Origin of the sequence: Pseudarthrobacter equi (assembly GCF_900105535.1) — a bacterium.
GTDB classification, from domain to species: Bacteria; Actinomycetota; Actinomycetes; order Actinomycetales; family Micrococcaceae; genus Arthrobacter; species Arthrobacter equi.
Map to the genome: position 1 here is coordinate 1,130,476 of NZ_LT629779.1, position 57,321 is coordinate 1,187,796.

General features: G+C 67.2%; 47 protein-coding genes, 3 tRNA genes and 1 riboswitch (2 of these 51 cut by a window edge). Of the genes, 26 read left to right on the forward strand and 24 right to left on the reverse strand.

The window, feature by feature from the left end:
* The 4 genes from BLT71_RS05155 to BLT71_RS05170 form a co-directional block, all read left to right on the forward strand.
* Positions 1–1,631, forward strand: partial view of an HNH endonuclease signature motif containing protein gene (locus BLT71_RS05155; protein ID WP_231994449.1) — the 3' portion only. The gene continues 121 nt to the left of window position 1, outside the view; the window shows 1,631 of its 1,752 coding nt (coding positions 122–1,752); the start codon falls outside the window, past its left edge; the stop codon is at positions 1,629–1,631.
* Between the two features lie 202 nt (positions 1,632–1,833).
* Positions 1,834–2,856: a zinc-dependent alcohol dehydrogenase gene (locus BLT71_RS05160; RefSeq protein WP_091718181.1), complete on the forward strand. Its 1,023-nt coding sequence runs from the start codon at positions 1,834–1,836 to the stop codon at positions 2,854–2,856.
* 62 nt (positions 2,857–2,918) lie between these two features.
* Positions 2,919–3,314: a 6-pyruvoyl trahydropterin synthase family protein gene (locus BLT71_RS05165; RefSeq protein ID WP_091718183.1), complete on the forward strand. Its 396-nt coding sequence runs from the start codon at positions 2,919–2,921 to the stop codon at positions 3,312–3,314.
* 228 nt (positions 3,315–3,542) lie between these two features.
* Entirely contained in the window at positions 3,543–4,400 is an 858-nt protein-coding gene (locus BLT71_RS05170; RefSeq protein ID WP_322788315.1) for a glycosyltransferase, read from the forward strand.
* A 37-nt stretch (positions 4,401–4,437) separates the two neighbouring features.
* On the opposite strand, the gene BLT71_RS05175 is transcribed toward BLT71_RS05170, so the two are convergent.
* Positions 4,438–4,944: a nucleoside deaminase gene (locus BLT71_RS05175; protein ID WP_091718187.1), complete on the reverse strand. Its 507-nt coding sequence runs from the start codon at positions 4,942–4,944 to the stop codon at positions 4,438–4,440.
* A gap of 58 nt (positions 4,945–5,002) precedes the next feature.
* On the opposite strand from BLT71_RS05175, the gene BLT71_RS05180 reads away from it, so the two are divergent.
* From BLT71_RS05180 to BLT71_RS05190, 3 genes are all read left to right on the forward strand, one after another.
* Positions 5,003–5,893 (forward strand): phosphatase PAP2 family protein, encoded by an 891-nt coding sequence (locus tag BLT71_RS05180; RefSeq protein WP_407681235.1) that lies wholly within the window; start codon positions 5,003–5,005, stop codon positions 5,891–5,893.
* 98 nt (positions 5,894–5,991) lie between these two features.
* Positions 5,992–6,627 (forward strand): uracil phosphoribosyltransferase, encoded by a 636-nt coding sequence (gene upp, locus BLT71_RS05185; RefSeq protein ID WP_091718189.1) that lies wholly within the window; start codon positions 5,992–5,994, stop codon positions 6,625–6,627.
* Positions 6,628–6,685: 58 nt separating this feature from the next.
* A complete protein-coding gene (locus BLT71_RS05190) occupies positions 6,686–7,054 on the forward strand; it encodes a VOC family protein (RefSeq protein WP_091723823.1) in 369 nt (122 codons plus the stop codon).
* A gap of 202 nt (positions 7,055–7,256) precedes the next feature.
* Here BLT71_RS05190 and BLT71_RS20320 read toward each other — a convergent pair whose 3' ends face one another.
* From BLT71_RS20320 to BLT71_RS05210, 3 genes are all read right to left on the reverse strand, one after another.
* A complete protein-coding gene (locus tag BLT71_RS20320; protein WP_157693424.1) occupies positions 7,257–7,982 on the reverse strand; it encodes an aggregation-promoting factor C-terminal-like domain-containing protein in 726 nt (241 codons plus the stop codon).
* 3 nt (positions 7,983–7,985) lie between these two features.
* A riboswitch (cyclic di-AMP (ydaO/yuaA leader) is annotated at positions 7,986–8,142 on the reverse strand.
* Positions 8,143–8,275: 133 nt separating this feature from the next.
* Entirely contained in the window at positions 8,276–9,769 is a 1,494-nt protein-coding gene (locus tag BLT71_RS05205; protein ID WP_091718194.1) for a sensor histidine kinase, read from the reverse strand.
* Positions 9,770–9,775: 6 nt separating this feature from the next.
* Positions 9,776–10,516, reverse strand: coding sequence for a response regulator transcription factor (locus BLT71_RS05210; RefSeq protein WP_015936024.1), 741 nt, complete (start codon positions 10,514–10,516; stop codon positions 9,776–9,778).
* A gap of 231 nt (positions 10,517–10,747) precedes the next feature.
* Here BLT71_RS05210 and BLT71_RS05215 point away from each other — a divergent pair, with 231 nt between their 5' ends.
* From BLT71_RS05215 to BLT71_RS05225, 3 genes are all read left to right on the forward strand, one after another.
* The gene (locus BLT71_RS05215; RefSeq protein WP_091718196.1) at positions 10,748–11,233 is read left to right on the forward strand and encodes a hypothetical protein; all 486 of its coding nucleotides are present in this window, start codon (positions 10,748–10,750) and stop codon (positions 11,231–11,233) included.
* A gap of 568 nt (positions 11,234–11,801) precedes the next feature.
* Entirely contained in the window at positions 11,802–12,668 is an 867-nt protein-coding gene (locus tag BLT71_RS05220) for a winged helix-turn-helix domain-containing protein (RefSeq protein WP_056076619.1), read from the forward strand.
* A gap of 249 nt (positions 12,669–12,917) precedes the next feature.
* Positions 12,918–13,445 (forward strand): SixA phosphatase family protein, encoded by a 528-nt coding sequence (locus BLT71_RS05225; RefSeq protein ID WP_015936026.1) that lies wholly within the window; start codon positions 12,918–12,920, stop codon positions 13,443–13,445.
* Here BLT71_RS05225 and BLT71_RS05230 read toward each other — a convergent pair.
* Complete coding sequence (locus BLT71_RS05230; RefSeq protein ID WP_091723825.1) at positions 13,423–14,337, reverse strand: LysR family transcriptional regulator; 915 nt, start codon at positions 14,335–14,337, stop codon at positions 13,423–13,425. The two genes, BLT71_RS05225 and BLT71_RS05230, sit on opposite strands and share 23 nt — an antisense overlap.
* A gap of 72 nt (positions 14,338–14,409) precedes the next feature.
* Between BLT71_RS05230 and BLT71_RS05235 the strand changes: the two genes are divergently transcribed.
* Positions 14,410–15,384, forward strand: a complete 975-nt coding sequence (locus tag BLT71_RS05235; protein ID WP_091718198.1) for an EamA family transporter — start codon at positions 14,410–14,412, stop codon at positions 15,382–15,384.
* Here BLT71_RS05235 and BLT71_RS05240 read toward each other — a convergent pair.
* From BLT71_RS05240 to BLT71_RS05265, 6 genes are all read right to left on the reverse strand, one after another.
* Positions 15,285–15,932 carry a hypothetical protein gene (locus BLT71_RS05240; RefSeq protein ID WP_231994450.1) on the reverse strand — a complete coding sequence of 216 codons (648 nt, stop codon included), beginning with the start codon at positions 15,930–15,932 and terminating at the stop codon, positions 15,285–15,287. The genes BLT71_RS05235 and BLT71_RS05240 overlap by 100 nt on opposite strands.
* Before the next feature lie 17 nt (positions 15,933–15,949).
* Positions 15,950–16,681 carry a TetR/AcrR family transcriptional regulator gene (locus BLT71_RS05245; RefSeq protein WP_091723827.1) on the reverse strand — a complete coding sequence of 244 codons (732 nt, stop codon included), beginning with the start codon at positions 16,679–16,681 and terminating at the stop codon, positions 15,950–15,952.
* 149 nt (positions 16,682–16,830) lie between these two features.
* Complete coding sequence (locus tag BLT71_RS05250; protein ID WP_091718202.1) at positions 16,831–18,867, reverse strand: YhgE/Pip domain-containing protein; 2,037 nt, start codon at positions 18,865–18,867, stop codon at positions 16,831–16,833.
* The gene (locus tag BLT71_RS05255; RefSeq protein ID WP_091718204.1) at positions 18,864–19,700 is read right to left on the reverse strand and encodes an ABC transporter ATP-binding protein; all 837 of its coding nucleotides are present in this window, start codon (positions 19,698–19,700) and stop codon (positions 18,864–18,866) included. Before BLT71_RS05255 ends, BLT71_RS05250 begins: the two co-directional genes overlap by 4 nt.
* A gap of 69 nt (positions 19,701–19,769) precedes the next feature.
* Positions 19,770–21,224: a dihydrolipoyl dehydrogenase family protein gene (locus BLT71_RS05260; RefSeq protein ID WP_091718206.1), complete on the reverse strand. Its 1,455-nt coding sequence runs from the start codon at positions 21,222–21,224 to the stop codon at positions 19,770–19,772.
* 274 nt (positions 21,225–21,498) lie between these two features.
* A tRNA-Arg gene (locus tag BLT71_RS05265) sits at positions 21,499–21,572 on the reverse strand.
* A gap of 276 nt (positions 21,573–21,848) precedes the next feature.
* On the opposite strand from BLT71_RS05265, the gene BLT71_RS05270 reads away from it, so the two are divergent.
* Positions 21,849–23,675 (forward strand): phosphoenolpyruvate carboxykinase (GTP), encoded by a 1,827-nt coding sequence (locus BLT71_RS05270; RefSeq protein ID WP_091718208.1) that lies wholly within the window; start codon positions 21,849–21,851, stop codon positions 23,673–23,675.
* 147 nt (positions 23,676–23,822) lie between these two features.
* Here BLT71_RS05270 and BLT71_RS05275 read toward each other — a convergent pair whose 3' ends face one another.
* The 4 genes from BLT71_RS05275 to BLT71_RS05290 all read right to left on the reverse strand — a co-directional run bounded on the left by BLT71_RS05275 (position 23,823) and on the right by BLT71_RS05290 (position 27,550).
* Positions 23,823–24,983, reverse strand: a complete 1,161-nt coding sequence (locus BLT71_RS05275; RefSeq protein WP_091718210.1) for a globin domain-containing protein — start codon at positions 24,981–24,983, stop codon at positions 23,823–23,825.
* 155 nt (positions 24,984–25,138) lie between these two features.
* Complete coding sequence (locus BLT71_RS05280) at positions 25,139–25,624, reverse strand: RrF2 family transcriptional regulator (protein ID WP_091718212.1); 486 nt, start codon at positions 25,622–25,624, stop codon at positions 25,139–25,141.
* A 15-nt stretch (positions 25,625–25,639) separates the two neighbouring features.
* The gene (locus BLT71_RS05285; RefSeq protein WP_091718214.1) at positions 25,640–26,128 is read right to left on the reverse strand and encodes a hypothetical protein; all 489 of its coding nucleotides are present in this window, start codon (positions 26,126–26,128) and stop codon (positions 25,640–25,642) included.
* 3 nt (positions 26,129–26,131) lie between these two features.
* Positions 26,132–27,550 carry a phosphomannomutase/phosphoglucomutase gene (locus tag BLT71_RS05290; protein ID WP_091718216.1) on the reverse strand — a complete coding sequence of 473 codons (1,419 nt, stop codon included), beginning with the start codon at positions 27,548–27,550 and terminating at the stop codon, positions 26,132–26,134.
* Positions 27,551–27,691: 141 nt separating this feature from the next.
* On the opposite strand from BLT71_RS05290, the gene BLT71_RS05295 reads away from it, so the two are divergent.
* Entirely contained in the window at positions 27,692–29,929 is a 2,238-nt protein-coding gene (locus BLT71_RS05295) for a RecQ family ATP-dependent DNA helicase (RefSeq protein WP_231994451.1), read from the forward strand.
* On the opposite strand, the gene BLT71_RS05300 is transcribed toward BLT71_RS05295, so the two are convergent.
* The 4 genes from BLT71_RS05300 to BLT71_RS05315 all read right to left on the reverse strand — a co-directional run bounded on the left by BLT71_RS05300 (position 29,853) and on the right by BLT71_RS05315 (position 34,694).
* On the reverse strand, positions 29,853–31,334 hold the full coding sequence (locus BLT71_RS05300) for an MFS transporter (RefSeq protein WP_091718218.1): 1,482 nt from the start codon (positions 31,332–31,334) through the stop codon (positions 29,853–29,855). The genes BLT71_RS05295 and BLT71_RS05300 overlap by 77 nt on opposite strands.
* A 261-nt stretch (positions 31,335–31,595) precedes the next feature.
* Positions 31,596–31,683: transfer RNA gene (locus BLT71_RS05305), tRNA-Ser, on the reverse strand.
* A 99-nt stretch (positions 31,684–31,782) separates the two neighbouring features.
* Positions 31,783–32,313 (reverse strand): GNAT family N-acetyltransferase, encoded by a 531-nt coding sequence (locus BLT71_RS05310; protein ID WP_091718220.1) that lies wholly within the window; start codon positions 32,311–32,313, stop codon positions 31,783–31,785.
* Positions 32,314–32,399: 86 nt separating this feature from the next.
* Entirely contained in the window at positions 32,400–34,694 is a 2,295-nt protein-coding gene (locus BLT71_RS05315; protein ID WP_091718221.1) for a prolyl oligopeptidase family serine peptidase, read from the reverse strand.
* Between the two features lie 87 nt (positions 34,695–34,781).
* Here BLT71_RS05315 and BLT71_RS05320 point away from each other — a divergent pair, with 87 nt between their 5' ends.
* Positions 34,782–36,734: an FAD/NAD(P)-binding protein gene (locus BLT71_RS05320; RefSeq protein WP_091718223.1), complete on the forward strand. Its 1,953-nt coding sequence runs from the start codon at positions 34,782–34,784 to the stop codon at positions 36,732–36,734.
* A 212-nt stretch (positions 36,735–36,946) separates the two neighbouring features.
* On the opposite strand, the gene BLT71_RS05325 is transcribed toward BLT71_RS05320, so the two are convergent.
* The 3 genes from BLT71_RS05325 to BLT71_RS05335 all read right to left on the reverse strand — a co-directional run bounded on the left by BLT71_RS05325 (position 36,947) and on the right by BLT71_RS05335 (position 42,962).
* On the reverse strand, positions 36,947–41,491 hold the full coding sequence (locus tag BLT71_RS05325; RefSeq protein ID WP_091718225.1) for an ExeM/NucH family extracellular endonuclease: 4,545 nt from the start codon (positions 41,489–41,491) through the stop codon (positions 36,947–36,949).
* Between the two features lie 364 nt (positions 41,492–41,855).
* Positions 41,856–42,644 (reverse strand): VOC family protein, encoded by a 789-nt coding sequence (locus BLT71_RS05330; RefSeq protein WP_091718227.1) that lies wholly within the window; start codon positions 42,642–42,644, stop codon positions 41,856–41,858.
* A gap of 230 nt (positions 42,645–42,874) precedes the next feature.
* Positions 42,875–42,962, reverse strand: a tRNA-Ser gene (locus tag BLT71_RS05335).
* Between the two features lie 108 nt (positions 42,963–43,070).
* Here BLT71_RS05335 and BLT71_RS05340 point away from each other — a divergent pair.
* The 9 genes from BLT71_RS05340 (at position 43,071) to BLT71_RS05380 (ending at position 53,274) form a co-directional block, all read left to right on the forward strand.
* Positions 43,071–44,054: an NAD(P)H-quinone oxidoreductase gene (locus BLT71_RS05340; RefSeq protein WP_091718229.1), complete on the forward strand. Its 984-nt coding sequence runs from the start codon at positions 43,071–43,073 to the stop codon at positions 44,052–44,054.
* Positions 44,055–44,176: 122 nt separating this feature from the next.
* On the forward strand, positions 44,177–44,785 hold the full coding sequence (locus tag BLT71_RS05345; RefSeq protein WP_091718231.1) for a PadR family transcriptional regulator: 609 nt from the start codon (positions 44,177–44,179) through the stop codon (positions 44,783–44,785).
* Complete coding sequence (locus BLT71_RS05350; RefSeq protein WP_091718233.1) at positions 44,782–45,519, forward strand: ABC transporter ATP-binding protein; 738 nt, start codon at positions 44,782–44,784, stop codon at positions 45,517–45,519. The genes BLT71_RS05345 and BLT71_RS05350 overlap by 4 nt, the downstream gene beginning before the upstream one ends.
* On the forward strand, positions 45,519–48,395 hold the full coding sequence (locus BLT71_RS05355; protein ID WP_091718234.1) for a hypothetical protein: 2,877 nt from the start codon (positions 45,519–45,521) through the stop codon (positions 48,393–48,395). Before BLT71_RS05350 ends, BLT71_RS05355 begins: the two co-directional genes overlap by 1 nt.
* 244 nt (positions 48,396–48,639) lie before the next feature.
* Positions 48,640–50,937: a carbon starvation CstA family protein gene (locus tag BLT71_RS05360; protein ID WP_091718236.1), complete on the forward strand. Its 2,298-nt coding sequence runs from the start codon at positions 48,640–48,642 to the stop codon at positions 50,935–50,937.
* Positions 50,937–51,140, forward strand: a complete 204-nt coding sequence (locus BLT71_RS05365) for a YbdD/YjiX family protein (RefSeq protein WP_091718238.1) — start codon at positions 50,937–50,939, stop codon at positions 51,138–51,140. Before BLT71_RS05360 ends, BLT71_RS05365 begins: the two co-directional genes overlap by 1 nt.
* Positions 51,141–51,218: 78 nt before the next feature.
* Complete coding sequence (locus BLT71_RS05370; RefSeq protein WP_091718240.1) at positions 51,219–51,866, forward strand: bacterial proteasome activator family protein; 648 nt, start codon at positions 51,219–51,221, stop codon at positions 51,864–51,866.
* 7 nt (positions 51,867–51,873) lie between these two features.
* The gene (locus BLT71_RS05375; protein WP_091718242.1) at positions 51,874–52,323 is read left to right on the forward strand and encodes a hypothetical protein; all 450 of its coding nucleotides are present in this window, start codon (positions 51,874–51,876) and stop codon (positions 52,321–52,323) included.
* Positions 52,324–52,428: 105 nt separating this feature from the next.
* Positions 52,429–53,274: an aldo/keto reductase gene (locus BLT71_RS05380; protein WP_091718243.1), complete on the forward strand. Its 846-nt coding sequence runs from the start codon at positions 52,429–52,431 to the stop codon at positions 53,272–53,274.
* Positions 53,275–53,429: 155 nt separating this feature from the next.
* Here the strand turns inward: BLT71_RS05380 and BLT71_RS05385 are convergent, their stop codons facing one another.
* Positions 53,430–53,612: a hypothetical protein gene (locus tag BLT71_RS05385; RefSeq protein ID WP_091718245.1), complete on the reverse strand. Its 183-nt coding sequence runs from the start codon at positions 53,610–53,612 to the stop codon at positions 53,430–53,432.
* Between the two features lie 135 nt (positions 53,613–53,747).
* Between BLT71_RS05385 and BLT71_RS05390 the strand changes: the two genes are divergently transcribed.
* Complete coding sequence (locus BLT71_RS05390; RefSeq protein ID WP_091718246.1) at positions 53,748–54,113, forward strand: hypothetical protein; 366 nt, start codon at positions 53,748–53,750, stop codon at positions 54,111–54,113.
* Positions 54,114–54,192: 79 nt separating this feature from the next.
* On the opposite strand, the gene BLT71_RS05395 is transcribed toward BLT71_RS05390, so the two are convergent.
* The gene (locus tag BLT71_RS05395; RefSeq protein ID WP_231994452.1) at positions 54,193–55,203 is read right to left on the reverse strand and encodes a hypothetical protein; all 1,011 of its coding nucleotides are present in this window, start codon (positions 55,201–55,203) and stop codon (positions 54,193–54,195) included.
* A gap of 124 nt (positions 55,204–55,327) precedes the next feature.
* Between BLT71_RS05395 and BLT71_RS05400 the strand changes: the two genes are divergently transcribed.
* The gene (locus BLT71_RS05400; RefSeq protein WP_091718250.1) at positions 55,328–56,569 is read left to right on the forward strand and encodes an NAD(P)/FAD-dependent oxidoreductase; all 1,242 of its coding nucleotides are present in this window, start codon (positions 55,328–55,330) and stop codon (positions 56,567–56,569) included.
* A gap of 547 nt (positions 56,570–57,116) precedes the next feature.
* A protein-coding gene (locus BLT71_RS05405; RefSeq protein ID WP_091718252.1) for a hypothetical protein crosses the window boundary here: on the forward strand, positions 57,117–57,321 show its beginning. 332 nt of this gene lie beyond the right edge of the window; 205 of the gene's 537 nt are visible here — the first part of the coding sequence; its start codon is at positions 57,117–57,119; the stop codon falls past the right edge of the window.

The following is a 57,321-nucleotide window of genomic DNA, read 5'->3' on the forward strand; positions in this document are numbered from 1 at the left end:
GTGAAGCAATCGATGTGTTGGAGCGGAAGTCGGAGCTTCGGCTGCAGCGGCTGGCGTTCTGGAAGCAGTTGGAAGCCCAGGTAGCTGCGGGTAAAGCACGGGACGCTGCGGAGTTCGCGGAGTTCCAGGAGGCGATGACACCGCCGGAGGCCACAGGTTCGGAGCGGGCGTTCGTTGAGATGTCCACGACGGCGGAGGTCGCCGGGGTCCTGACCCTCAGCCCTGGCGCCGCGGCGGCGTTCATCAGCCAGTCCCGGAAAGTCTGTGCGATGCCGGCGGTCGCGGCCGCACTGGCGGCGGGTGCGGTGTCGTGGCGGCACGCGGTGATCGTGGCCGACGAAACGGACTGCCTCGCCCCCGAGAATGCTGAGGCGTTGGTGGCGCATTTCTTCGACCCGGACGCCCCGAACCCGGCCCGCGGGTCCGCACCCGGTGACCTGGTGCCGCACCTGTTCCGCCGGAAAGTCAGGACCTGGCGAGAACGCAGCTACCCCGCCTCCGTTGCAATCCGGCATGCGAAGTGTGTGGCGGAGCGGCGGATGGAATACCGCCCCGAGGCCGACGGGATGGCAACGATCACCCTGATCCTCCCCGGGGACACCGCCTGCGCCATCTGGAACAAAACCACAGCCATCGCCCGCGGCCTCCAAGGCCCCGGCGAAACCCGCACCCTTACCCAGTTGCGGCCGGACGTCGCCGCCGCGCTCCTGCTCGGCGCCCAGGCCGGCGGCGATGCGACTAGCCGCACCGACGATGGCCAAGAGCCCGGCGACGTAACCGCTACCCACGGGGTTCCCTGGGCCGGTGAGACCGGAACCAGCACTGCTACCGGCGCCGGGACCGACCCATACTTCGTTGACCTCAGCAAGATTCCCGCCCCGAAAGCCGACGTGCTGGTCACCATCCCGATATTTACAATGTTGGGCAGCACTGACGAACCGGCAGACCTCGACGGATACGGGCCCATCCCGGCAGCCATGGCCCGCAAACTCGTTGCTGACGGGGCGACCTCGTTTTACCGGGTCCTCGTCGACCCCCGTACCGGTGCGCCGCTCGAGATTGGCAGGACCAGCTACCGGTTGTCGGAGGCGATGAAACGCTGGATCAGGATGCGCGACGGACACTGCACGTTCCCCGGCTGCACCAACCCCACCACGGACAACGACACCGACCACCTCACCCCCTGGCAGCACAACGGGACAACAGGCGTGAGCAACCTGGCACAGCTCTGCCCCAAACATCACCGTCTCAAACACCACAGCGGCTGGACCCCCACACCAGCCACCACAACCGAACCACCCGGCTGGACCTCACCCACAGGCCGCCACTACCCAGCACAACACCCCGACCCCCAACCACCCCACTGGCCACCCCGACTCCCCGACGCGCTGCACATGACAGGCTCACTGGAACAACGGATCCTTGCCGGCATTGCGGTCTGCCCCGACTACCTCCTGGACGACCCTCCCGACGACGAGTTACTGGACGCCGAATTCGCTTGCGAGGACCGTGTCGTCCCCGACGATCTCTCTCCGGATGATCCGCTCTGGGAGGCCTTCTACGCGTCTCCTTTCGAGCTGCCCGCTGATCCGCAACGGGAACACTGGCTACACGAGCTCTCCTTCACCTGACCTGACATGACCGGCAGGGCTGAAGGTGCGAGGAAACTACTGCTGCCCACGCGCCCGTGCCTACGAGGAACCAAGCAAATGAAACTAGCCACGTCGAATTCACCAGGTAGCTTCCACCCCGCTGACGTGGACCTGCTGAAACGGCGACACCCGCCGTCGGACCTTCCTCCCGAACGCCCGTCCCGATAGATTCGACAGCAAGATGACTAATTCAGAATTGCCGCACCGTGCCACCGCCTACTGGACCACCGCGAAAGAACAGGGCGAACTCCGGTCCGAGGACCTGCCCGCCCCAGGGCCGGGGGAGGCCTTGGTCCGCGCACTGTACTCCGGTATCAGCAGGGGCACCGAGATGGTGGTCCACCGGGGCGCGGTGCCGCCAAGGGTTGCCGACGGAATGCGGGCCCCGCACCAGGAAGGCGATTTTCCGGGGCCAGTGAAGTTCGGCTACCTGTCGGTGGGCGTCGTGGAGGAAGGCCCGGACGAGTGGAAGGGGCAGCGCGTTTTCTGCCTCAGCCCGCACCAGGACCGGTACGTCGTCCCGGTGGACGCCCTCACAAGAATCCCGGACGGCGTTCCGTCACAGCGTGCCGTGCTCACCGGAACAGTGGAAACGGCCATCAATGCCCTGTGGGAGGCCGAACCGAAGCTGGGGGACCGCGTCGCCGTCGTCGGGGCCGGCCTGGTGGGCGGGATGGTGGCCACCCTGCTGCGGACCTTCCCTCTTCAGCGTCTTCAACTCGTTGACGTGGATCCGGGACGGAAGAAGCTGGCAGACACCATCGGCGTCGAGTTCACGAGCCCCGAGGACGCCCTGGACGACTGCGACATCGTGATCCACTGCTCCGCCTCCCAGGAAGGCCTCGAACGCAGCCTCCAGCTGGTGGGCGACGACGGGGACGTCATCGAGATGTCCTGGTACGCGGACCGAAAGGTGACCGTACCCCTGGGGGAGGACTTCCACGCCCGGAGGCTCTCCATCAGGGCAAGCCAGGTGGGCATGGTGGCCCGGTCCCGCCGGCACCGCCGGACCAACGCCGACCGCCTCGACCTGGCCGTCTCACTGCTCACCGACCCCGTCTTCGACGCTTTCCTCACCGGACAGTCAGCCTTTGAGGACCTCCCCGAGGTGGTCCAGGGCCTGTCCGATGGAAGCCTTGAAGCCCTCTGCCACGTCATCGAATACCCGCAGGACGCCGCCCGCCAGCCCGAAAGATCGGTCTGACAAACCCAACAGCCGGCACACGCCGAGCCCACCGATTCACCAAGCAGAGCCAGAGGAAATCCATGTTCAGCCTGACCGTCCGCCGCCACTTCATGATCGCCCACAGCCTGCCGCGCGAGGCTTTCGGCCCCGCCCAGGGGCTGCACGGCGCAACGTTCGTCGCGGAGGTGGCGTTCCGCCGTCGTGCCCTGAATGACAACGCGATCGTCCTGGATATCGGCGCCGCCGGAACCGTGATCGAGGAAGTGCTCGACGGGTTGAATTACAAAAACCTGGACGAACACCCCGACTTCGAGGGCAAGCTCAGCACCACCGAGGCCCTCGCCCAGTACATAGCCCAGGCCGTGGCGGAGAAAATCAGCGATGACGACGACGGCCGCCACCTGGACGGGATCGACGTCACCCTCCGCGAGAATCCGGACGCCTGGGCCACGTTCTCGCTGGACCTCAACGCCTGACCCATGCGCGTGGTGCGGTTGCTGGTCCCCGCCAACATTCGCCACAGCTCCGGCGGCAATGTATACAACGCCCGCCTGGCTGAGGGCCTGGGAAACCTGGGGTGGGAGGTGCAAGTCCTTCCGATCAAAGGGAACTGGCCCCACGCTTCTGCCAAGGAACGACGCCGGTTCGGCAGCGTTCTAGGCGCCTGGGAGCCAGAGCAAAGGCAACAGTCAGCCGAGGTGCTGGTGGACGGGCTGGTCGCCGTCGGCGCCCCGGACGAGCTCGAATTTGCGGCCAAGGCGGGCCGGCAAATAAGCGTCCTGGTGCATATGCCCGTCCCGGAAACTTCCGGCCCGGAAGCGTTGCAGAAAGAAGCAAGGGCACTGCGTGCGGCGGCGGGTGTCATTTGCACCAGCAGCAGCGCGGCCGGAATCCTCAAGGCGCGCGGCCTTCCCAACGCCCGGGTCGCGCTGCCGGGAGCCGATCCGGCCCCACCCGCCACGGGCTCGCGCCCTCCACACCTCCTTGCCGTGGCCGCATTGCTGCCCAACAAGGACCAACGCCTCACCGTGGCAGGCCTCGCTGGCATCAAGGATCTGGAGTGGACGGCGTCGCTGGTCGGATCTGAGCAGGTAGATCCGGCCTATGCCCGGCAGGTGGAGGAAGCCATCGCCCGCAGCGGCCTGGCAGGAAGAGTGCAGCTAAGGGGGGAGTTGACGGGGGATGCGCTTGAGGCGGAATGGAACCGTGCAGACCTGAGCCTTCTTGTCTCGCGCGAAGAAGCGTTTGGCATGGTGGTCACCGAGTCGCTGGCCCGCGGCGTCCCCGTAGTGGTCCGGCTGGGGACCGGTGCGGTCGAAGCGCTGGACCTTGCCTCACTGAAGGATGCCGACGGCGGCATGCGCCTTCCTGGGGCGGCGCTGACGCTGCCACGCGGGGGCGAAGCGGACGCAGCCGTACTCGGCCGGACCCTTCGGCAGTGGCTTGAGAACCACGCTGTGCAGCGGGACTGGCGCAGCCGGGCCCTGGAAGCGCGTGGCCTCCTGCCCGGCTGGGAGAAGACGGCCGGGAACGTCGTGCGTGCGCTGACCGGCGCCGGGTAGAGCCCAGCCAGGGCAAGACTAAAAAGGTCTCCGCCGACTACAACCGTGTCCGGTGATCCGCAAAGAAGTCCCGCAGCAGCACCGAGCTCTCGTCTTCCCGGATGCCGGGGTAGACCTCCACCCAGTGGTTGAGCCGCCGTTCACGGAGGATGTCGAACACGGACCCCGCAGCGCCAGCCTTTTCGTCCCAGGCGCCGAACACCACCCGGGGAATCCGGGCAAGAACAATGGCCCCGGCGCACATGGCGCATGGTTCCAACGTGACCACCAGCGTGCAGTCGGACAGCCGCCACCCGTCGTCCGGACCGCCGCCGAGCCGTGCCAGTTCCCGCAGCCGCTCTGCAGCCTGGCGGATGGCCACCACCTCGGCATGGGCGGTGGGGTCTCCGAGCTCCTCCCGCTGGTTCCGCCCCGAACCCAGCACCTCGCCGTCGGGCCCCAGCACCACGGCGCCAATAGGAACATCGCCGGTAGCGAGTGCCGCGCGGGCCTCCGCCAGGGCGAGGCCCATCCACTCGTCGTAACTGTTCGATGCGGAGACCATGGCTCAATGATAGTTTCGAGGGATAGTAAGCCTGCGTACTGAATGCCGGGGAGGCGCCGTGAGTACCGTTCGGGACCGCGTGGACCGTTGGATCAAACCGTATGCCGCCTTGTGGCTGACCATGGCCGTGGGCGGAACCCTGATAGTCGCCATGGCGCTGCTGGGCGCCGAAGTGTATTCGGACGTGGTGGATGACGAAGGTCTGGCGAGCCTTGATATCCCCGCCCTGGACTACGCACAGTCACTGCGGAATCCCGGACTTGATGCGTTCGTCACTGGTTTCACCAACATTGGCGGCGGCATCGGCATGCCCATCCTCGCCACGCTCCTCACCGCGTGGCTGACCTTCCTCAGCAGGTCGTGGCGCCCGCTCCTCCTCGTTGGCGGCGCAGCTGCGGTTTCCACCGCGGCCACCACCCTGGGTAAGCGGCTGGTGGGCCGGACCCGGCCGGACCACTCCGAAGCTGTTCCGCCCTACGAAGACTCGCCGTCGTTTCCCAGCGGGCACACCCTCAACACCACGGTGGTGATCGGCGTGCTGGTGTACATCATCTGCCTGCAGTTCCAGGTCCTCAGCGTCCGCATCACGGCCATCACCGCGGGTACCGTCTTCATTGTTTCCATGGGCCTGAGCCGGGTTTTCCTGGGCCACCACTGGTTGACCGACGTCATTGCCGGCTGGACGCTGGGCCTGGCCTGGGTCGGGTTCGTCATCCTGGCCCACCGGATGTTCCATCTGATCCGGCGGAAGCAACATGCCGGGCCGGCGCCCACGTTTGAGCGTCCCGTGGTGCGCGATGTCGTAGCGGACGCCATGCACCACGACGGCGGCACGCACGGCCGCGGAACGGACCACGACGGCGGCACGCACGGCCGCGGAACGGACCACGACGGCGGCACGCACGGCCGCGGAACGGACCACGACGGCGGCACGCACCCCCGAGGGTAGGTTCACGACGCCGGGACGCACCCCGGCGGGCGGGTCACGCGCCAAGAGCCCAAGCCAGGAACTCCGGCAGGGACAGCGCCGGATGATAGTTTTGAGCAATGCGCACTCTCGTTGTGGACCACCCGCTGGTCGCCCATAAGCTCACTGTCCTCCGGGATAAGAACACCCCTTCGCCCGTGTTCCGGCAGCTGACCGAAGAGCTGGTGACACTGCTGGCGTACGAGGCCACGCGAGAGGTCCGCACCGAACCCGTCACTATCGAGACGCCGGTCAGCACCACTTTGGGCACGGCCTTCACCAAGCCCACGCCGTTGGTGGTCCCCATCCTGCGCGCCGGCCTCGGCATGCTGGAGGGTATGACCAAGCTGGTCCCCACCGCAGAAGTGGGTTTCCTGGGCATGGCCCGCGACGAGGAAACCCTGGATATCATCACCTATGCCGAGCGGCTGCCCGAGGACCTTACCGGCCGGCAGGTCTTCGTCCTGGACCCCATGCTTGCCACGGGCGGAACGCTGCGCGAGGCCATCAAGTTCCTGTTCAAGCGCGGGGCCTCGGACGTCACGTGCATCTGCCTCCTTGCGGCCCCGGAGGGCCTGGCCAAGCTGGAGGAGGAACTGGGCGAAGCGAACGTGCACATCGTCCTCGCCTCGATTGACGAGAAGCTGAACGAAAAGTCCTACATCGTTCCGGGCCTTGGGGATGCGGGAGACCGCCTGTACGGCATCGCCGGCTAACCGCATTGACCGGGCGGAAGGCCTTCCGCAATATGGGGTCCGGCCGTAGCCTGTGGCAATGGACTGGAAACTTGAACTCGTGTTTGTCCCGGTGTCCGATGTGGACCGCGCCAAGGATTTCTACGTTAACAAGGTTGGTTTCAACGCCGACTTCGACGAACGTCCGTCGGAGTCCATCCGCTTCGTGCAGCTGACCCCGCCTGGCTCAGCATGTTCCATCTGCATCGGTGAAGGCCTCACGGACGCTCCTCCGGGTACAGGCTCCAACCTCCAGCTGGTGGTCAGTGACATCCAGGCCGCCCACGACCACCTGAAGAACAACGGCGTGGACGTCAGCGATGTGGATGTCCAGGACTGGGGTCATTTCGTGTACTTCGCAGACCTCGACGGCAACCGCTGGGCCGTCCAGTACATCCCGGGACGGTAACGGCACGTCCCGGCCCCCGGACCACGACGCCTTCGCGGTATTTCGCCGCCACGGCGAAGCAGGTGCCGATCCGCTCGGCGGCCGGAGGGTCAACTCCAAAAACTGCTACCTCGCACGCATGGCTGCGGAGACGACGACGGCCGCCGCTGAACCGGGAAGGTTCGGCGGCGGCCGGTCGGAAGGCCTCAGCCAGTGAGGGTTTTTAGTACCAGTTGTGACCGAGGTGGAAGTTCAGGGCGCCACACGGGGACTGGTAGCGCTCCTTGATGTAGTTCAGGCCCCAGTTGATCTGGGTACGGTAGTTGGTCATGTAATCGGGGCCGGAGCTCGCCATCTTCTCGGCGGGCAGGGACTGGACGATGCCGTAGGCGCCGCTGCTGGCGTTGGTGGCGGTGGTGGTCCAGTCGGATTCCTTGGTCCACAGGGTGACCAGGCACTGCATCTGGTCCTGGGCCCACCCGTAGCTGGCCAGCTGGCCGGACGCGTAAGCCTGTGCGCCGGCCGGATCGTTGACGGCGACGACGGGGGCGGGCTCGGGAGCGGGAGCCGGAGCAGCCTCCGGTGCGGGGGCCGGGGCCGGTGCGGGCGCTGCGGCCGGGGCAGGTTCGGCCGCGGGTGCGGGGGCCGGTGCCGCTTCCTGGGGCTGAACCTTGAGCTCGGCGGGCGCCGACGCGGCCGGGTTCGAGCGGATTTCGCTCTTCTCGATGCTCATCTGGGAATCGGCGGCAGCGGGGGACTCTGAGCCGGTGGCCGCCACGCGGGACATGGCATCCGTGGCCTGGCCCGCGGCGCCTACGCCCACCAGCATCGCTGCGGACACTGCGAGGACCGCGGCGCGCTTGCCGAAGGAAGACTTCTTACGGGTTTCAGGCTGCGCGCTGTGGCTCGGAGCCGATTTTGGGCGCGGTTTTACCGTGAATTTAGACATGTTTAGTTCGCCTCTCACACCTGCGGAGTTAGCTGTCGGGTTCGGATGAGGGCATCCGGCCGCACGGCAAATACACGTGCTGGCTTAACCCCAAGGGCAGTACTGCGTTGCCCGGGACGTGGGTCCCCCGCCTCTGCCTCAGTTCAAGCGAAATCCGGGAAGTGGCAGAGCTTGGCGTCATCCGGATATGCGGCCCGAACGGGAACCGCACCATATCGACGGTACAGGAGAGCGGCGCTTAAGTCACATTTAGGTAACAGACATCACGACGACGGCGCGTCGCCTTGGCGAATTCAGGCTACAGTCGGGAGCCGGAGCGCGAACTCCGTCATCCCCGGCCGTGATGTGACCGTTACCCGGCCTCCGTGGGCTTCCACGATGGACTGGACGATGGACAGGCCCAGCCCGCTGGTGCCCTCTGCAACGGCCGCGCCGGCCTGGTCGCCGCTGCCCTTGCGGGCTGCGTCTGCGCGGGCGAAGCGTGAAAAGACGTGGTCCACGAAGTCCGCCGGTATGCCCCCGCCGTCGTCCGTGACCGTCACGACGGCGGCGCCGTCCGGAGCCGTGCCGACGCCGGCCACCACGGTGGTTCCGGCAGGGGTGTGTTTCCGGGCGTTGGACAGCAGGTTCATGAGCACCTGCCGCAGCTGCGCGCCGTCCCCGTTCACCAGCACCGGCTCCGCGGGAAGATCGAGCCGCCAGGTGTGGCTGGGGGCCATGACCTTTTCGTCGTTGACGCTTTCCACCACCAGCTGCGTCAGGTCCACCTCGGCCAGCTTGAGCGGCTGGCCCTCATCCAGCCGCGCCAGGAGCAGCAGGTCCTCCACCAGTGCCGTCATCCGCTCGGACTGGCTCTGTACCCGGGCCAGTGATTTCTGACCGTCGGGAGTGAAGTCCTCCGTCATCCGCATCAGCTCGGTGTAGCCGCGGATGGCGGTCAATGGGGTGCGGAGCTCATGCGAGGCGTCCGCCACGAACTGGCGCACCTTGGTTTCGCTCTTCTGCCGGGCTTCCAGGGCGCTGGCCACGTTGTCCAGCATGAGGTTCAGCGCATGCCCCACACTGCCCACTTCGGTGCCCGGGTTGGAGTTCGACGGCGGCACGCGGACGGCGAGCGCCACCTCGCCGGCGTCCAGGGGCAGTTCCGACACCCTGGTGGCAACCTCGGAGAGCTGTTCCAGCGGTTTCATGGTGCGGCGGATCAGCACCGTCCCCACCAGGCCGATCAGCAGCAGTCCGCCCAGCGAGACGAACACGAAGGTCCACACGAGGGACCTGAGGGTACTTTCCTTGGCGGCCAGGGGGAGTCCCGTGACCAGGATGTCACCGGAGCTTGTCTGGACCGCGATCAGCCGATAATCACCGCTGGACATCGAACGGTCCACGGGCCTTGAGTTGGCATCGAGCGCAAGGAGCGTCTCCTTGTCCTCTGTGGACAGGGGCTGGCGGGTGGTGTCCGAGGCGAGGAAGCCGCCGGAACTAACCTGGCTGTTGCGGATGCTCGCGTTGACGGTGCCGATTCTTTGGCCCCGGGCGTCCAGGGGATCCCGTCCGTTAAAGCCGCCAAAGGGCGGGCGGCCCGGGTTGTCGGCGAGGTTGGCGGCCTGGCTGAGCTGGTCATCAAGCTGCCGGGTCAGGAAGGCGTCCATCGATGCGTAGCTCACGATGCCAACGGCACCGCAGATGGCGATGAGCAGGGCCATGGCCAGGGCGATCAGGCGGGTACGCAGGTGCCAGGTTGCGGGCCTGAGCCAACTCCGGGTGTAGGAAGCGTCTGAAGGGGCCATGGCGAGCTAGTCCGCCGGCTTGATGACGTAACCGGCCCCGCGGACGGTGTGGATCATGGGCGGATGGACGGCGTCGATCTTCTTGCGCAGGTAGGAGATGTAGAGCTCGACGATGTTGGCCTGGCCGCCGAAGTCGTAGTCCCACACCCTGTCAAGGATCTGTGCCTTGCTGATGACCCGCTTGGGGTTTTCCATGAGGTAGCGGAGCAGTTCGAACTGGGTGGCCGTCAGCTGCACGTCATCCCCGGCGCGGGTGACTTCCCGGGTGTCGACGTTGAGCACCAGGTCGCCAACCACCAGTTCGGCAGTGTCCATGGCGGCGACGCCTGAACGCTGGACCAGCCGGTGCAGGCGGAGGATGACTTCCTCCATGCTGAACGGTTTGGTGACATAGTCGTCGCCGCCGGCGGCCAGGCCGACGATGCGGTCCTGGACTGCGTCCTTCGCGGTAAGGAAGAGGGCTGGCACCTCCGGCGCGAAGGCGCGGATCCTGCCCAGCAGCTCCACGCCGTCGAACCCCGGAAGCATGACGTCCAGCACCAGGACGTCAGGGCGGAAGTCCTTGGCCAGCTTCACCGCCTCGGGCCCGTCCGCTGCCACTGCCACGGACCACCCCGCCATCCGCAGGCCCATGCTCATCAGTTCTGAAAGGCTGGGTTCGTCATCCACCACCAGGGCGCGGATGGGGGAGCCGTCCGGGTGGGAGAGCTTGGGGAGGTTGTTGGTCATGGAGTGCGAGGTGGCCATGGGACAAGTCTCCGATCCTTGGATATAGGCGGGCTTTGGGCTTCCTGTGCCCCAGCTGTGAATCCCAGCCTAGCCAGCTGGGCGTCGCAGCGGGTGTGGCAGGGTCGGCGCCACGGGCAGCATGTCTCAGTCAGGAATGCCCCGCCGCACAGCCCGGACTCAGGAACGCGGCTGACGCTGATGGAACATCAGCAGAGGCGACCGCCATGTTCCCTTCCCGAGGAGCAATCTATGGACCGGCAGAACAACCGCGCCGTCCCGGACGAACCGGCCCAGGGCGGACAGCCGCATCAGGCCGGCACCGCGGCCGAGGGGCAGGGAGGCCCGCAAAGCCAGTGGGAAGTCTTTGCCGGCAATCCCGACAGCCCGCAGGCACCTTCGGCCGAATATGTGATCCTGCAGGGTTCCTCCTACGTGACCATGGCGTCCCAGACGGGCACCGTCACGGACGTTTCGTCGGACTCACTGACCGTCAAGAGCGAGGACGGGTTCCCGCGCACCTACGCCGTCGGAGCGGATGTGCAGGTATCAGAGGGCATGCGGCAACGGGGCAGCGGCAGTACGGGCGGCACCCTGGACATCTCGGAAGTCACTTCTGGATCAACCGTCCGCGTTACCGCGCTCAAGTCCTCGGACACCTACACGGCCCAGACCATACTGCTTGCTACGGCGTCCGGTACGGCAGCAGCTCCGGGTGCGGGGACAACCACTAACTGACCGGCCGGCGCCATGTGAGACGCCGCCGCGGTGGCCTCGTTCAGGTAGTCGGGAGCCGAAAAGACCGCTAGCAGCCGGCAAGGAATTGGACAGTGAGGACCCTCCGGTGGGTGGATTCTATGTCAAGCGATTGAAATTCGGCCTGATTCGATAAAGATCGCATCCATCGAAGATAGTTCAGTAGGACGACGGTTCGGAGGTCCATCTTCGGATAACGGACGTTATTATTTGACGTTCCCAGAATCGTGATCTGTCGCACATTTCGCCGATTCGTCTCACGATGCGGACGATTCTGCCCATTGTTACTTGCAAGTTGCCATTGTTACGCTGCACACTTCCAATGTGAACAAGAACTCAACAGCACCTGCAGCCGCAGAATATTGGCCCAGCACATCAGCTGCTGCCGACATGCGCTGTTGTCGAATGCACGCCTGACCTTCTACACCCTTCGAAGTTCTTAGGCATTCGCCCCCAGCCCAGCGTCGGGCGCCCCTCCCCATTCGCAGTGCGGGGAAACCCAGCATTCGAGTGCCGCTATGGCGGCCATTCACATTGAGGTAAGCATTCCATGTCAGTTGCATCCGGATACGTCCACATCTCCGTCCGTAACGCCGCCAAGGCAGGGCAGCCGTCGGGCCTCCGCCCCGGTTTCGGCCCCCGCCCCTCGCTTGCTCCGACGTCAGGAAACAGCTTCCCGGCTCAGGGCTACGCACCCCAGGGCTACAACCCCAACTCTTACGGCCAGCTCCGCGCCGTGCAGCCCACGGAGACCGCGGCGCCCATCACCGCCCCCACCCCCGTGGTGGCCGGGCCCAACGCCGTCCGGCCGGTTCCGAATGAGAACGTGGCCCGCGGGTTTGTTCTCTACATGGGTATTGATGAGGAAACCGCTGCAGCTGCCGGCACCTCCATTGCCAAGCTTGCCCAGGAAATCCGCGCCTACGCCCAGTCCCTTGTGACCGGCGCCGAAAGCTACGCCGCCGTGGCGGTTGCCCCCGCCGGCACCCCCGGTTCCGCGCTCGACGTCGTCCGTTCCACCTTCGGCGACCCCACCGTCAACGCCCGGCAGCGCACCGAGGCACCCCGGCCCCAGCAGCCGCAGGAGCCCCGCCCCTCCGGCGTCCTGATCGACCTCGCCCGCCGCGAAGTCCACCTCGACGGCGAATCCCTCAACCTGACCTTCAAGGAGTTCGAACTCCTGAACTACCTGGTGGAAAACGGCACCCGCACCGTGGGCCGCGACGAACTGCTCGAAGGCCTGTGGCGCAACGCCGAAGAGGTCCCCAACGAGCGCACCATCGACGTCCACATCCGCCGCCTGCGCTCCAAGCTCGGCCGCCTGGCCAACACCGTCCGCACGGTCCGCGGACAGGGCTACCGGTTCTACGAGCACCCCGAGGTCGTCGTCTGGGCCGCTCCGGAATACTCGATCTAGGTTCTGCCTCCGCCCTAAGGCGGCACTACGCAGAAAGCCGCTTGGCGTATCCGGGTCCTCAAGGCACTTGCCTACGCGGCTGGCGGGGCGCGCGTCACTGGGGGCACGGTTTAGCGGCTCTTTGTTCCTGCTGGCGCCCGGTATTCCGCTGATTCCCTTCCTGCCTGGTCCTAAAAGCGTGCTTGGCGTGACGCTTCTTCGGCTGCCCCTCCTGCCTTTGCTTGCTGTTGCTGGCGATAGGCTTGGCCCATGAGTGAGCACCATCTTCGCCGGCTTGTGATCATGCGGCACTCCAAGGCCGACTGGCCCGGCGGGGTGGCCGACCATGAGCGGCCCCTCGAGGAGCGAGGCCACCGGGAAGCGCCGCTGGCCGGGAAGTGGCTGCTCAAGCACAACATCGTCCCTGACTTCATCCTGTGCTCGAGTGCCCTGCGTACCCGCCAGACCTGCACCTGGGTGTGCTCGGAGCTGGGGGACAAGGCCCCTACGCCCAAGCTCGAGGACGGGCTGTATGCCGCCTCGGCCCTGCGTATGCTCGCCGTTGTCAACCACGTTCCGGACACCGTGACCACCCTGATGCTGATCTCGCACCTGCCGGGCGTCCAGGATTTGGCGATGCACCTGGCCTCCCGCGACTCTGACCACGACGCCTACATGGACGCCGCCACCCGCTATCCCACCAGCGCGCTGACGGTCCTGGAAACCGAAAAGTCGTGGGCCGAGCTGGACGGTCAGGACGCCCGCATCACCAGGTTCAAGGTTCCCCGGGCCCACTAGCAGCGATCTCGCGCAGCAGTTCCGACACGTAACGGATGCCGGGGCTGGCCGTCATGGTCCTGCGGTGGACAATGCCCACCTGCCGCGCCTGGACCGGGTCCGTGACGGGTACCGCAATCACCCCTTCAGGCAACGCGGGACGGCCCAGCCGCGGAACCAGGGCCACCACGGCGGCCTGCTCCACGAGGGCAACGTGGGTGGCGAAATCGGGGTCGTAGACCTTGATGTCGGGAACCCGGCCAAGATCGGCGAAGATCCTCAGCAGTGCTTCGTTGCAGATGGCCCCGTGCGGGGTGCTGATCCACTGCTCATCCACCAGGTCCGCCGGCGTGACGCCGGAGCGCCGTGCCAGCGGATGGCTGCTGTGAACCAGGACGTCGGCTATGTCCTCGGACAGCCACTCCAGGGACAGATGCTCCGGGATCACGAGGGGCACGGAGTTCCAGTTGTGCACCAGGCCCAGGTCCGCCTCGCCGTTGGCCACGCGGGCCACGGCCTCGCGTGGGTCTTCGGCGAGCACGCTGACGTCCAGGTCGCTTTCGGTGGCGGCGAGCTTGCCCAGCAACGGCCCCACCAGGCCGCGGCACGCAGTAGAGAACGCCACCACCCGCAACTGCCCGCTGGGCTTGGCCGGATCCGCCAGCAGGGTTGACTGGAGTTCTTCGAGTTCGGCCAGGATGCGCCGCCCGTATGCAGCGAGCGCCACGCCGCGTTCAGTGAGCAGCACGCCCCGTCCCCGGCGTTCCAGCACGGCAAAGCCGGCTTCCTTCTCCAGCTTCTTAACCTGCTGGGAGACGGCCGAGGGGCTGAACCCCATGGCTTCGGAGGCTGCAATGACGGAACGGTACTGTTCGATCGCGGCCAGGGCCCGAAGTGAGCCGATGTCAATCATGAAGCAAAGGTACATGATTGGCAGTGCAAATAAACGCTGGTGCTTCATTGGGTGTTCTGCCACCCTGAGGAGGTGAACCTCCGTAACTCTCTCCTCGCCGTCCTCGTAGCCATCCTGTGGGGCCTGAATTTTGTGGCCATCGACATCGGGCTGCACCCGGGGGACCGTAACGTCCCGCCGCTCCTGTTCGTGGCGATGCGCTTCGTCCTGGTAGTGGTCCCGTGGATCTTTTTCATCCGCAAGCCGGACGTCAGCTGGAAGGCGATCATCGGCGTCGGCCTCTTCATGAGTGCCGGGCAGTTTGGACTCCTTTACCTGGCCATGGCGCTGGGAATGCCGGCAGGGCTCGCTTCGCTGGTGCTGCAGGCGCAGGTGCTCCTGACGGTCCTGCTGGCCGCCGTCTTCCTTGGTGAACGGCCGGGACCCCGCCAGCTTGCCGGGGTGGTCCTGGGCGTAGCGGGGCTGGCCGTCGTTGCCGTGGGCCGCAGCGCCGTGGCACCCCTGCTGCCCTTCCTCATCGTCCTCGCGGCCGCACTGTCCTGGGCCGCCGGGAACGTCATTGCCCGGAAGGCGCGGGCGGCCTCGGGGCTGGGCCTGGTGGTGTGGTCCGGCGCTGTAGTGCCGCTGCCCCTGTTCGCCCTGTCGCTGCTGGTGGACGGCCCCGGCGCGGTGCTGGGGACGCTCGGGCACCTGCAGGCGCCCACGCTGCTGAGCGCGCTGTACACGGCCGTGTTCGCCTCACTGGTGGGCTACGGAATCTGGAACCGGCTGCTGGCCAGCCACCCGTCGTCGGCCGTTGTTCCCTTCACCCTGCTGGTCCCGGTGGTGGGAATGGCCACGGCCTGGCTGGTCCTCGCGGAAATTCCCACGCCAACGGAAATTGCGGGCGGGCTGCTGCTCCTTGCAGGTGTGGCGACGGCGGTGGTGACCTTCAGGCGCAGGCCGCCTCAGCGGCCAGTGGTTGAGCCGTTGCCGGATTTCGGCGACGGGCGGCGGGCAGGCGTGGACGGCAACCTGGCCGGCGGCCGGGTCCCCGGGGCGCGCTGAGCCGCCGAACGCTGCGATCCTGACCTCTGCACGCCCGAACCCTGCGCGCCGGGCCTCTGCACGCCCGAACGCTGCGCGGGGTTCGGTGCAGATCCCCGGCCGGCGGGCCGTCCGGCAGCCACCGGCCTGCGTCCTGCCGTCGCAGGCTTGCGCCCGGTGCCAGCACGACGGCGGGACGGCCACGCGGCGCCCAGGAAGAGGACCGCGAGGGTCCCCGCAGCGGCGGCAGCGGCCACCATGAAGTAGTTGTCTGGATCGTTCGTGGGCAGCGGGGTGCCGATGAAGGATGACTCGCCGTCGAACGCCAGCTCCCAGGTGCTCAGGAATGCGAGCGAGCACGCGATAGTGATGCTGGTACCCGCTCCCGTTGCCAGGAGGGCCAGGTGTCGACGCCGGACCAGCAGCTCCGCGACGGCGGCCACGTAGGCCAGCGCCAGGACGCCGAGGAACGCGAGGAACACCGGTTCAGCGAGCGTCATTCCGGTCAGGACCAGCAGCCCGGCCGCGACGATGCCGCAAATGACCGCAAACTTTCCACTGTTGCCCATGTGACGCATGTGCTCCATCATCCCCGAGGGTGCGCATCCTTCAGGACGTAGCCGCGCATGATGGCCATGATTGCCGCAACGCTTTGGTCACGGGTGCGTTCGGGGTTGTAGGTCTGCCGGTCCAGGCCCACCACGAAGCAGGCACCGAAGATGGCCGTTTCAAGGCTCCCGCGGGGTACGGACTCGTCCACCGGGTAGGCTTTCGCCACGTTGTCCACGGCCTGCCCCACCACCTCCAGCAGCTCCCCGCGAAGTACCGCGAAGGTGCCCTGCCACTCGCTGGGGATGCGCCAGTTCTCGCTCACCCACAGCCGGGCGAAGGACGGGTACTCGGCCATGAAATCCATGGCCTGCCCGATCATCGCCTCCATGGCCACCAGGGGGTCGCCGTCCGAAACGGAAGGATCCCCTCCCAAACCAGTGGAACGCCCGGCTTCGGCGCCGGTCTTATTGCCCTTGCCCGGGCGCCCGGAACGGGGGTTCCCGGCGTCGGCCGCTCCCAGCAGCCTGGCCTTCAGGATGTCCACACCATGCCTCAACAGCTGGGCGATCAGCTCAGACTTGCTGCCGAAGTTGTAGTAGACCGTACCTTTCGAAACCCCTGCGGCGGCGGCGATTTCGTCCACCGTCACGTTTGCGGCCCCGCGCTCGCCGATCAGTGCCATGGAGGCGTCGAACAGCTTCTGCCGGGTGGCCGTGGTCCGGGCCGGCCGCCGCGCCTTCGCAACGTCCAACGGGTGGGTGCCCATTTCCGCCGTTGCCAGGACCACCTGTGCCGCTGCCCCGTCTACCAAGGCCCGGTCTGCCGCTGCCCCATCTGCCAAGGCCCGGTCTCCCGCGGCCCGGTCTGTCGCTGCCTCGTCTGCCAAGGCGGCGCCCGTATCCTCCGGGTCCTTGCTCATACGGCAATCTCCGGCTTGAGCGTCTTCAGGGTCCAGTACTTGTTCTTGCGTACCGCCAGCGTGGACATCACGGTACCCAGCAGGGTGTAGCCCAGGAGCCCGGCCACGGTGGGCAGGATCATGGACAGGTCCGCCCCGTAGATCAGGTGCCTCATTCCGGTCACCACGTACCCCATGGGAAGGATCTCGTGCACCACATGCAGGGGCTGCGGTGTGGTTTGCCAGGGGAAGGTGCCTCCCGAGGACACGAGCTGGAGCACCAGCAGGATGAGCACCACCAGCTTGCCGGGGGAGCCCAGCAGCGCAACGATCCCCTGGATCAGGGCGCTGAACGCCATGGCCGCCGCCAGCATGAATAGCCACATCATCACCGGGTGCGCGGGGTTCAGGCCCAGGGCGAGGTTCACCACCAGGGTCAGCAGGGATGCCTGCACAACGGACACAGCCAGGAAGGGGAGCCAGCCGCCCAGGGCGATCTTCCAGGACGGGGCGTTGGAGGCCAGCGCCCGCTGGGTGATGGGGCGCATGGCCTGCACCAGCATGAAAATGCCAATCCACAGGGCCAGCGTGAGGAAGAACGGTGCCAGCCCGGCGCCGTAGGAGTTGGCCTTGGCCTGCGAAACGTTGCTGACCGCCACAGGATCCGCCATGACCCTGGACAGGTTGTCCTTCTGGGCGTCGTCGGGGTTGGGAACCTGCCCCGCACCCTTGCCGATCTCGTCGGCCAGCGTGCGTGAACCGTCCGCGGCCGTGCCGGCACCGTCGGCCAGCTGGGCAGCGCCGGAATCGAGCTTCTGGGCCCCCGCGGCCAGGCTGGAGGTACCGTCCAGTGCTGCCTGTTCGCCGGTGGCCAGCGTGGCGGCACCGGTATGGAGCTGGTCGGCGCCGCTGGAGGCCTGCCGGATGGCATCCTTCAGGGCGGGCGTGGCGGCGGCCAGCTGCGCGGCGCCCACGCTCACGGCCTCGGAGCCGTCGGCGAGCTGCTGGATCTGGGCAGCGTCCGACTGCAGCTTCGCCTTGGCAGCAGCCACCGGGCTGGACGTGGCCGCGGCATCGAAGTCGGCAAGGATGGCGTTGGCCTGCTCCTGCGTCAGGACGCCAGAAGCCACCAGCCTGCTGTTCGACTCCACCACCCGTGCCCGCAGGCCCTGGTCCGCCGCCTCCAGCTGCGTTGCCACATCCTGGACCTTGGTGTTGAGCTGGGCGTTCCCGGCGGCAACCTGCGCGGCGCCGGACGCAAGCGTCTGCGAGTCGGTGGGGAGCGATCCCGTCTTGTCCTTCAACACCGACAGCCCGCTGCTCAGCTGGCCGGCGCCGTCGGTGAGCTGGTTGGCCCCGTCCCGGAGCTTCAGCTGCCCCGCCTGGAGCTGGGAGGCTCCGCTGCTCAGATCCGTGGTTCCCTGGTGCAGCGTCACGGTACCGTCGCGGAGGGAGGCAACGCCGTCCGCCAGCTGCCCCGCGCCGTCGGCTGCTTTCACCATTTGGGTGTGGATGGTTCCGAAGCCGGTGAGCAGCTGGTTCGCGGTTTCCTCACCCACCTCGGTGGCCACCGTGGTGTGAACCGCAGTGGTCAGCTTGTCCACGATGGTGCTGAGGAGGTAGTTGTTCGCATCGTTGGTGGTGACGTTGAGCATCGCCTGGCTCGCGGAATCGAAGCTGCCCGGGGACGCCAGGTTGGCGGAGAAGTCCTTGGGGATCTTCAGTGCAAAGGCATACTGGCCGCTGCTGACGCCCTCATCCGCTGCCGCGGAGCTTTCCACCGGGATCCAGTGGAAAACGTTGCCCTCCACCAGGCTGTCCGCCACCTTCGCCCCGGCCTCCAGGCGGGTACCGTCGCTGCTGCCGGCCCCCGTATCCTCCACCACCAGTGCGGCATCGAGGTTGTTCAGGTGGCCGTAGGGGTTCCAGTTGGCGTACAGGTAGACGGCCCCGTACAGGAGGGGGACCATGGTCAGCGCCAGGATGGTCAGCTTGGGCAACAGCCCGCCGGTCATGCGCTTGAGTTCGGAGCGGGCCAGCCGGATGACTGTCACTTGGCAACCTCGGTTTCGAGTTCATCGGTCCGGACAGGCTGCCCGGTGTGTGCGGGGGTGGCCCGGCTTTCATGGCCGCGGGTATCCACGTTGAGGGCTTCGTCTTCGTCCGGATGCTCCGGCAGCGCGTCGTCGCGGGACGCAGCTTCGTGGCGGGCAGCCTGCCCGCCATCGATCGGCTCACCAGTTTCCGTCACGGGCACGTTTGCCACGGCATCGTTGCCCGCCACGGCGGACGGGCCGTCCCACGACGGCGGGAGGGCGCGCACGGTGGCGACGACCGCGAGCGGCCTTCCGGCGTCGGACGCCAATTCCAGCAGTCGGGGCAGCCAAGCGGCGTTGTCCGCGCTGTGCCTGTCCGGAGAGTCCACCACGAGGAGGTCGGTGTGCGGGTTGGCCAGAGCCAGGGCGGTCAGCAGCTCCAGCCGCCGGGCGGGGTCCAGCTGTTCGGTCCAGAGGCCTGCGATGTCCTCGAAGCGGTTCACTTTGAGCCACGGGCCGCTGAGCAGCGCACCCCGGTAGCGGCGCGGCACCAGGGCAAGGTCCTCCGTCACGAGGTCGCGCACGCTCAGGTGTTCCTCCGGCTCGTTCACGCCGGGGGAGTCCACCAGGGCGCTGGCCAGCCGCAGCTGCCGGGTGCGCTGTTGCCCGTCCCAGGCGACAGAGCCGCCGGTGGATTTCATCCGCCCGCTAAGGGCAAGGGCAAGGGCCGTGCGCTGGTCCTGGCGGTCACCGGCCACCAGCAGGAGCTGTCCCCGCTCCACGGAAAGCGTGGTGGGAGGGAGCAGGGGATCGCGGCGGCCTTTGACGGAAAGCTGGCGTGCTGAGAGCAAGAGGGGCCTTTCACAGAAAGTGTCTGCTCCAAGACTAACCAAACTGACCGGTCAGTTCAAATAATGGTCCTACAGCCCATACTTCTCCAGCAGGCGCAGCCACACCTCGCTGATGGTGGGGTAGGCGGGGACCGCATGCCACAGCCGGTGGAGCGGAACTTCACCCACGACGGCGATGGTCGCCGCGTGCAGGAGCTCGGCCACGTCCGGCCCGGCGAAAGTGGCGCCCAGGAGGACTTTCCGGTCCTCGTCGATGACCAGCTGAGCCCAGCCCTCGTAGTTCTCGGAGTGCAGGGAGGACCCCGCAACCTGGATGGGGAGCTCCACTGACGAGACGTTGTAGCCGTCCTTGCGGGCACGCTGGAGACTTCGGCCCACCGTTGCGAGTTCCGGATCGGTGAAGACCACCCCGGGGACGGCGTGATCGTTGGCGGTCTGGGCGAAGCGGCTCCAGTCCGCCGGACGTCCATCCAGTTCTCCCTTGGCGCGGGCTGCAATGGCGTCCCCGGTGGCGCGGGCCTCGTATTTGCCCTGGTGCGTATAGAGGTTCTTGCCCGCGGCATCGCCCACTGCATACAGCCAGCCGCCGTCACCCTGGGCGGCCTGCACCAGTCCGGTGTTGTCCGTTTCAAGGAGCAGCCGCCCGTCCGCGTCCGCGCCGAAACCGACGCTTTCCAGGCCAAGTCCCTCAAGGGCGGGGTGCCGGCCCGTGGAGACCAGGACCTTATCTGCCGTGATGCTGGAACCGTCGCCGAGCTCGATACTGAACGCCCCGTCGTCGTCCATTCCGATCCGCTGCGTGGACGTGTGGAGGCGAAGGTCCACGCCGTCAGCCCGCAGGCCGGCGGCAACAAGCCCGGCGGCTTCTTCCGGGAAGCTTCCCAGCAGGCCGCTGCGCGCAATGAGCGTTACTGCGGAGCCCAGCCGGGCAAAGGCCTGGGCCAGTTCGGTTCCTGCCACGCCGCCGCCCAGCACTGCCAGCCGGGCCGGCACCTCGCTGGCCGAGGTGGCTTCCCGATTACTCCAGACCTGAACGTCCGCCAGCCCGTCAATGGGCGGCTGGGTGGGAACCGATCCGGTGGCCAGGACCACGGCGTGCCTGGCCTCGAGCCGGTGGTCTGTTCCGTCCAGCCCTGCCACCTCAACAGTCCTGGGCACCGTGAGGAAGGCATGGCCGCGGATCAGCTCGATGCCGGAATCCTTGACCCATTCCACTTGTCCGTCGTCCTGCCAGTTGGACGTGAAGTAGTTCCTCCGGGACAGGATGGCTTTGGCATCCAGGGTCCGGGTGACGGCTTCCTTGGCGCCGGGTGTCGTCTGCGCCCCATGCAGTGCGGTGCCCGGCCGGAGCAGGGCCTTTGACGGCATGCAGGCCCAGTATGAGCATTCACCGCCCACCAGTTCGGCCTCAACGAGTACGGCGGTGAGCCCGCCCTTGACCACACGGTCCGCCACGTTTTCGCCGGCAGCTCCGGCACCGATTATTACTACGTCATACTCGCGCCCAGCAGGCTCAGGAATCATGGGGACAGCCTACGCCGGGCCGCGGGACAGGGCTTGCAGGTTGGCTGGTGCCTTCGTAGCCGCATCGTGTGGCGAAGTTTGCTGGTCCGCAAGGTCGTGGCCGGCCCCCGAGCAGTCTTCGGGGATCCTGGCCTTGTTCGCGTATCTGGGCCTTGAAGGTTCTGACTCGCGAATTAGGCCGGGATTGGCGGCGTTGCCGCGGGCGTGGATAGCCTGGAAAACCGAGACTTAAAGCAGAAGGTCCGCACCGGCGAACCGGTGCGGACCTCATTTGTGCGCCCAAAGGGATTCGAACCCCTGACCTTCTGTTCCGTAGACAGACGCTCTATCCAGCTGAGCTATGGGCGCATCTCGTGTTCCCGGAGAAGAACCGCTCTCCTTGGAACTCGAATTACTTTACGCGAGTCTCGACGGAGTGCCAAATCGAGAGCCCTGTTATCTGCGCTACTAGACCGGTCTAGGTGACCTTCCTCACTTAATCGTAGACTTTTCCACAAATATTCCTTGAAATCTCGCGGAATCCGCATTTTGAGCAAAGTTGTAGCAAGCAAACTGCCGAAAACCGGAACTGGTCCGGACCATAGCATTTAGGACACACCGATGAACCCGAGGAAGGGAACCACAATGGGCGATCTGGCACAGAAGCCGCTGCTTGACGAAGCACCCACCACACATGCCGGACTGCTGGCATGGGTCGAAGAAGTTGCTGAGCTGACGCAGCCGGACCGCATCTACTGGGTTGACGGGTCCGAAGAGGAGAACACGCGCCTCACCGATGAACTCGTTGCCGCCGGCACGCTGACCAGGCTCAACCAGGACCTGTTCCCCAACTCCTTCGCAGCCTTCTCCGATCCGGCCGACGTCGCCCGGGTCGAGGAGCAGACCTTCATCTGCTCCGAGAACAAGCGCGACGCCGGCTTCACCAACAACTGGATGGCTCCTACGGAGATGAAGGAGAAGCTGCGCGGCCTCTTCGCTGGCTCCATGCGCGGCCGCACCATGTACGTCATCCCCTTCGTCATGGGCCACCTTGACGCGGAGGACCCCAAGTTCGGCGTCGAAATCACCGACAGCGCTTACGTTGTGGCCTCGATGCGCATCATGGCCCGCATCGGCACCGATGTCCTGAACCGCATCACCGAGACCAACGCCTTCTTCGTTCCGGCCCTGCACTCCCTGGGTGCGCCGCTGGAGCAGGGCCAGGCCGACGTGCCCTGGCCGTGCAACCCGGACAAGTGGATTGTCCACTTCCCGGAAGAGCGCTCCATCTGGTCGTTCGGCTCCGGTTACGGCGGCAACGCCCTGCTCGGCAAGAAGTGCTACGCCCTTCGCATCGCTTCCGTCATGGCCCGCGACGAGGGCTGGCTGGCCGAGCACATGCTCATCCTCAAGCTCACCTCGCCCGAGCAGAAGACGTACTACGTCTCCGCCGCCTTCCCGTCCGCCTGCGGCAAGACCAACCTTGCGCTGCTTGATCCCACCATCAGCGGCTGGAAGGTGGAGACCCTCGGCGACGACATCACCTGGATGCGTTTCGGCAAGGAAGGCGAGCTCCGCGCCGTTAACCCCGAAGCCGGCCTGTTCGGTGTGGCCCCCGGTACCGGCTGGGGCACCAACCCCAACGCCATGCGCGCCATCGCCAAGGGCAACAGCATCTTCACCAACGTTGCGATGACCGACGACGGCGGCGTGTGGTGGGAGGGTATGACCGAGGAAACCCCTGCGCACCTCACCGACTGGCAGGGCAACTCCTGGACGCCCGACTCGGACAAGCCCGCTGCGCACCCGAACTCCCGCTTCTGCACTCCGATCGACCAGATCGACATGCTCGCCGAGGAATACAACAGCCCCGAGGGCGTGGAGCTGTCCGCCATCCTGTTCGGCGGCCGCCGCAAGACCACCATCCCGCTGGTGACCGAGGCCCGCAGTTGGTCCAACGGCATCTTCATGGGCTCCACACTGTCCTCCGAAACCACTGCAGCTGCAGCCGGTGCGGTGGGCGTGGTCCGCCGCGACCCGATGGCCATGCTGCCCTTCATCGGCTACGACGCAGGCGACTACCTGAACCACTGGGTCAACCTGTCCGCCAAGGCCAACCCGGAACGGCTGCCCAAGATCTTCCTGGTCAACTGGTTCCGCCGGAACTCCGAAGGCGGCTTCGCCTGGCCCGGGTTCGGCGACAACGCCCGTGTCCTCAAGTGGGCCATCGAGCGCCTCGAGGGCAAGGCCGACGCCGTCGAAACACCCATCGGATTTGTACCCACCGGCGAGGCCATTGACCTCGAAGGCCTGGACATGACTCCCGCCCAGGTGGAGGAAGCCGTCAAGGTCGACCCCGCAGAATGGGCCACCGAGCTGGCCTCCATTGAGGAATGGTTCGACAACTTTGGCGGCTCGCTGCCGCAGGCGCTGCAGTCCGAGCTGAGCGGCCTGAAGTCCCGCCTGGCCTAGGAGTTCTTCGCTGAGTACGACGGCGGCCCCGCACCTTTTGCGAAAAAGGTGCGGGGCCGCCGTCGTTCCCTTTAAAACTTACCCATCGACTGCCCGCGACGGCCCTTTTGGGCTGGCGCAGGGGCCGGTGGGGACAACCGACGTGTCTCAGCTGGCCTGCCAGATGTCCGGGCCGAAGACTTCGTAGTGGATGCGGGTTGCCGGGATGCCGGCGTTGATGGCCTCGTTGCGGATGTTCTTCATGAAAGGCAGCGGACCGCACAGGTAGAGGGACGCATCGGCGGGAAGGTCCACCTCGCGCAAGGACATGAATCCTTCCTTCGCACCGTCCACCGGCTGCTCCAGCCACAGCTGCAGCTCGGCACCTTGCAGGCGCTCGACGTCGTCCGTCATCTGGCCGCGCAGGGCCCAGCTGTCCAGGGTGCTCTCTGCGTGCAGCACGAGGACCTGGCGGTCGGAGCCGGTTTCGGCGAGCGAGCGCAGGATGGAGGCCGTGGGGGTGCAGCCGATGCCGGCGGAGGCCAGGACCACCGGGCCGTCGCCTTCCTTGAGCGTGATTTCGCCGTAGGGGTTCGAGATATCGAGAATGTCGCCCACCTGGACATTGTTGTGCAGGACGGGGGAAACCTCACCGCCGTCGTCCTTCTTGGTGGTGAAGCTGCGGCTGGTGCCGGCTTCGCCCGAGAGGGAGTACTGGCGCACCTGGCGCAGGCCGTCCGGAAGCTGGACCTTGACGCTGACGTACTGGCCCGGAAGTGCTTCGGTGATGGGGGTGTCGTCGGCTGGTTCCAGGGTGAACGTCATGGATCCGACGCCGGCCGGCGTCTTTGCGGCCACGCGCCACGGCGCCCACATCCTGCCGTTGGCCTGGGCCGCGTACAGGCCTTTTTCCAGCTTGATAAGCGCGTCTGCCATGAGCCAATAGACCTCGGTCCAGGCTTCTGCGATCTCCGGGGTGATGACCTCGGCCAGGTCTTCGGCGATCGCTGCGAACAGGTGCTCGTAGACCACCTTGTACTGCGGTTCGGTGATGCCGAGGGAAGCGTGGCGGTGGGCAATGCGGGACAGGACGGTTTCCGGCAGGGTGCCCGGGTTGTTGACCAGGTGGGTGGCGAAAGCGGCGATGCTTCCGGCAAGGGCCTGCTGCTGGCTGCCGTTGCGCTGGTTGGAGCGGCTGAAGAGGCCGTCGAGGAGTTCCGGGTGTGCGGCGAACAGGCGGGCGTAGAACTTGGGCGTAATGTCGCCGATCCGTGACCCCACCAGCGGCAGTGTGGCTTCGATGACGGGGCGGGATTTATCCGAGAGCATTGCGGACTCCTGAGGTTGGGACCGGGGCCTTTGTCCGGCCTTTACAAAATGCTTGCATTTGAAATGCGAGTATTTCTGCCTCAGTTCTACACCTCGTAGAAGTTTGAAATCAAACTGGGAGAAAGCTCCCGGCTGTAAGGGGTGGTTGAGGCCAGCTACGGCCCCGGCTGCACGCTGGGACGGAGCGGTCCCAGCAGTCCCGGGCGGAGGCCAATCATCTCGAAAACCGGCGCCATTTGGCGGGACCCCGGAAGATCGGCAATGACTACCGGATCAAGCTCACGGTAGAACGCCTCGCGTGCCCGGGCCAGGGCTGCGCGCAGCTTGCATTCATTGATCAAGGGGCAATTGCCCGTGGCGGCCATGCAGTCGGCCGGGTCCGTGCGGGTATCGAGCTCGCGCAGGATCTGTCCCACGGTGGCCGTCCTGCCGGCACTGCTCAGCCGGGAACCACCGGTGCGGCCCCGCTCCACGTCGATCAGCCCCATGGTGCGGAGCCTGGCCATGGCCTTGCTGACGTGGTTGTACGGCGTCCCCACGGAGTCCGCGATGTTCTGCGTGGTCAGGAGCTGGCCGCCCGGAACGGCCGCCAGCACCATCAGTGCCCGCAGGCTGACGTCGGCAAACGCGTTGATTTTCATGGCGCGGCGCCTGGTCTAGTCCACCCAGATGGCGGGCTCGTTGGTGTCGGCCTCCAGCTGGCCGAACTCCCAGGTTTGGGTTGCAGCGTTGGCCGCGTAGGGAAGCACGGCGGCGAAAACCGAGCCGTCCCGGTGCTCGGCGGCAACGTGGATGGCGTCGGAGTCCTCCTCCACCAGCAGGATGTCGCACACCAGGGCAGCGGCGCGGTAATCGTCCCGGTTCTGCCGCAACAGCGCGTTCAGGTCGCTGATCATGGCGTCAGCGTCGAACTCGGCGCCGCTTCCGTCCTCGGCATCCGCCGGGGAGACGGCCACCAGCCGCACCTCGCCGTCGTTCTGCACCGTGAGGGCGAACGGGAGGAAGCCGCCGGCGCGCTGAAGCTGCTCCTGGGCGGCGCTGACGCCGGTTCCGAGGAGGTTTTCAAGGTCGGTCGCCGTGGCTTCGGGGACAGACTCCCGCCAGCTTTCCTGCCCCGCCGTGGCGGGCCCGGTATGGTCGGCCACGGGTTAGGCCCGCACGAGGGCCAGGACCCGGTCCCGGACCCGTTCCATCGTGGCCCGGTCTGTCGCTTCGGCGTTGAGCCGCAGGAAAGGTTCTGTGTTGGACGGGCGCAGGTTGAACCAGTAGCTGCCGTCGTTGGCCGTGAAGGTGCTGCCGTCAAGGGTGTCGATGGTGATGTCCTCGCCGGCGAAGTCTGCACGCACGCGCTCGACGGCGGCCGGCTTATCCTCCACCTCGGAGTTGATCTCCCCGGAGCTGACGTAGGGCTCGTACTCGCGGCCGAGCTCGGACAGCGGGCCGTCCTGCTCACCCAGCGCGGCCAGGACGTGCATGGCCGCCAGCATGCCGGTGTCCGCGTTCCAGAAGTCGCGGAAGTAGAAGTGTGCCGAGTGCTCGCCGCCGAACACCGCGCCTTCCTCGGCCATGACTGCCTTGATGAAGGAGTGGCCCACGCGCGTACGGACGGCCCGACCGCCGTCGTGCTCCACCAGCTCGGCCACCGCGCGGGAGGTGAGGAGGTTGTGGATGATCGTGGGGGTGGCTTCGCCCTGGGCCTTCGCACGGGCAATTTCGCGCCGGGCGACCATGCCGGTAACGGCCGACGGCGAGACGGGCTCGCCCTTCTCGTCCACCACGAAGCAGCGGTCGGCGTCGCCGTCGAAGGCCAGCCCGATGTCCGCGCCGTGTTCGATGACAGCGGCCTGCAGGTCCCGGAGGTTTTCCGGTTCCAGCGGGTTGGCGGGGTGGTTCGGGAAGGAACCGTCCAGTTCGAAGTACAGCGGGATGATGTCGAACGGCAGCTTGGGCAGCAGGGCGTCACCCAGAACGGCGGGCGTGGTCAGCCCGGCCATGCCGTTTCCGGCGTCCACCACAACCTTCAGGCGGCGGGATCCCGAGAGGTCCACCAGCTTGCGGAGGTACTCGGAGTACTCCTTCAGGACGTCGCGCACACCGATCTGGCCGCGCTGGCCGGCTGCCGGGATGGTCCCCGTGCTGAGGTAGTGCTCGGCCAGGGACTGGACGTCCTTCAGGCCGGTTTCGGAGGAGATGGGGACAGCGCCGGCCTTGGACATCTTGATGCCGTTGTAGCCGGCGGGGTTGTGGCTTGCGGTGAAGGTGGCCCCGGCCCGGTTGAGGAGGCCGCAGGCGAAGTAGAGCTCATCAGTGGAAATCAGGTCCAGCAGTTCCACGTTGGCGCCGCGGGTGGCAGCACCGTCGGCGAAGGCTTTGCTGAACTCGGGCGAGGAGGGGCGCATGTCGCCGCCCACCAGGATGGTCTGGCCTTCGAGCTGCAGGACGTCCACGAAAGCGGCCCCCACGGCTTCGACGATTTCGGCGGTGATCGATTCGCCCACAATGCCACGGACGTCGTAGGCCTTGAAGGATGCCGAAAGGTCAAAAGTCGTTGTCTGTTCGCTAGTCACGGGCTTTATCTTACGTGGACCCGTGCGGTGCCTGTGGAGGGGGAGACGGGGCTGGCGATTGTGACGGAAGGGATCTGTGGGCCTTTCCACATAACTGTTGGGCGTAAGCCGGTTGTCAGGGGCGGCTGGGATACTGAATCAATGGTTGAAAACCGGAACGCCACCCTTTCCCAGACCGATACTGATTCTGACGCTGATTTTGGGGCTGCCGCTTCCTTTGCGCAGCCGTCCCCTCCGGGCGGTTCCGGCACCGGCACCCACAGCCAGGCGCTGGCTGTGCTGCGTGAGCTGGTGGGAAACCCGGGGGCAGATTTCCACGACGGCCAGTACGAGGCCATTGAGGCATTGGTCGACGGCGGCCGGCGGGCTTTGGTGGTCCAGCGCACCGGGTGGGGCAAGTCGGCTGTCTACTTCGTGGCGTCCCTCCTGCTGCGCCGCCGCGGGGCCGGCCCCACCCTGATCGTGTCGCCGTTGCTGGCGCTCATGCGTGACCAGGTGGCCGCTGCCGCCAGGGCCGGTGTCCGGGCCGTCGCCATCAACTCGGCAAACCAGCTGGAGTGGGACACCGTCCGCGAACAGCTTGCGGCGGACCAGGTTGACGTTCTCCTGGTCTCGCCGGAACGTTTGACCAACCCCTCTTTCCGGGAAAACCAGCTGCCGGAACTGATCCGGCGCACCGGACTGCTGGTCATCGATGAAGCGCACTGCATCTCGGACTGGGGCCACGACTTCCGTCCTGATTACCGCCGGATCGCAGACCTCATCGAGCAGTTGCCGGACTCGGTGCCGGTTCTGGCCACCACGGCCACCGCCAACTCCCGCGTGGTCCACGACATCGAAGAGCAACTGGGTGCCGGCGTCCTGACCATCCGCGGGGCCCTCGGCCGCGATTCGCTGCGGCTCGGCGTCCTGGCGCTCCCTGACGCCCGCCAGCGCCTCGGGTGGCTGCTGACCCACCTGTCGGACCTGCCCGGCAGCGGCATCATCTACACCCTGACCGTTTCCGCCGCCGAGGACACCGCCCGGCTCCTGGCGGAGGCGGGCCACGAAGTGCTGTCCTACACCGGCCGCACCGACCCCGCAGACCGGGAGCGCGCCGAGCAGCTGCTCAAGGACAACCAGGTCAAGGCCCTGGTGGCCACGTCCGCTCTGGGCATGGGCTTCGACAAGCCGGACCTCGGGTTCGTGGTCCACCTCGGGGCGCCGTCGTCGCCGGTTGCCTACTACCAGCAGGTGGGCCGTGCAGGGCGTGGAGCCGCCAACGCCGATGTCCTGCTCTTGCCGGGCTCCGAGGACCGCGACATCTGGCAGTACTTCGCCACCGCGTCCATGCCGTCGGAGGAGAAAGCTGCCGCTGTCCTGACGGCGCTCGCCGACGCGGGAAGTGCCGTGTCCACCGTGGCGCTGGAGGCACGGGTGGACCTGCGCCGGACCCCGCTTGAGTTGCTGCTCAAGGTCCTCTCGGTGGATGGGGCCGTGGAAAGGGTAGGCGGTGGCTGGCGTTCCACCGGGCGGCCGTGGGTCTATGACGCGGAGCGGTACCAGCGCATTGCCGAGGCCCGGGTGGATGAACAGGACTCCATGATCATCTACCAGGACACTGCCGGGTGCCGGATGGAATACATCACGTCCGTCCTTGATGATGAGACCGCCCACGCCTGTGGCCGGTGCGACAACTGCGCCGGGCAGTGGTTCCCCGCCGACGTCGCAGCTGATGCCACGAACGCGGCCGGGCAGACGCTCAGCAGGGCCGGCGGCGTCCTTGAGCCGCGGCTGCAGTGGCCCAGCGGGATGGACCGGCTGGGCGTTCCGGTCAAGGGAAAGATCAAGCCGCCGGAGGCGCTGTCAGAGGGCCGCGTCCTGGCCAGGCTGACCGACCTTGGCTGGGGCGGTGCCCTGCGGACCATCTTCGCCGCCGGCGCGGAAGACCGTCCGGTGGACCCTGCCATGCTGCAGGCCTGCGTCCAGGTCCTGCGGGAGTGGGGAACAGGTGACTCCCGGACGGCGGGCTGGAGCGGTGGAGGCCGGCCTGCGGCGATCGTGAGCATGCCGTCGCGCAGCAAACCGCAGCTGGTGGAATCCCTCGCCCGCGGGATTTCGGACATTGGCCGCATCCCCTATCTCGGCGCCCTGCAGTTGGCCCACGGCGGCCCCACAGGAAGCCGCGGCGGCAACAGCGCCTACCGGTTGGCCGGGGTCTGGGACCGGGTGGTGGTTGGCCCCGAGCTCGAAGCGGCGTTGGGTTCCATCCAGGGGCAGAGCGTGATGCTGATCGACGACCTGGCGGACAGCCGGTGGACCCTTACGGTCGCGGGGCGCGCCCTTCGGCAGGCCGGGGCCGGGGCTGTGCTTCCGCTGGTTCTGGCGCAGGCCGGCTGACCGCTGCTCCCGCATGCCGCGGGAGCAGGACACTGTCCACGGTGCTGGCCAGCATCAGGACTGCCATGGCCAGAAAGGCTCCGCGGTACGGACCTGCGTCATCCTGGGGAAATGAGCCAAGTCCGTCGAAGATGCGGATCAGCAAGGCAGCTACTGCGATCCCGGCACCCGTGGCGAGCTGCACCAGCGTTGCCGAAACGGTGTTGGCCGACGTCAACTGCGCGGGGACGATATCGGCGTACTGCACCGACGCGTAGGACGAGAACCCGATGGAGCGGAACGCCCCGCTGCAGACCAGCAGGGCAAACGTCAGCACCTGCGGAGTCTCCGGGGTCAGCAGCGCGCACAGCGCAAAAGTGGCTGCTGACGCGAGGGACGCGAACACCAGCATGGCCTTGAACCCGAAGCGGCGGATCAGGGGAGTGGTGGCCGGTTTGATACCGATGTTGCCGATGAAGACGGCGGCCACCATGATGCCTGCGTGGATGGGGGTCCACCCGAAACCGGCCTGGAACATCAGGGGCAGCAGGAAGGGAACCGAGCTGATGGTCAGCCGGTAAACGAATCCGCCGGTGGCCATCGCGCGGAACGTGCGGGTCCGGAACACGTCCAGGTTGAACAGGGGGTTGCTGGCACGGCGCATCCAGAGCACGGCCGCGAGCAGGGAGGCTGCACCTGCTGCTGCACTGATGCCCGCCCAGGGGCCGTCCGGGTGGGAGCTTGCCAGTTCAAGGCCAACCACCAGGGCGCCGACACCCAGCGTGGTGAGGAACAGCCCGGGCCAGTCCAGCCGCCGGCCTTTATCGCCAGCAGACGTTGGGACCAGGCGCAGGGCCGCAAGGAAGGCCGCCAGCCCCAGCGGGAGGTTGATCAGGAAGATCCAGTGCCAGGACAGGTACGTGGTGAGTGCACCGCCCACCAGGGGTGCGAGGACCGGCGCCAGCAGGCCGGGCCAGACGAGGAACGCCGTGGCCCGTAAAAGCTCCGATTTAGGCGTGCCGCGCAGCACCACCAGCGTGCCCACCGGAACCATCATGGCGCCCCCGGCACCCTGGGCGACGCGGCTCAGCGTCAGTGTGGTGAGGTCCTGGCTGAGGGCACAGGCCAGTGAAGCAACGGTGAAGATGGCAACGGCCAGGCAGAAGATCCTTCGCGCCCCAAAGCGTTCGGCCAGCCAGCCGCTGATGGGAATACCGATGGCGACGGTGAGCAGGTAGGCCGTCATGGTGATGTTGACGTCTGCCGCGGGAACACTGAAGTCGGCTGAGATATTGGGGATGGCAGTGGTGAGGATGGTCCCGTCGAGGAACTCCATGAAGAAGGTTGCTGCCACCAGGAGGGCCAGCCGCGGGCTCCATGCCTTCGCGGCGTCCCCCTGCGCGTGGGCCCGATCTCTTACTGCCATCCGCTTATCCTGCCACCAGGCAGCCTGCGCCAGCAGAGTGCGTCCGATCCCCGGACTGCAGCGGAGTTGCCGGATGGAGATCTGTCGTCTGGCTGGCTTGGGTCGGGAACTCGCGTCTTGCCGCTCGGGTCAGAGGCTTGTTCGCAGGACTGTGCCTTCAAGGCTCTGATCCGCGAACAAGGCCAGGAGCAAGACCGGACCACGCGGGACAACGCCCCCGGGTACGCAAAAGGCCCCGATCCAAGGGACCGGGGCCGAACGCGGAGACGGGGGGATTTGAACCCCCGGTGGAGTTGTGCCCCACACTTCATTAGCAGTGAAGCCCATTCGGCCGCTCTGGCACGTCTCCAATTGCTATTCCTAGCCCACCAAGGATACGCAGATCCGGCCATGCAGTGCAAAACGGCTGCGGCCCCGCGATGCGGAAGGCTGGCCGGGGCCGGTCAGCCTAGGCAGCGGGCTGGACCGGGCGCACCATCCTGATCTCGGGCAGGTCCTCCCAGTCCGCCAAAGTGTCGGCCACGCCGTCCGGTTTGAAGCCGAACCGACGGTAGAAGCCGACGGCCCGGCTGTTGCCAGCGGCCACCCACAGGCTCGCAGCCTGGGTGCCCAGGGCAGCGCCGAGCAGCTGCCGGCCAAGGCCCAGCCCTTGGTGGGATGCCAGCAGGTACAGCCCCCACAGTTCCAGGGGGCCGGACTCTGGCGGCGGGTGTCCTTCCGGGGAATCCGTAGCGGGAACTGATCGGACACCGGCGAAGCCCACCACCGTGTCGCCGTCGCACGCCACCCACGCTTCGGCCGGGTCCGGCCGGTCCAGCAGGTGCCGCCACAGCGCCAGCCGGCCCTCCCGGTCAGCCGTCGCCAGGAACGCGTCGGACAGCATCCCGCGGTAGGTTTCCTGCCAGCACCGGATGTGCACGTCTGCAAGCCGCTCCACATCCGTGGCAACAGCCCTGCGGACCGAGACAGCAGGCGGCACCGAGACCGCAGGCCGAGGCACCGCAGGCCCAGACACGCCAGGCCCAGGCACACCAGACCCAGACTCATCCGGCGTGGCTGCCGCCGTCACGACGTTCCGCCCGCCAGCGCCTTCCACAGGAAGTGCTGGCTGCGAGCCTGCAAGGCTGCCGCCTGCCGGTTGTCCGATGCCCCCGCGTGGCCGCCCTCCAGTGCTTCGTGGAACCAGACGTTGGGTATGCCCATGGCGAGCATGCGGGCAGCCATCTTCCGTGCCTGCACGGGGCCCACGCGGTCGTCCGAGGTGGCCGTCCAGATGAACGTTTCCGGGTATTCGATGCCGTCCTTGAGCAGGTGGTACGGGGAGAACGTCCGGATGTACTCCCACTGCTCCGCCACGTCCGGGTCCCCGTATTCGGCGATCCAGGAGTGCCCGGCGGACAGCTTGGTGTACCGGCGCATGTCCAGCAGCGGCACGCCACAGGACACGGCCCGGAACAGGTCGGGGTAGCGGGTCAGCATGTTGCCCACCAGCAGCCCGCCGTTCGAGCCGCCCACGCAGCCCAGGCGCTCGCGGGAGGTGACGCCGCGGGAAATCAGGTCCCGCGCCACCGCGGCGAAGTCCTCGTAGGCTTTGTGCCGGTTTTCCTGCAGGGCGGCGCGGTGCCACGCCGGCCCGTATTCGCCGCCGCCGCGGATGTTCGCCACCACGTAGACGCCACCGCGCGAGTGCGGTGCCTCCCCGCAGTCGACCGGCAGGCCGGTGGTCCGCCGCTCCAGCCAGGCCCGCCCCACCGTTCCGCTGTAGGCGGGCGTCCGGGAGACCTCGAAGCCGCCGTAGCCGGAGAGCTGGGTGGGGTTCTGGCCGTCGAGGGGCAGGTTGTGGGAGGAGACCTGGAAGTACGGAACCCGGGTGCCGTAGTCGGAGACCGCGAAGTGCTGCTGGACCTCGTACTCGGCGTCGGAGAAGAACGACGGCGAGGACTTCACCTCCGTGTGCCGGCTCACCACGCCGTGCGTCCCGGCATCGTCTCGGCCACGTTCCAGCGTGCCGCGCATCAGCGTGCTGGGCGTGGTGAATCCGGTGGCGATCAGCCAGAAGTCGTCGCCCGCACCGCCGTCGGCCGCTGCTTCATCCTCATCGTCCACGGCATAGGCGTTGACGTCATGCAGCGGCGGGCAGGCGTCCAGGAGCGTGGAGGCCCAGGCGGAGCCGTCCCCGAAGGACCCGTCGGCGGCATCGGCCGGGCGGGACGGGTCCAGCACCCGGATTTCCGAGGACACGTCCCTCAGAAGGTTGAGGAGCAGGAAGTTCCGCGTCCAGCTCCACGACTGCAGGGACGTGTGGGCGTCCGGCGTGAACAGCACCACGAGGTCGCGTGCTCCGGCCAGATAGTCCTCGAAATTGGCGGCCAGCAGGGCGCCGGCCGGATAGGTGGTGCCATCCAGCGCCCAGTCCCGCTGCGGGCGGAACAGCAGCCATTCGCGGTGTGCGCTGACGTTGACGTCGGTGGGAACGTCGATGGCCACCCATGAACCGTCGCGCAGCACCAGGTTTGTCCGGTTGAAGAAGTCGATGTAGTCCACGGCGAAGGTGCGTTCGAAACCGGGGGTGGAGTCGTGCGCCACCACGGCCATCATGTGCTGTTCGGGAACCTCGAACAGCCGGGGTGCGCCGGCCAGGGTTTCGCCGCGGTTCAGGGTGACACCGGTCCGGGCGTAGGAGGACGCCGTCCTGGGCAGCCCGTCCGCCGTGGAGGAGACCAGGAGGGTGTCCGCGTCCAGCCAGGACACGTTGCCCTTCGCCGTCGGCAGGTCAAAACCGCCCGCCGCCGGGTCAATAAACGTGCGGGATTCGACGTCGAACTCCCGGTACCGGTTCGCGTCGCCGCCGTCGGGGGAGAGCGCCAGCAGCGCGTGCCGGTAAGGCTCGCCCACGGCCGGCCGGAGGAACGTGGCGCCGTGGAACACCCACTCCTCGCCCTCGGCGGCTGCCAGGGCGTCCACGTCCAGCAGGACGTCCCACTCGGGGGAATCCGTGCAGTAGCTTTCCCAGGTGGTGCGGCGCCACAGGCCCTTGGGGTTGTCCCGGTCCTTCCAGAAGTTGTAGTACCAGTCGCCGCGCTTGCCTACCATGGCGATCCTGTCGGTGGAGTCCAGCACCTCCAGGATGCTGCCCTCGAGCTCGGCGTAGTCGGCGTCCTCCAGGAGGTCTTCCGTGCGTGAGTTCTGCTCCTTGACCCAGGCGAGCGGCTCTTCGCCGTAGATCTCCTCGAGCCACACATTTTCGTCGGTTGGCTCCGGTGCGAGGCCGCCAAGGCCGCCGGGGCCGGTGCCCGCAGGCCTGCCGTCCGTGGGGGTGTTGCCGTGGCCGGACGCTGAATCAGCTGCAGTGGTGGTCATGCGCCCCATCCAAACAACATCCGCTCGGGGGTGGCAAGTCAAGCGGCCAGCCCTCCCTCTTCAACGCAAGCCCGTACTCTGGAAGGCGTGGAAAATACGCAGAGCACCCGGACCGCCATCATCGGTGCCGGCCCCAGGGGCACCAGCGTCCTGGAGCGCCTGCTCGCCCACGCCAGTCACCGGGCCGAACGGGGACGCATGGCTGCCGTCCGGCTCCACATCGACGTCATCGACCCCTACCCCGCGGGGCCGGGGCACGTTTGGCAGCCAGGGCAGTCGCGGCTGTTCCTGATGAACACGCAGTCCTTCTATCCCACGCTGATTCCCGAGGATCCCGACCTGCCGGCCGCCGTCGCCGGGACCACGTTCGACCGCTGGCGTGAACGGCAGCAGCAGGATCCGCTTCCGTCCCTCACCGCGGAGGAACTCGCCGAACTCGCAGTGCTCGGGTCCAACGACTTCCCCAGCCGTGCGATCTACGGCCGGTACCTGCGCTCCACGCTGGCGGACCTGCTCGCCGAGGCGCCCGACGGCGTCACCATCGAATTCCACGAAACGTCCGCCCTGTCGGTGCACCCGGTGGGAGACGGAACGTTCGACGTCGGCCTGGCCACCGGGGCGGCGATCCGCGCCGATTCGGTGGTGCTGGCCCTCGGGCACATCCCGTCCAGGCTCAATCCCGAACAGCGCGAACTGCAGGCCTCCGCGGGGCAGCTGGGCCTGCGGTACCTGCCGCCGGACGTTCCGGCTGACGTGGACTGGGCCGTAATTCCGGCCGGTGAACCGGTCCTGGTGCGCGGCATGGGGTTGAACTTCTTCGACACGATGGTCCAGCTGACCGAGGGCCGCGGCGGAAAATTCACCGCCGGCGGCCCGGCCGGGCGGCTGGAGTATGAGCCCTCCGGCCAGGAACCGTTGATCATCGCCGCCTCCCGCAGGGGGACCCCCTACCGGGCCAAAGCGGCGCTGGAAGGCTATTACGCCTCCTCGGTCACCCTCCGCTACCTCACGGAGGCTGCCCTGGACCGGTTCGAGGCTGCCGGTATCCGTCCGGGGTTCGACCACGACCTCTGGCCCCTCCTGCACCGCGACACCCTCTGGGCCTACTACTCAACGCTGGTCCGCGCGCAGCCCGGTGCGGTCCCGGACAGTGCAGCGTTCCTGGCCGCCCTTGAGGAAGCCCTGCACCCGCACGCGCACAGCGCCGCCAACTGGGAAGACGCCGTGGACAGCGTGCTGGCCATCCACGTGGGGCCGCGGCACCGGCTGGACCTTCCGGGGCTCGCCGCGCCTTTGGCGGGACGCACTTTCGCGTCGCGCGCCGAGCAGGACGCCGCCGTCGTCGAATTCCTCCTCGACGACGCCCGCCGCTCCTCGCTCGGCGAGGATGACCCCGTGAAGATGGCCATCGGTGCCCTGCACCACGGCCGCGCCGTCCTCAAAACGGCAGTGGCCGACGGCGGCATCACCGACGAATCCTGGGTGGCCGGCCTGCGTGGCTGGTTCGAGTCGTTCGTGGAAGGGCTGGCCAGCGGGCCGCCTGCGCTGCGCTCGGAGCAGCTGGCAGCGCTGGCGAGGGCCGGCATCGTCAGCTTTGTGGGTCCGGATCCGAAATTCGGCGTGGACCGCAAGGCCGGAACCTTCACCGCAGCCTCACCCTGGGTTGAGGGCCCGCCCGCCGCCGCCCGGACCATGGTGGAGGCCCTCGCGCCCGGCAACCGGGTCTCTGCCAACGACTCTCCGCTCCTGCAACAGCTGCTCAAGGACGGGCTGGTCCGGTCCAGGCACATGATGACCGCCGAGGGGGCGCCGGTGCAGTCCACCGGCCTGGACGTGGAACCGCACCCGTACCGGCCCCTCGCCGCCAACGGGTCCGTCACCAAAGGGATGTACGTGCTGGGCCTGCAGCTTTCGTCCGCCCAGTGGGGAACCGCCATCGCCGCCGAGGCGCACCAGCCGGGCACCCCGGCCTACCGCAGCGGCCAGCGCACGCTCCGGGACGCCGACGAAATCGCACAGGCCATCCTGGGCGCCGCGTAACAGCGCGTCTTCCGCCCGGGAAATAACCCGGCGCAGCAGCACCTCCATCAAGGGCGACTCGTCCACGTACTCGGAAACCGTCGTCGTCCCCTGAGTTTTTGGGCACCCAACGCGGGGCATAAAAATACCGCGCAATGGAAAAGGGTGTCCCTCCCGGCCAACTGGCCGGGAGGGACACCCTTTCTCGTGTTCTATGCCTTACCGGCGCAGCATCAGCCGCGCAGGCACTGCTGGTACTGGAGCCAGGCAATGCCGTAACGGATCCATCCCAGGACGTCGTACCACTTGGCCGGCTTGGTGGGTGCCGTGCACGCGGGCGGCAGCGGCGTGGTGGCTGCCACCTGAACCGCTACGGTCACCTTTGTTCCGGACTCCGCCGCGGTGAGCACCAGCGTTGCCGTGCCGGCGGCGGCACCTGACGGAACGACAAGGCTGACAGCGGCGGACCCTGCCGATACCGGAACCGTTCCCACCTGGGTGGCCTTGCCGGCCGAATCGGTGAAAACGCCGGTCAGGGCAGTGTTCACCGGGCTGCCCAGCGAGGTCAGGTCCAGCTTGGAGACCGCCAGGTTGACCGTTTCGCCGGGCTTGACCGTCGCCGCCGTGGTGTTGGTGACGGCCACGGAACGCCGGGCAAAGTCCGGGGACACCGGGCTGCTCTTCTGCAGGTAGCCGATCCACGCGTCCCGGTCCACGAGTCCGGAGTCCCGTGTATTGGCTCCCTGGGTGAAGACCCGGAAGTTGTCGCCGCCGGTTGCCAGGAAGCTGAACGTGCCCACCCGGTAGGACTTGGCAGGATCCAGCACTTCACCGTTGACCCGGACCGACGTGATCCTGTCACCGGCGGCGCGGGCGGCGTCGTAGGTGTAGTTCACGTTCTTGGACAGGCCCAGCTGCAGGTAGGCGCGGCTGGGGACCGTGCCGTCGGCGTTGGTCTGCCACTGCTGCTCCAGCAGGGTCTTGAACTGCGCTCCGGTCAGGGACGTGGTCCAGAGGTTGTTCACGAACGGCAGCACGGCGTTCGCCTCGGCGTAGGTGATGGTTCCGTCCGGAGCGTAGTACAGCTCGTTGCGGAGGCCGCCGGGGTTCACGACGCCGATCTCGGCCCCGCCCAGTTCGGCCGGCTTCAGCGAATCGAGCAGTGAGTCGGCCACCAGGTTGCCCAGGGTTGACTCGCTGCCGCGGTCGTCGCGCTTCGCCGTGCCGGTGGCGTCGGTGCTGAAGGCGGTGGTGATGTCCTTCGTGACCGAGCCGACGGGCTGGTTGCCCACCTCGGCTGCGGCTGCCAGGGCCCTCTGCACGATGCCGTCCACCGCAGCCACGCGCGGGTAGGCCGCGATCAGGTCTGCCGCCGGGTCAGTGGTCCGCTTGACGTTGCCGGCCTTGTAACCGGTGACTTCCTTGCTGGCGGTATCCACCGTCAGCTGGATCTGGCCCACGTTCTCGCCGTAGTTGCCGGTCTGCACGATGGGGCGGGTCTTGCCCTGCACGCCGGGGACGGGGGCGTCCCAGGCATATTCCTTGTGCGTGTGGCCGGTGAAGATGGCGTCAACGTCTGCGGAGGTTTCGGTGACCAGCTTCGCGAACGGGCCGCCGGCTGCCACTTCCTGCTCGAGCGTGGACCCTTCCACCACACCGGACCCGGCGCCGTCGTGGTTTTCCACGATGATGACGTCGGCGAGGTTGCCTGCCTTGATCTTCGCAGCGGCCCGGTTGATGGCCTCCACCGGGTCACCGAACTCGAGGTCGGCGATCCCGGCGGGTGTCACCAGGGAGGGGACCTCCTGGGTGACGGTGCCGATGACGGCCACCTTGATGCCGTTCATATCCAGCACCGTGTACTCCGGCAGGACCGGCTCCGTGGTGCCCTTCCGGTACACGTTCGCTCCGAGGTACGGGAACTTGGCGTTGCTGCCGTCCGCGATGACGCGGTCGCGCAGGTCCGGCCAGCCGCCGTCGAACTCGTGGTTGCCCACTGCCGAGGCCTTCAGTTCAAGGGCGTTCAGCACATCGATGGTGGGCTGGTCCTTGGCCACGGCGGAGGCAAACAGGGACGCGCCGATGTTGTCGCCGGCGGAGAGGAACGCCGTTGCCCCGGGGGCGGCAGCCGCCCGCAGCTTCTCGATGGTTCCGGCGAACTGGACGGTGTTGGCGTCGATCCGGCCGTGGAAATCGTTGATGCCCAGGAAGTTCAGGTCAACGCTGGCGGGTGCGGACTTCAGGTCCATGCCCACCACCACGGGGTCGTGGTCGCTGGCGCGGAACTGGTCCGGTGCGTAGTAGTTGGTGACGTTGTTGTTGTAGCGGCTGTATTCCAGGGCCACTGATTCAACGGAGTTGATGTTCCAGATGTCCGCGCCGGTCACCACGCCGTTGGCTGCAGGGGAGGCCAGGATGTGGTCCAGGGACCCCACCAGGCCGCCGAAGAGGTACGAGTGCTTGGCGGAACCGTCGGCGTTCTTTGCCTTGTCGTCCTGGTTGACGTAGCCGGCGGCCGTCAGGACGTTGATGGGGTCTTCCTTGCCGTAGGAGTTGAAGTCACCGATCAGGAAGACCTTGTCGGTGCCCTTCGACTGCTGCAGCGAGGTGGCGAAGTCCAGCAGGGACTTGGCCTGGGCGGTGCGGGCGAGGTTGGAGTTGCCCTGGCCCTTGTCGGTGTCGTCAGGTGTTGCGGCGGAACCTTTGGACTTGAAGTGGTTGGCGATGGCGATGAATTCGGTGCCTGCGCCGCCGCCCACGGGCTTGAACACCTGGGCCAGCGGCTTGCGGGCGCTGGCGAAGGCGGTGGTGTCGTTGTGGATGATGGATTCACCCACGGGTTCTGCAACGGCCTTCTTGTAAATGAATGCGGTGCGGATCATGTCCTCGTCGGCCAGCGGGGGTGCGTTCGCGGGTGAGCGGACATAGTCCCAGATGCCGGGCGTGGGGATGTTCAGTGACTCCACCAGCTTGGCGAGGGCGTCATCCCGGTCCTTGCCGAACTGCGCGGAGTTTTCGATCTCCATGAGGGTGACCACGTCGGCGCCGGTCTTCGTGATGGCGGCGACGATCTTGTCCTGCTGCCGCTGGAAGTTCTCCGCGTTGGCGGCACCGCGGGCGTCGCAGCCACCGCGGACGGTGATCGGGTTGCCGGCGCGGTCCCCGTAGTAGGTGCAGCCGGACAGGGTGTCGCCGGTGGTGGGGAAGTAGTTCAGCACGTTGAACGAGGCGATCTTGACGTTGCCTCCCACTGCTGCGGGAGCTTCGGTGCGGGTGGCGCCGAAGCTGACGGGCTGGACCGTTGCCTTGTTGGCTTCGGTCAGGTGGGTCAGCGGCTGCAGCTTCCAGGAATCGTTGGCGTACCCGAGCACCACGTTGGTGTTGAACGTGGCGGGAGAGCCGACGCGGACCGGGTCCGTGGTGGTGAGGTACGGCAGCACCTCGGCCTTGGTGGTGGCGTCCTTGAGGAAGTTGGTGCTGGAGCCGTCGTCGAGCTTGATGCCGCGGGCGGCATTGTCAGCAACAGCGGCGTTGTACTCCGCCGAGCCGTATGGCGCGACGGCGGTGGGCTGCACCAGCGGGGTAGTGCCGCCGGCCAGTCCGATCTCGCCGTACTGGTTCAGGCTGTAGTTGTCCGTTACCGTCAGCGGCCCTTCCGGAGCCAGGAGCATGCCTTCCAGCGACTCGCGGATGGCCTCCGTGGCAGGCAGCGTGAAAATGGTGGGCTTGACCTCGGGGGCCGCCTCCGTGAGCTGGGTGAGCCCGGTTGCTGCGGTGACGTTGACCTGGGTCATGCCGTAGTACTCGGCGACGGCACCGGTCACCTGGACGTAGTCGCCGGCCTTGACCGATCCAACGGTGGCCGGCGAGTAGACGAAGATACCGTCGGAGGCGGCGTGGTTGGTGCCCGCCAGGTCACCGCCGGTGCCCGGGGTCTGGATGTAGTAGCCGTTGAGGCCGCCGGTGGGGAACGCCGCCGTGACCTTGCCCCGGGTGGTCACGGTGGTGCCGGCCAGCGGGCTGGCGGTGCCGGTGCCCTGGATCTCGGCGATGGTCTTGGCCACAGGATCCGGGGTGGGGTCAGGAGTCGGCTCGGGGTCCGGGGCGGTTCCGCCGGAGGATACCGGCGTGATGGTGGAGCTGAGGCTGAAGTCGGCGGCGTTGTTGTTGCTGTCCGTCCCGCCGGTCCGGTTGAGGCTCCGCACGTCCGTGTTGCCTGCGGGGGCCGCCGCGGCCTGGGTTTCGAACGTGTTGGACGTTCCGTAGCCCAGGAGGTCGGCCACGCCGGCGGATTCCACCGCGGAACCGGTGGGAAGTACGACGGCGGAGGGCTGGTTGGCGAGCACGATGGTCCCCGAAGAGCCGCTCGGGTTCAGGCCCCCGGCTACCAGGTCGGGCTTGGGGAGGTCAGCGCCGTTTGCACCGTTACTCCCGCCCTGTACCAAGTAGTACCCCTTGGCCGGAATGGAACCGGACAGCGCCGAAACTCCGGAAGGCGCACCCGTCCCGCCGGCGGCGCGGTACTGGACCGACCAGCCGTCCAGTGACACCGGGGCATCCGAGGTGTTGTAAAGCTCCACGAACTTGTTCTTGTAGGCGGCGCCGCTGCTGCCGCCGCTCAGGTAGGCCTCGTTGATGACAACGGGCGATGTGCCTGCCGCGGCTGAGACCTCCGCGGCCGTGCTGTCCGCTACCGCAGGCAGGGCCGTCAACGGGGCTGCGATGAGCCCCGCCGACAACGCTGTGCCCAGCGCTAATTTCCAAGGTGTTTGATGCATCCGCTCTTACTTTCATGAGGTTGTCCCCGGTGGGGGACCCATTGGAGTATGTCCGGGTTGTACCGATCGGACTGGGGCCGGACCCTGCTCCTGGTCAAGTGGTTGTCCGGCATATCCCAACAGCACTGAATGAACGCAAAGTGGCCAATGCGTGCATTCGGCGGATCGTTCCCCAGCGGAGCGGCCCGTCCACCATCCCGGAGCTACCGTGGCCCCGTGCGGTGATGCCATTGCGGTGGCCGGCACCTGTTACCTGGATGTGCCGGCCATCACAAACAATACCGGCCGGTAGCAAGAAGCCCCGGCCGGTATCAGTCTGGTGGTATGGGTGGTGTTCCCGTCCGGCGCCGCCGGAGCCGGGGTCCTAGCCGCCCTGCGGTGCCTGGCTGGCGATGATTTTGAAGGTGGCGCCGGTGGGGTCGGCGAGCATGGCTACCCGGCCGAAGTCGCTGTCCTCCGGGCCGTCCAGGACGGTGGCGCCCATTGCGGTGGCCTGGGCGATGCTGGCGTCCGTGTCCGCCACGGCGAAGTAGACCTGCCAGTGCGAGGGCACGTCGGCCGGCAGGTATCCGGAAGCGTCCAGGATCCCGGCCTGGGCGGTCATGCCCGATCCCAGGGTGGTGTAGCGGAATTCGGGCGAGTCACTCATGACTTCGGTGTCCCAGCCGAAGACCTCCTGGTAGAACCTCACGGCGGCGTCGTAGTCCTTGGCGTGCAATTCATGCCACGCGGCGGAACCGGGCTCGGCCACCAGCTCGTAGCCCTTCATCTCCCGGGGCTGCCAGACGCCGATGGAGGCGCCGGACGCATCCCCGAAGATTGCCATGAAGCCCTGCTCCGGAACATCCATGGGAGGCATGTAGACCTGGCCGCCGTGGCTGCCGACGGCTTCGGCGGTGGCCGCGGCGTCCTCGGTCCGCAGGTAGGTGGACCAGACGTCCGGCATGGCCGCCATGCCGGCATCCTTCTGCATGATCCCGGCAACTGTCTTGCCGTTCTTCCTGGCGGTGGTGTAGCCGCCGTACTTCTCCTGGTCGCCCGTTTCGAATTCCCATCCGAAGAGCTCTCCATAGAACGAGCGGGCGGCGGCAATATCGGAGGTCACGAGGTCGATCCAGCAAGGGGCGCCGGGGGTGGATATGGGGCTCGGCATAACGGTCTCCTGTCGCAGTGTGCGGAAAGGTGTGCGGAAGGCTGGCGGAAAGGTGTGTGGAAGTGGGGGAAGCCGGTCACCCTGACCCTATGTGCAGGCACTGACAGCGATCAAGAGGCCTGCGCGCAGGAGGCCGCCAACGCATCCCGGCCAGGTCAACGGAACGAAGTCCGGACTTAAAACGAAGGACCCCCGCCTGCCGGTTTGCCGGCGGGCGGGGGTCCTGATCGCGGAAGGTAAGAGATTCGAACTCTTGGTACGGGGTTACCGCACACTGGTTTTCAAGACCAGCTCCTTCGGCCGCTCGGACAACCTTCCTCAACGAGTAGTGTTTCATAGGCACTTGCCTGCAACAAAACAGGCCCGCAGTGCATACCCGGTGCACACTGGTTGGACCGGTATTGAGTCAGGAACAGGGAGTGGTCCATGAAAGCCGTCTACATTTCGGAACCGGGAGGACCGGAAGTACTCGAGGTACGCGAGGTCGAGGCCCCGGTGCCCGGCCCCGGCGAGGTGCTGATCGATGTCGTGGCCGCCGGCCTGAACCGTGCTGACGTGCAGCAGCGCCGCGGGTTCTACCCGCCGCCGCCCGGCGCATCGGAGATCCCCGGACTGGAAGTTTCCGGCCGCATCGCAGGGTTTGGTACGGGTGTGACCAAGCCGTTCTCCCTGGGCGACAAAGTGGTGGCGCTGCTCGCCGGCGGCGGCTACGCGCAGCAGGTTGCCGTCCCCGCGGAGCAGGTCCTGCGGCTGCCCGACGGCGTTGACCTGGTCACGGCAGCATCCCTCCCGGAGGTGGCTGCCACGGTGTACTCGAACCTGGTCATGACGGCCCAGCTGCAGGCCGGGGAAACCGTCCTCATCCATGGCGCCACCGGCGGGATCGGCACCATGGCCATCCAGCTGGCCAAGGCCTACGGCGCAAAGGTGGCCACCACGGCCGGCACCGATGAGAAGGTCAGCACCGCCAAGGCCTTCCTGGGTGCGGACATTGCCATCAACTACGCGGAAGAGGACTTCCCGGAAAGCCTCCGCCGGCAGAACGGCGGCAAGGGTGCCGATGTGATCCTCGATGTGGTGGGCGCCAAGTACCTGAAGCAAAACGTCGAGGCGCTCGCCGAATACGGGCGCCTGGTGGTCATTGGCCTGCAGGGCGGCACCAAGGGTGAACTGGACCTTGGTGAACTGCTCAGGAAGCGGGCCGCGGTGGTGGCCACGGCCCTTCGCCCCAGGCCGGTAGCCGAGAAGGGCGCCATCCTGAACGAGGTCAGGGACCACGTCTGGCCGATGGTGGCGGACGGCAGGATCCAGCCCCTGGTGGCCAAGACGTTCCCGCTGGACCAGGTCATCGCAGCGCACGAATACTTCGACAGCGGCGACCATGTAGGCAAGGTCCTGTTGGTGATGTGATCGTCGGATAGATACTGAGTATTGCTTGATCGGAATCCACGGGCTAGGCTCAGCTATACGCGGTATGCACAGGTCTTGGGGGCCTGTGCATACCGGTTAGTGACTAAGCCCGGGGGAGCACCATGTCCATACGCCACAGCCTCCTCGCCCTGCTGCAGGACCAGCCGCGCTACGGCTACCAGCTGCGGGTCGAGTTCGAAAACCGCACGGGAGCCACCTGGCCCCTGAACATCGGGCAGGTCTACACCACCCTGGACAGGCTGGAGCGCGACGGCCTGGTGGCCAGGGAAGGTGACGACGGCGGCGGCCATGTGGTCTACAGCATCACCGCCGAGGGCGCCGCGGAAGTGCACGGCTGGTTTGCCGCCCCCGTGGAGCGGAACAACCCGCCCAGGAATGAACTCGCCATCAAGCTGGCGCTCGCCGTCACCCTTCCCGGCGTGGATGTCCAGGCCATCATCCAGGCCCAGCGGGTGGCATCCATCCGGGCACTGCAGGACTACACCAAGGCCCGCCGCGACACCGCCGCCAACCAGCGCACCGCAGACACCGCCTGGCTGCTGGTGCTCGATTCGCTGATCTTCCAGACTGAGGCCGAGGTCCGCTGGCTGGATCTCTGTGAAGCCAGGATGGTCCAGCAGGCACAATCGGCCAGCCAGGGTGCCGCACGCAAAACGTCCAACGGGGTCACGGAAGACGCCGCCCCGCTCACCGCGGACAACCGGCGGTGAGCGTCCGCGGGCCGCAGCAGGTCCTTGAACTGGCCAGGGTGAGCAGGAGTTTCGGGGAAGGCGCGACGGCGGTCGCCGCGTTAAGGGACGTGGACCTCACCATCGCAGCGGGCGAGTTCGTCGCCGTCATGGGCCCTTCCGGCTCGGGAAAATCCTCACTGCTGGCGCTGGCCGGCGGACTGGACCGGCCGACGTCGGGCGGTGTCTTCGTGGAGTCGACGCCGCTTGCCGGACTCGGCCTCAACGAGCTTGCCAGGCTGCGCCGGCGTGCGGTGGGCTACGTGTTCCAGGACTTCAACCTGGTTCCCACACTGACCGCGGCCGAGAACGTGGCTCTTCCGCTGGAACTGGACGGGACAGCAGCCAGGAAAGCGGGCCGGCAGGCGCTGGACGCCCTCCGCCAGGTGGGCATCCCGGAACTCGCGGACCGCTTCATGGACCAGATGTCCGGCGGCCAGCAGCAGCGCGTCGCCATTGCGCGGGCCATCGTGGGCCAGCGGCGGCTGATCCTGGCTGACGAACCCACCGGTGCGCTGGACTCCACCACCGGCCATGGCGTCATGGAGGTCCTCCGCTCCCGCGCGGACGCCGGTTCCGCCGTCATGCTCGTCACCCATGAAGCGCGGCACGCAGCCTGGGCGGACCGGGTGGTTTTCCTGCGCGACGGCCGGATTGTGGACCAGGCGGCGGCCATGCACGATCCCACGTTCCTCTTGACGCAGGCCGGCCTCTGATGCCCCACCTGTACCCGCCGCTGGAGCTGGCTGCGGCGCCTGGAGCGCGCCGCAGCAGCTTCCGCATCGCGGTCCGGATGGCCCGGCGGGATATTGCCCGGCACCGGGGCCGGTCCTTCCTGATCGTCCTGCTGATCATGTTGCCGGTGGCCGGAATGACCGCTGCAGGCACCCTGTACCAGAGTTCGCAGCGGACACCGCAGGAAATTGTGCGTTACGAACTGGGCAACACCCAGGCACGCTTCGTCGCTTTGCCGACGCCCAATGGGGACTCCATCCAGGATCCGATGAACGACGCCTACGTGCGCTCCAGCACCGGAGAGCTGGACCCTGGGTTCGTTCCCACAGACCCGAAGGCCCTGCTCCCGTCCGGCTACGGGGTGCTGCCGCTGCGGCAACTGCAGCTGACCACCTCCGTGGGGGAGGCGATGGTCACGCTGAACGGCGTGCAGGTGGACGCGCTCCACGAAGCTTTCGAGGGAAAATTCACCCTCCTGGACGGCCGGGCACCGGAAAACGGTGCAGAGGTTCTGGCCTCACGCGGGCTGCTCGAGCGGTTCGACGTGGAACTTGGTGAGGAATTTACGACGTCGGCGGGGACCTTCGTCCCAGTGGGCACCATCCGCGACGCGGACGCTTCGGATAACAACAGCACGCTGTACCTGAAGTCCGGGCAGGTGCCCGCAGGATTTGTCCCGGGGCCAGCTGCCCCGCAGGCTGTCTCCTACTATGTGACAGGCCCGGAACCGGTGACCTGGCAGCAGGTCAGGGAGGCCAACAGCAGGGGCGTGGGAGTGCTGTCCCGCAGCGTGGTGCTGGATCCGCCGCCGCCGGGCGAAGTGACAGTGCCCGGGGCCCGGCCGGCCGGAGTCCCCTCGGAAACCGTAGCCACCTACGCCACCTTCGCTGTGGTGGGTGCCCTTGCCCTGCTGGAAGTCGGGCTCCTGGCAGGGGCAGCGTTCGCCGTCGGGGCCAAGCACCAGGTGCGTGAACTCGCCCTTCTTGCGGCGTCCGGAGCCGAAGCACCCACCATCCGTGCAGTGGTCACCGCGAGTGGCCTGTGGCTCGGCGGCCTGGCCGTCACGGCCGGCGCCGCTGCCGGCGTGGCAGCTGCGGCCGGGGTGGTCTGGTGGGTCCGTTCCACCGGTTCCGCACGGCTGGCGGGAGTACACGCGGACCCGATGCTGACCTCCCTTGCCATGCTGATGGGCTTGGCAGCCTGCATCCTTGCCGCCCTGGCGCCGGCCAACCTCGTTGCCCGGCAGGCACTGCTGGGTGCGCTCAAATCCGGACGGGCACCGGCAGCAAGCGGACGGCGGAGCACGATCGCCGGGGCGGCTGTGCTGCTGGCGGCCGCCGGGCTGCTTGCCGCAGGCTGGACCCTGGGCAGCTCGGCCAAGGATCCCGACCAGCGGGCACAGCAGGCCGCCGCAGTTTCCGCGATGCTGGCCGGGGGAGCGGTCCTGGCGGTGGTGGCCCTGGTGCTCCTGACCGGATGGCTGACCGCAGCCCTGACATCCCGCACCCGGGCCATGCCGCTGCCGCTGCGCATGGCGGCCCGGGACTCCGCCAGGAACCGGAGCCGGACCGTCCCGGCGGTGGCGGCCGTCCTGGCCGCCGCCACCCTGGCAAGTGCGGCCCTGGTGCTGTCATCCAGCCAGCTGGCAGGGCAACGCCTGTCGCATTCCTGGAGCGCACTGGAGAACCAGGCGTACCTGCCGCTCAGCCTCGCGCAGCCAGCGCTGGCGGACGGCACTGCCGCACCGGCCGTGACCGTCGACCCGCAGCGGCTCTCGGCAGCCGTCTCAGGCGCACTGGACAGCGTCTCCTGGACCAGGACAGTCACCACCCCCGCGCCGGTGGAAAACTGTGGCTTTGGGGACGGCGCAGATCCCGGCGCACCCGTGACGCCTGAAACGTCCAACTGCCTCCTCTACGCCCTGGCCAGGCCAAGCGGCCAGGAATGTCCGGTCACGCCCCAACGGCGCGTCGTGGACCCGGACGACTGGCGGTGCCGCGGCTCCATGTCCTCAGACCCGGCATCGGACCGGTCCATCCTGGTGGGCGGCGCCGACGATATCCGTGCCATGTTTGGTCGCGACGCCGGGGCGGACATCATCGCCGCGCTGGACGCCGGGGCCATGGTGGTGACCAACCCTGCCTTTGTCCGCGACGGAAAAGCCGAGCTGCAGGGCCTGGACGTGCGCACCCAGCAGCCGTCGCCGTCGGACGGGTCCATCGTCCACGACGCCGTCACCAGCACCGTCCTGGATGCCGTCATCCTGGAACCTGCGGTGGCCGTGCCGTACTACGGCATCGTCTCGCCGGCCACGGCCGGGCGCCTGGGCCTTGCGCCGGAAACCGCCGGGCTGGCCATCCAGCTCAGCCGTCCCCCTTCGGCGGCCGAGGTTGACGCGGTGACCGGTGCGGTGGCGGGCGTCGTTGGCCAGTCCGGCCTGGGATTCTGGGTGGAACCGGGGATCCCCAAAGACCAGGCATGGATGGGGTGGCTGATCGTGGCCATCAGTGCCCTGATCACGTTCAGCGCAGCCGGGATCACCACCGGGCTTGCCCTTGCCGATGCCCGGACGGACCACGCCACGCTGGCAGGGGTGGGGGCGGCTCCGCGGCTGAGGAAGGCCCTGGCGGCGGCCCAGGCGCTCTTCACCTCAGGCCTGGGCGCTGTGCTGGGGGCCGTGGCCGGGACGGTTCCCGCGGTGCTCATCGTCGCTTCCACGGAGATGCGTTCATCGCTGGAGGTACCCTGGCTTCCCCTGGCGGCCATGGTGGTGGCCATCCCGCTGACCGGATCAGCCCTGGCCTGGGCCTTCACCAGGTCTGCGCTGCCGATGACCCGAAGGGCGCTCGGCGGCTGATCCTGATCCACGGAGGATGCCCTGCGCACGGTGGGCCGCAAGCGATTCCCGTGGCGCGCCTCTTTCAGCCGGGGCCAAGGAAGCCTAACGTGGAATTCACAGGCCGCCCGTCCGCCGTCGTTCGTCGCCGATTGCCTGCCGCCTGCCGCATAACCCCGGGCACCCGGCAGAACCATCGCCGCCCACACCCCCGGGTTCGGTAGGGTGCCTCAGAGCAGATCCGCACGAATCTCGAGGAGGAGACATGGCCACAGCGCCAGAGAACAGGTCCGGTTCATCGGGGCGGAAGGGCGCGGTGGATACCGACCCGGCGCTCCCACCCACAGCAGTGGACGAGGCCGTCCGCGAATCCGAAGACAACAAATGGACCCCGGGAAAGATCGCGCTCTGGGCTGCGATCTCCCTGCTGGGCGGCGTGGCATGGTTCATGCTCGCCATCGTCCGGGGCGAAACCGTCAATGCCATCTGGTTCGTTTTCGCCTCAGTGTGCACCTACCTGATCGGGTACCGGTTCTACTCCAAGGTCATCGAACGGTTCATCACCAAGCCAGATGACCGGCGGGCAACCCCCGCCGAGTACAAGGCCGACGGCAAGGACTACGTCCGGACGGACCGGAACGTCCTGTTCGGCCACCATTTCGCAGCCATTGCCGGCGCCGGCCCCCTCGTGGGCCCGGTCATCGCGGCGCAGATGGGCTACCTGCCCGGCACCATCTGGATCATCGTCGGCGTGGTCCTGGCCGGTGCCGTGCAGGACTACCTGGTGATGTTCTTCTCCATGCGCCGCGGCGGGCGTTCGCTGGGCCAGATGGCCCGCGAGGAACTTGGCGTCATCGGCGGTACCGCCGCCCTGGTTGCCACCCTGCTGATCATGGTGATCATTGTCGCCATCCTGGCGCTCGTCGTCGTCAATGCCCTGGGCGAAAGCCCGTGGGGCGTCTTCTCCGTCGGCATGACCATCCCCATCGCGCTCTTCATGGGCGTCTACCTGCGCTACCTCCGGCCGGGCAAGGTCATGGAAGTTTCCATCATCGGGTTCGTCCTGCTCATGGCCGCCATCATCGGCGGCGGAATGGTTGCCGGCACCGCCTGGGGCGTGGACGTCTTCACCCTGGACAAGGTGACCATCGCGTGGGGCCTCATCGTTTACGGCTTCATCGCCGCCATCCTTCCCGTCTGGCTGCTGCTGGCACCCCGTGACTACCTGTCCACGTTCATGAAGATCGGCGTGATCGTCATGCTCGCGCTGGCCATCATCGTGGTCCGGCCGGAGATCAACGTCCCGGCCTTCAGCGAATTCGCCAGCCGGGAGAACGGCCCCGTGTTCCCGGGCGCGCTGTTCCCGTTCCTGTTCGTCACCATCGCCTGCGGTGCGCTGTCCGGATTCCATGCCCTGATTTCCTCCGGTACCACTCCCAAGCTGATTGAGAAGGAGCGGCAGACCCGGTTCATCGGTTACGGCGGCATGCTCATGGAATCCTTCGTCGCCATCATGGCGCTGGTGGCGGCCATCTCGATCGACCGCGGCCTCTACTTCGCCATGAACGCTCCGGCCGCGCTGACCGGCGGAAGCGTGGAAACGGCCGCCACCTGGGTCAACAGCCTGGGCCTGGCCGGCGTCAACATCACCCCCGAGCTGCTCACTGAGACGGCGCGGAACGTGGGCGAGCACAGCATCGTCTCCCGCACCGGCGGTGCCCCCACCCTTGCCGTCGGCCTGGCCCACATCATGCAGCAGTTCATCGGCGGTACGGCCATGATGTCCTTCTGGTACCACTTCGCCATCATGTTCGAAGCCCTGTTCATCCTTACCGCTGTGGACGCCGGCACCCGCGTGGCCCGGTTCATGCTGCAGGACTCGATCGGCAACTTCGTCCCCAAGTTCAAGGAAGCCTCCTGGCGTCCGGGTGCCTGGCTCTGCACGGCCATCATGGTGGGTGCGTGGGGTGCGGTCCTGCTGATGGGCGTCACCGATCCGCTGGGCGGCATCAACACCCTGTTCCCGCTGTTCGGCATCGCCAACCAGCTGCTGGCCGCCATCGCCCTCTCCGTCTGCCTGGCCATCGTGGCCAAGCGCGGCACCTTCAAGTACCTGTGGATCGTCGCCCTGCCGCTGGCTTTCGCGGCGGTGGTTACCATCACGGCCAGCTACCAGAAGATCTTCTCGCCCACACCCGCTGTGGGGTACTTCGCCAACAACGCTGCATTCAGCAAGGCCCTGGCTGACGGCAAGACGGAATTCGGCACCGCCAAGACCGTTGCCGCCATGGAAGCCGTGGTCCGCAACACCGCCATCCAGGGCTGGCTGTCAGTGATCTTCGTGGTGCTGAGCATCATCGTGATCGCGACGGCAGTGCTCGCCACCGTGAAGGCGTTCCAGAACCGGGGTACGGGCGCTGAGAAGGACAACGAGGACCCGGCCCTGCCGTCCCGCGTGTTCGCACCTGCGGGACTCATCCCCACAGCTGCCGAGCGCGAATTGCTGGCCGAGTGGGAGAAGGTCCCGGCCAACCTGAGGTTCGAACGGGCAGGCCACCACTGATGAGCGCGCCAATGGCAGTTCTGTCCACCGGGTTCCGTGGTTTCGCACGGTACCTCAGCGGGGTGCTCGGCGCGGATGCGTACGCCAAGTACCTGGAACACCACCGGGCTTCGGGGCACAGCGGACCGCCGCTGACGGAGCGGGAGTTCTGGCGCGACAGGACCGACCGGCAGGACGCCAACCCGCAGGGCCGCTGCTGCTGATTTAGCCCTCAGCGGACGCCGCGTCAGGCGGGTTCATGGAGTGAAGTTCCTTCGGATCGCTCATGAGAGTATGAACGCATGAGCGATCCGAAAGACACCCCGTCAGCTGAGGACCTCCCCGTCGAAGGAACCACCCTTGACGACAACGAACCCGCAGTGCCGGCGGAAGCCGGAGCACCGGCCGGTTCGCGGGACGGCCGCAAGCCCAAGGGCAGCAACCTGCAGGACCTGGTGGACGAGCCGGCCAAGGTGATGCGGATCGGCACCATGATCCGCCAGCTCCTGGAAGAAGTGAAGTCCGCCCCGCTGGACGACGCCGCCCGGGAACGGCTGGCCGAGATCCACGCACGCTCCATCAAGGAGCTCGAGGACGGCCTGGCACCCGAGCTCGTGGAGGAACTGGACCGCATCAGCCTCCCCTTCTCCGATGAAAACACCCCTTCCGATGCCGAGCTCCGGATTGCTCAAGCACAGCTGGTGGGCTGGCTTGAAGGGCTGTTCCATGGAATCCAGACGGCCATCGCGGCCCAGCACGCTGCCCGGGAGCACGCTGCGGCACAGATGCAGCTGCGCCAACTTCCACCGGGAACCGTGATCGCCCCGGGTGTGGTGATCGGGGAAAACGGTGAACCGGAGCGTGCTCCCGCGGGGGCGGCCCGGCCGGGTGCGCCGGCCAATGCCGGCAAGCGCGATGATCCGGACCACGGTCCCGGACAGTACCTGTAGGTTCCGGTTGGGTTTTTTCAGCGCCGCCAGGCAGGGGCGCAAGGACGACGCGGAACTGGGCAAGGGGTTGTGGCGCCGCGCGCACGACCGCTTCCACCGGGGACTGGACCGCTTCCACCAAGTGCTCGAGGGCGTTGAGGACGACCAGCTGTACGGCGAGCTGGTGGAGATCGCCAACGAACTCGCTGCCCTGCTTGACCGTGTCCGGGCCGTCTGCGTTGAAGCCCAGCGCCGCTCACCCAGTGACGGCCTGGACATTCCGGCTGCCCTGTCCGGCGTGCACCGCGCCCTGTCCAAAGCCGGCAACTCGCTGGCCACCACAGCCGAGGCTGCCGCCATGCTGCGGCTCGCCGTCGGGCCCGTACCTGTAGGCGCAGCTTCTGTTCGCCGGCGCGCGGAAGCCGTCTTCGAACAGGTTGCCGACGCCGAGCGGCACCTTGCCGGGGAAACCTCCTAGCCGCAATTTATTCCCGCTGCCGGGGGTGACTTTCCGCGTTAAGCGCCTGGCTGACAGACCGGGAATCACGTCATTTTGAGGCCCGCCGTTTGGCAGGATGAAGTCATGACTCTTTCACCTACACTCACTTTCAACGACGGAAACACGATCCCCCAGCTCGGCTACGGCGTGTGGCAGGTCGAAGACGGCGTGGCTGAGAAGGTGGTCCGGCAGGCATTCGAAGCTGGCTTCCGCCACATCGACACCGCCAAGATCTACGGCAACGAAGCAGGCGTGGGGCGCGCGATCGCCAGCTCCGGCCTGACCCCCGAGCAGATCTTCATCACCACCAAGCTGTGGAATGCCGATCAGGGCTATGAGTCCACGCTGGCTGCCTTCGAGGAATCCATGGACCGCCTCGGCCTGGAAACCCTCGACCTCTACCTGATCCACTGGATGCAGCCCAAGCAGGACAAGTACGTCGACACCTGGAAGGCGCTGATCGAGCTCCAGAAGCGCGGCCGGGTCAAGTCCATCGGCGTCTCCAACTTCACCGTCGACGGGCTGCAGCGGCTCATCGACGAAACCGGTGTTGTCCCGGCCATCCACCAGATCGAGCTCCACCCGTACTTCAGCCAGCGTGAGCTGCGCGAATTCGGTGCTTCCAAGGGCATCCTGACCCAGGCCTGGTCACCTCTGGGCCAGGGCGGCGAGCTCCTGGAAGACGCAGCCGTTGCCGCTATCGCCGCCAAGCACCAGGCCACGCCGGCGCAGGTTGTCATCGCCTGGCACCTCGCCATTGGCAACGTGGTGATCCCGAAGTCGGTCACCGAATCCCGGATCCGCGAGAACTATGCGGCACTCGACGTCACGCTGGACGCTGAGGACGTCGAGGCCATCAACGCCCTCGACCGGACCGCCAGCGGCGAAGGCAGGATCGGCCCCGACCCGGCAGTCTCCGACTTCGCGTAAACCAACCTCTCCGCAGTGAGCGCCCCGCCCTGGCCGGCGGTCCTGCTCAACAGGGACGTCGAACCCGCACCACCTGGCTGGCCCAGGCGGTGCGGGTTCTTCTGTTGCACGGGCCTCCTCGTGGCGAATAGCCGGCCCGGCCCAAACCTGTGGGGTCAGGCGGCAATGCGGACGGGCTCGACGCTGACCGCATCGATCACTGCCCAGCCGTCCTCACCGGAGCACTGCCTGTCGGCGAAACGCTGCGCATCCACCATGGTGTCGAAGGACTCAGAGCGTGTACGGCCGGAGTCGGCGTCGAAGTACGTGACGTGAAATTCCTGAACGGTGTTTTCCATAAATCCAGTGTGCAACCGGGGTCTGACATTCCACGGAATCAGCCCCGCGTGTTGCCCTGTGACAGGGGCCCAGCGCACATCACGGTGCGTTGTGGCGGCACCGCCCGGCCCCGGAACTCCGGCTAGGCTTTCACCATGGAGGTTAGCGATTCCCCGGACCGGGACAACGCCACCAGGCACATTAATCGTGAACTGGCACGGCGGCGCGGCTGGATGTTGACGGTGGCGGTGGGGTTCGCCCTGCAGATCCTCAGTGTGGTGCTGGGACTCAAGTCCGTGGCGCCGCTGTGCGGCAGCCCGATGATCCCGCACAGCGGGGCAGCCGAACTGTCGGATGCGCAATTGCACACCACGGGCCTGGCGGCCGAGTGCTACCGGAGCATCGACTCCGCCGCTGTGCCCATTTGGATGCTGATGGGGTTCGGCATTGGCCTGGTCCTGGTGGGCGTGGCCATCAGGATCGTCGGTATCCGGCGGTCCCTCGCCGCTGTAGCCGCCTGAGGGGACGGCCACCCTAAGACTGCTGCTCGTAGGGGCGTATAGAGCCGGCCGGCTACCCAGCGGGTTGGGGCCTTCGGAGTCAGGTTCCGGCCTCGCGGCGGTCCAGCCGCAGGACCCGTTCCTGGGCCAGTACGGCTGCCCTGGCCGCCTTATCCGCCGCCCGCGCTGCCTGTTTGGCCTCCGCGGAGATGGCAACAAGGCGCTTCTTCGACTGGTCCAGCTCAGCCTCGGCCGTTTTCAGGCGGGCGCGCAAGTCCGCCGTTTCCTCCTGCAGCCCGGCAATGTCCCCAGCCGTCTGCTCCGCCTCCGCCTGAAGGTCCACGGCATGGCTGGCCGCTTCGGAGGCTTCTTCTTCGGCCGCCTCCAGCGCCGCCCTGGCCCTTTCCAGCAGAGGGGGCGACGCCGGCCGTGGCGTCTGCCGGACGGCCTCAAGGCGCGGCCTGGTGGGCCGGGGCTGGGACCCGGCTTCCGGCGTCGTGCGCTGCTTCTTTCGTGGCCGTGGTTTTTCGGAATCCGTCTTCCCGGACGTTGGCACCGAGGCAAGGACCGGGGGAGCGGCAGCCGGTGTTGCGGGGAGGGCGCCGGGTACGGCCACCGTTCCATCCAGGTCTGCGGCGCTGACCCCGTCCGCGGACAGGGTCTTCAGGAGCCTGCCGCTGCGAACAGCGGCCGCGGCCCCTTCATCGGCAGTCAGGGCACGCAGTGTTTCCTCGACGTCCCCGGCAATAGTGTCGCTGAGTTGCCGGCCTTGACCGCGGACAACAGCGCGGGCGGCGTCGACGGCGGACGCCAGCAGGGTGCGCCGCTCACGCCCCAGGTCGCGAAGGGCGGGGGCATCAAGGGACGCCTGCGCTGCACGCATGCGGGACCCCAGATCCGCGAGTTCGTCGAGGATGTCTGGCCGCTGCAGGACGAGCCTGTTCACAGCCCAGGCGCCTACCGACGGTTTGGCAAGTCCACGGACAGCCGCCCCCAGGCCCTTATCCCGGGCGGCGGCCTCCTTGGCCGCCGCCGTCCGGGCCGCTACGAAGTCGTCCAGGGGACAGGCGTACAGCCCGTTCGCGATCCCGGCCAAGGCCTCTTCATCCATGTCCGCCATCATAGGCGGGCGGGCTGGGACGGGTACGGAGGGCCGGGCGGGCGCTGCCGCGGACCGGACCGCCGGGGGCCCGTGAGCCCTGTTGCTCCGGCGCCGTGCACGGTATGTTGCTCGAATGGACGATACATATCAGGTCATCGTGGTTGGCGGCGGTTTCGCCGGGAAAGCTGCCGCCCAGGAACTCGGCCGCAAGGGCACCCGGGTGCTGCTGATTGATGCCAACAACTACCACCAGTTCCAGCCGCTGCTGTACCAGGTGGCATCATCGCAAATCGGTGTCTCCGCAGTGGCCCGCCCGCTCCGTGCGGTCTTCCGCAACATCAAGGGGGTTCGGGTCCTCACGGCAGAAGTCACCTCGGTGGACGCTGCCGCCCGCACCGTCACCACTGCCGACGGCACGCAGTTCAAGGCACAGATCCTCGTCCTCGCCACAGGCGCTGTCCCGAACTTCTTCAATACCCCGGGCGCCGACAAGCACGCCTACCCGCTCTACTCCGTGGCCGACGCCACGCGGCTCAGTGCTGCCCTGACGGAAGTCCTCGACGAGGCGGACCGGGGAGCCGGCGGGAGTGCCGACGTCGTGGTGGTAGGCGGCGGCCCTACAGGGGTGGAAACGGCCGGCGCCCTGGCCGAGAACGTCAAATACATCGTGCCGAAGTACTTCTCCTCCGAGCTCGCCGCCCGCTGCCACGTCCACCTCGTGGACATGGTGCCCAACGTGCTCATGGCGTTCTCGGAAAGATCGCAGGCCTACACCAGGGACAGGCTGGTGAAGCTGGGCGTCCAGCTGCACATGGGCCAGAGCGTTACCGAGGTCCGTCCCGACGGCGTGACGCTGGCGGACGGTACAGTGCTGCCGGCACCCATCGTTGTCTGGGCCGGCGGCCTCCAGGCAGGCAAGATCATCGCCGAATCAGGGCTCACGCAGGGGAAGGGCGGGCGTATCGACGTCCGTCCGGACCTGACCGCTCCGGGAGTGGAGGGCGTCTACGTCCTGGGAGACTCTGCCAACATCACCGACGCCGCGGGGGCCCGGCTCCCGCAACTGGGGTCCGTGGCACAGCAATCAGGGAAATGGGCCGCAAAGAACATCCACGCTGACCTCACCGGAGGTACCCGGCAGCCCTTCCGTTACCTCGACAAGGGGTACATGGCCATGGTTGGCCGGGGCGCCGCGGTGGCAGAGTTGGGCCCCCAGCGCATCCAGCTGCAGGGGCCGCTGGCGTTCCTGTCCTGGTTGGGCGTCCACCTTGCCCTGCTGCCCGGCGTCCAACAGAAAGTCCGTGCCCTCTTCTCCTGGGCGGTGGGTTACGTGACGCACAGCCCGTCCCAGGTTGTGGTGGGGCGGCCGGACTAGGTCCGAATAGCCACGCCGTTCGTCCCAGGCTGCATGGCGGCGTGGGGCCGGTGAGGATTTTGGACCATGGAAAAAGGGGTGGGAGCCGGCGGCGGCTGGAGGAGGCACCGCACTCGCGGACAGTGCCATCGCCGCCGACTCCACGCATCACGCTAGGTCCGAGACCTGAACGAAACCCGGGTGAAAACTGCATCTTTCCGCAAAGCTGCCGTGCACCTTCGGTGCAGACGGCTTCGAAAGATGGTGCGGGCCGGCGACGGCTGGGGGAGGTGCTGGTCTCCATCAAGCACCATCGCCGCCGGCTCCGCTCACCACGCTATGGCCTCAGCAGCCGCGGCGCCTGAGTAACCGGTACGTGTTTTCGCGAACCCCGCTACGTGTGCTGCCCCCGGGCTCTGACCTGGCCGGAGGATAGGCTAAGTCGCATGATGTTGGGGGACTCACGGAAGCAGGCCGCGGTGCCGCGAATATCGACCCAGCACGCAGTCCGGTCAGGGTGTGACTTGCGGTGCGTCCAGGCTGCCCCGGGTGGCCGCGTGACGGCGCAATGAAGAACTGGGTTCGGCAGCATCCGTATTTGGCACTTGCGGCCGGCTACGTCGTCTTTTTCTTCATCGCCGGTGCCATCTGGTGGGTTTTTAACCCGGGGGATTTGGCCGACGCCGCCGTCCACGCCGCCATGAACACGCTGGTCTACTGGCTTCTGGCGCTGTTCCAAATACGCAACCTGCGGAAAACCAGCGCACGCCTCA

What these genes read in the sequence shown, in the direction of transcription:
- BLT71_RS05160 (WP_091718181.1), top strand. Translation starts at nt 1,834, where the DNA reads ATGACTAATTCAGAATTGCCGCACCGTGCCACCGCCTACTGGACCACC.
- BLT71_RS05340 (WP_091718229.1), top strand. Translation starts at nt 43,071, where the DNA reads ATGAAAGCCGTCTACATTTCGGAACCGGGAGGACCGGAAGTACTCGAG.
- BLT71_RS05225 (WP_015936026.1), top strand. Translation starts at nt 12,918, where the DNA reads ATGAGTGAGCACCATCTTCGCCGGCTTGTGATCATGCGGCACTCCAAG.
- BLT71_RS05215 (WP_091718196.1), top strand. Translation starts at nt 10,748, where the DNA reads ATGGACCGGCAGAACAACCGCGCCGTCCCGGACGAACCGGCCCAGGGC.
- BLT71_RS05395 (WP_231994452.1), bottom strand. Translation starts at nt 55,203, where the DNA reads ATGGATGAAGAGGCCTTGGCCGGGATCGCGAACGGGCTGTACGCCTGT.
- BLT71_RS20320 (WP_157693424.1), bottom strand. Translation starts at nt 7,982, where the DNA reads ATGTCTAAATTCACGGTAAAACCGCGCCCAAAATCGGCTCCGAGCCAC.
- BLT71_RS05295 (WP_231994451.1), top strand. Translation starts at nt 27,692, where the DNA reads ATGGTTGAAAACCGGAACGCCACCCTTTCCCAGACCGATACTGATTCT.
- BLT71_RS05245 (WP_091723827.1), bottom strand. Translation starts at nt 16,681, where the DNA reads ATGGGCACCCACCCGTTGGACGTTGCGAAGGCGCGGCGGCCGGCCCGG.
- BLT71_RS05165 (WP_091718183.1), top strand. Translation starts at nt 2,919, where the DNA reads ATGTTCAGCCTGACCGTCCGCCGCCACTTCATGATCGCCCACAGCCTG.
- BLT71_RS05345 (WP_091718231.1), top strand. Translation starts at nt 44,177, where the DNA reads ATGTCCATACGCCACAGCCTCCTCGCCCTGCTGCAGGACCAGCCGCGC.
- BLT71_RS05400 (WP_091718250.1), top strand. Translation starts at nt 55,328, where the DNA reads ATGGACGATACATATCAGGTCATCGTGGTTGGCGGCGGTTTCGCCGGG.
- BLT71_RS05380 (WP_091718243.1), top strand. Translation starts at nt 52,429, where the DNA reads ATGACTCTTTCACCTACACTCACTTTCAACGACGGAAACACGATCCCC.
- BLT71_RS05315 (WP_091718221.1), bottom strand. Translation starts at nt 34,694, where the DNA reads ATGACCACCACTGCAGCTGATTCAGCGTCCGGCCACGGCAACACCCCC.
- BLT71_RS05390 (WP_091718246.1), top strand. Translation starts at nt 53,748, where the DNA reads ATGGAGGTTAGCGATTCCCCGGACCGGGACAACGCCACCAGGCACATT.
- BLT71_RS05325 (WP_091718225.1), bottom strand. Translation starts at nt 41,491, where the DNA reads ATGCATCAAACACCTTGGAAATTAGCGCTGGGCACAGCGTTGTCGGCG.
- BLT71_RS05360 (WP_091718236.1), top strand. Translation starts at nt 48,640, where the DNA reads ATGGCCACAGCGCCAGAGAACAGGTCCGGTTCATCGGGGCGGAAGGGC.
- BLT71_RS05230 (WP_091723825.1), bottom strand. Translation starts at nt 14,337, where the DNA reads ATGATTGACATCGGCTCACTTCGGGCCCTGGCCGCGATCGAACAGTAC.
- BLT71_RS05300 (WP_091718218.1), bottom strand. Translation starts at nt 31,334, where the DNA reads ATGGCAGTAAGAGATCGGGCCCACGCGCAGGGGGACGCCGCGAAGGCA.
- upp (WP_091718189.1), top strand. Translation starts at nt 5,992, where the DNA reads ATGCGCACTCTCGTTGTGGACCACCCGCTGGTCGCCCATAAGCTCACT.
- BLT71_RS05270 (WP_091718208.1), top strand. Translation starts at nt 21,849, where the DNA reads ATGGGCGATCTGGCACAGAAGCCGCTGCTTGACGAAGCACCCACCACA.
- BLT71_RS05175 (WP_091718187.1), bottom strand. Translation starts at nt 4,944, where the DNA reads ATGGTCTCCGCATCGAACAGTTACGACGAGTGGATGGGCCTCGCCCTG.
- BLT71_RS05355 (WP_091718234.1), top strand. Translation starts at nt 45,519, where the DNA reads ATGCCCCACCTGTACCCGCCGCTGGAGCTGGCTGCGGCGCCTGGAGCG.
- BLT71_RS05280 (WP_091718212.1), bottom strand. Translation starts at nt 25,624, where the DNA reads ATGAAAATCAACGCGTTTGCCGACGTCAGCCTGCGGGCACTGATGGTG.
- BLT71_RS05220 (WP_056076619.1), top strand. Translation starts at nt 11,802, where the DNA reads ATGTCAGTTGCATCCGGATACGTCCACATCTCCGTCCGTAACGCCGCC.
- BLT71_RS05370 (WP_091718240.1), top strand. Translation starts at nt 51,219, where the DNA reads ATGAGCGATCCGAAAGACACCCCGTCAGCTGAGGACCTCCCCGTCGAA.
- BLT71_RS05210 (WP_015936024.1), bottom strand. Translation starts at nt 10,516, where the DNA reads ATGGCCACCTCGCACTCCATGACCAACAACCTCCCCAAGCTCTCCCAC.
- BLT71_RS05240 (WP_231994450.1), bottom strand. Translation starts at nt 15,932, where the DNA reads ATGGGCAACAGTGGAAAGTTTGCGGTCATTTGCGGCATCGTCGCGGCC.
- BLT71_RS05385 (WP_091718245.1), bottom strand. Translation starts at nt 53,612, where the DNA reads ATGGAAAACACCGTTCAGGAATTTCACGTCACGTACTTCGACGCCGAC.
- BLT71_RS05205 (WP_091718194.1), bottom strand. Translation starts at nt 9,769, where the DNA reads ATGGCCCCTTCAGACGCTTCCTACACCCGGAGTTGGCTCAGGCCCGCA.
- BLT71_RS05330 (WP_091718227.1), bottom strand. Translation starts at nt 42,644, where the DNA reads ATGCCGAGCCCCATATCCACCCCCGGCGCCCCTTGCTGGATCGACCTC.
- BLT71_RS05275 (WP_091718210.1), bottom strand. Translation starts at nt 24,983, where the DNA reads ATGCTCTCGGATAAATCCCGCCCCGTCATCGAAGCCACACTGCCGCTG.
- BLT71_RS05365 (WP_091718238.1), top strand. Translation starts at nt 50,937, where the DNA reads ATGAGCGCGCCAATGGCAGTTCTGTCCACCGGGTTCCGTGGTTTCGCA.
- BLT71_RS05260 (WP_091718206.1), bottom strand. Translation starts at nt 21,224, where the DNA reads ATGATTCCTGAGCCTGCTGGGCGCGAGTATGACGTAGTAATAATCGGT.
- BLT71_RS05190 (WP_091723823.1), top strand. Translation starts at nt 6,686, where the DNA reads ATGGACTGGAAACTTGAACTCGTGTTTGTCCCGGTGTCCGATGTGGAC.